The sequence below is a fragment of the Nitrospirota bacterium genome, assembly GCA_016214855.1.
GTDB lineage: Bacteria > Nitrospirota > Thermodesulfovibrionia > Thermodesulfovibrionales > UBA6898 > UBA6898.
This window is the reverse complement of record JACRMT010000018.1, coordinates 1-57,671: the sequence shown is the minus strand read 5'-3', so window position 1 is coordinate 57,671 and position 57,671 is coordinate 1. Positions and strand designations below refer to the sequence as shown.

Below are 57,671 nucleotides of genomic sequence, written 5' to 3'. Positions count from 1 at the left end.
GCTATTCTCGGTGTCGGATTGTTAGGCGCCTCATTCAGCCTTGCCATTAAGAAGAAGGGCATATGTAACGATGTGACCGGATTCGGCAGAAGCAGGGAAAACCTCGGGCGTGCAAGAAACTTGGGGATCCTTGATGCTTTTTCATCAGATCCTGCGTCAGCATGCACCGACGCGGACCTCGTCCTCCTCGCTGCACCGGCAGGCTCCTTTGTTGAACTGGTAAAACAGGCATGCCCTGCTTTCAAAAAAGGAGCAATCGTAATCGATGTGGGCAGCGTAAAAGGTGATCTCGTTCATGAACTTGAAGAGCTGATGCCTGCTGGTGTTCATTTCATCGGCAGCCATCCCATAGCAGGCAGTGACCGTTCAGGCATTGATTCGGCACAGGCTGACCTGTTCCGTGATGCGCTCTGCGTCGTGACGCCAACAGAACGATCTGACCCCTCTGCACTGAAAAGCGTTATGGATCTATGGTCCAGCCTGGGATCAAAGGTAATGGCAATGGGTCCTGCGCAGCATGACCGGGTGTATGCTGCCGTAAGCCACCTTCCCCATCTCGTTGCATTCGCAATGGTCAATACCGTATCAGACATTGACCAGTCGTATCTGTCCTACTGCGGCCAGGGATTCAGGGACATGACCAGGATCGCCGCAAGTTCTCCCGATATCTGGACAGACATTGCTCTGCTCAACAGAAATAATCTTATTGAGATGATAGCGCTGTTCAGGGAGAACCTGAACAGGATGGAGGCGTATTTAAGAACAGTTCAACCTGACGCGCTCAGGCAGGAGTTTATCAGGGCAAGTACTGCGAGGGAGAGCATTGGACAGGATTGAGATAACAAAAGCAGTGCGGTTCTCCGGAGAAGTAACGCCGCCCCCTGACAAGTCCATATCGCACAGGGCCGTCATGTTTTCCTCTCTGGCCAAAGGCAGAGGTGTGGTCAGGAACTTTCTGAGGGCGCAGGACACAGAGAGCACCATGCATGCCTTCAGGGCCCTCGGCATAGAGATCGACGACCAGGGGCATACCCTTATTATTCACGGCAAAGGGCTGCATGGCCTGACGGAGCCGGTTGACATCATTGACTGCGGAAATTCCGGCACCACGATCCGGCTGCTTTCAGGCGTTCTTGCGGCGAACCCGTTCTTTTCTGTGGTGACCGGTGACAGCTCTCTGCGTTCCCGGCCCATGGCAAGGATCATCAAGCCTCTCGGTCTCATGGGAGCGCATATAGCAGGCAGGGACGACAACCGTTATGCACCTTTCGCCATCCGGGGCGGCAGCCTCAAGGCGATCTCCTACGACATGCCGATGTCAAGCGCACAGGTAAAATCAGCTATTCTCCTTGCCGGACTCTATGCAGGTGGGGGAAGCACTGTGATAACAGAGCCGTCAAAGTCGCGCGACCACACTGAGCGCATGCTGCCTGCTTTTGGCGCAGATCTGAGAACAGACGGACTGAACGTATCGATCCATTCGGGCAAGGAGCTTTATGCACAGGAAATCGATGTGCCAGGTGATTTTTCCTCGGCCGCTTTTTTTATGGTCGCTGCGCTTCTGATCCCGGGGGCAGAGGTTATGCTGAGAAATGTCGGCATCAATCCTACGAGGACCGGCCTCATTGATGTGTTACGGAGCATGGGAGCGCATATTGTTATAGACAATGTCCATGCGGTATCAGGAGAGCCGGTGGCAGACATTTTCTGCAAAGGTCAGACAGGCCTGAAAGCCTGCACGGTTACCGCCGATATGGTGCCTTCCCTGATCGATGAGTTCCCCATCCTCTGCATTGCCGCTGCGCGTGCAGAGGGCACGACCATCATCAGGGGGGCTGAAGAACTGCGTCTCAAGGAGTCAGACCGCATCAAGGCAATGGCTTCGGAACTTTCCAGGATGGGCGTCGTGCTTGAGGAATTCCCTGACGGCATCAGCATAACCGGTGCCGAGACCCTCAATGCAGCAGAAGTCGAGAGCCATGGTGACCACAGGATAGCAATGTCCATGGCAGTGGCAGGCCTTCTTGCAGCGGGCAGAACAGGCATAAGCAACGCCTCTGCGGTTGCCATTTCATTCCCTGACTTTTTCGCAACGATCAGAAGGTTGACCGCATGAACAGGGTGATCGCCATTGACGGTCCTTCAGGTGCAGGGAAAAGCACTATTGCCAGACTTCTTGCACAGGACCTCGGTTACGAATACCTGGACACCGGAGCCCTATACCGTGCTGTTGCCCTTGGTCTCCTGCATCGGGGGCTGAATGAAGAAACAGGCGACACCGAGATCGCAGCGGCCCTTGATCATATAGACGTTTCCTTCAGAAAAGGCAGGGTCTTTCTGAACCATAAGGACATTTCCCAGGAGATCCGTTCCCCTGAGGCAAGCCACTTTGCATCTGTCTTCTCTGCCCGCCGTCTTGTCCGGGAATTACTGCTCGATATTCAGCGGGAAGCATTGCACCATGCGGATCTGGTGGCTGAAGGCAGGGACATGACAACCGTGGTCTTTCCCTATGCCGACAAAAAGTTTTATCTTGATGCCTCTGCAGAAGAGCGGGCTGAGCGCCGCACCCTCGAAATGCAGGCAAAGGGATATGAGGTCAGCAAAGAGAAGATCCGGCTGGATATCCTGGAGCGTGATGCCAGAGACTCAGGCAGAGATCTGGCGCCGTTGAGGATTGCAGATGATGCGGTGGTCATCGATTCCACCGGCATGTCCGTGCAGGACGTATTCCAAAAGATACTCTCGATCATACGGCAGGATCAAGAACATTGAAGAGACCTGCAGCGTGAAGATCATCACGGCAAAACGGGCAGGCTTCTGCTTTGGCGTAAAGCGTGCCATCGATATCACCTTTGACATGGCAAAGGAAAATAAAAAAGATCTGTACACGCTTGGACCGATCATCCATAACCCGCAGGTCATCGCAAAGCTGGCAGAGGAAGGAATATCCCCGCTCGAGGTCGATGACCTTGATGCCAGAAAGATATCCTCACTGATCATCAGGACCCATGGCATACCCTGCCAGACGCACGACACGATCTTGTCCCGCGGCATCAAGATCATTGATGCGACCTGCCCTTTTGTAAAAAATGCCCAGCACTATGCTAAACTTTTGAAGGAAAACGGCTATCAGGTCGTTATTTTAGGCGACAGGAACCATCCTGAGGTTAAGGGCATCGTGAGCTATGCGGGCGACGATGCGATCGTGCTCGATGAACAGTCAGCGCTGCCGAAGCTTAAACCGAAGGTCGGCGTTGTTGTTCAGACCACCCAGCCCATAGAGGCATTGAAAAAGGCCCTTTCACAGATCATAGAACATGCACGTGAAGTAAAGGTATATAATACGATATGCAACTCAACGGCCCTGCGGCTCAAGGAGACCGAGCAGATGGCGCGCAAGGTGGATGTGATGATCGTTGTCGGCGGCAAAAACAGCGCAAACACGACGCAGCTTGCACATCTCTGCAGTTCCATGTCGGTCAGGACATATCACATCGAAACAGAAGACGAGCTTGATGCGTCCTGGTTTGACAATGTGAAAAAGGTCGGCATTACGGCAGGCGCTTCGACGCCTGACTGGATCATACGCAAAGTAGAAAAAAGAATACATGCTATAGGGGGAAGCCAGTAATGGATGAAACGATGAACAACAATGAAATGGAGAAGCTCTACGCCGAGACGTTCCAGACGATCTCTCCGGGAACACTGCTTCGGGCTAAAGTGATCTCTATCAAGGCAGACGGTGTCATGGCAGACATCGGGTACAAGTCAGAAGGCTTTATCAGGAGAGAAGAGTTCTCTGACGAGGAGATGCGGCAGCTCAGGCCCGGAGATGCCCTTGAGGTATATGTCGAACAGATGCGGGATTCCGAGGGCATGATGCGGCTGTCCAAAGAACGGGCATCAAAGATAAAATCGTGGGATTCCCTCGAAAAAGCAGCACAGGAAAACACCCTTATCGAAGGAAAGATCATCGAAAAGACAAAGGGCGGCATGACCGTTGACATCGGCGATGTCAAGGCATTCCTTCCTGCATCTCAGATCGATATCAAATTGATCAAGGACCTTGACAGCCTGATCGGCAAGGTGATGTCTTTCAGGATCATCAAGATGAACAGCAAACGTTCGAACATCATTGTATCAAGGAGGATCATCCTTGAAGAAGAGCGGTCTCAGAAAAAGGGTGAAACCCTCGGCAGGATCGCCGAAGGCGCACTCATCCACGGAACGGTCAAGAACATCACTGACTATGGCGTATTCGTGGACCTCGGCGGACTGGATGGACTGCTTCATATCTCTGATATCTCATGGGGCAGGATCAGTCACCCCAGCGAATTCTTTGCTGTCGGCGACACTATAGAGGTCAAGGTTCTTAAATATGATGCAGAGAAAGAAAAAGTGACGCTCGGGTTCAAGCAGAAGAACCCTGACCCCTGGGAAAACATTGCGGGAAAATATCCGCTGGGAGCGCGGGTTACGGGCAAAGTCGTAAGTATCACCGATTACGGCGCATTCATCGAGATCGAACGCGGTCTCGAAGGGCTTGTCCATGTCTCGGAGATCGACTGGTCGCCAAGACCGAAACATCCGTCGAAGTATCTCTCGGTCGGCGAACAGGTAGAAGCGACCGTAATGAGGGTTGATCAGGCTGATCGCAAGCTCTCGCTGAGCATACGCCAGACAAAGCAGAGTCCCTGGCAGCTGGTCAGGGAACATTACCAGCCCGGGCAGACGGTATCAGGCAAGGTCAGAAGCATTACTGACTTCGGCGCCTTCGTAGGCCTTCCGGAAGGCATTGATGGTCTCATCCATATATCCGATATGTCCTGGACAAAACATGTAAAACATCCTTCAGAGCTGCTGAAGAAAGGTCAGAAGGTAGATGCGGTCATTCTCACTATTGATACCGAAAAGGAAAAAATAGCCCTTGGCCTTAAGCAGCTTGAGCCCGATCCCTGGGTCAGCAGGATACCGGAGCAGTTCAAGCTCGGTGACGAGATCAGCGGCACAGTCCTGAAGACTACGGATTTTGGCATTTTTCTTGAGATGGAAGGGGGCGTTGAAGGGCTTATCTATTCCTCGGAGATCATACAGCCTGAGGGGGAGCCGATCAAGGACGGAGACCAGATCAGAGCCCGCATCATCAGGATAGATACCGATGAACGCAAGATCGGTCTCAGCATGAAACATGTGGGAAAGACTGAGCAGTGAAAAAAGCCTGTATCGTCATAAGCATCGTCCTGCTCTGCCTCCTGGTCATCAGCCTTTCGCTGACGCTTATTCAGAAGAAGATCCCTCTTGGGAGCCGGATAGCACTGGTCAGGATTGAAGGGCCTATCCTCGACTCCAGAAATATCGTTGACGAGATCAAGGAGCATACAAAGGACCGTTCGATCAAGGCCATAGTTCTGAGAATTGACAGCCCGGGCGGGGCAGTTGCCCCCTCACAGGAGATCTACGAAGAGGTTAAAAAAGCTGCTGCCGCCAAGAAAGTGGTTGTATCGATGGGCTCGATCGCCGCATCTGGCGGGTATTATATTGCAGCCCCTGCGGACATGATCATCGCCAACCCCGGCACCTTGACCGGCTCCATAGGCGTTATCATGGAGATACCGAATATTGAGGGCCTTATGACCAAGATCGGCATAACTACCGAAGTGATCAAGAGCGGCAAACACAAGGATATGGCATCGGCTTTTAGAAAAATGGGGGTTGAAGAGCGCGAACTTCTCCAGGGGGTGATGGACAACGTACATGAACAGTTCATTAAGGCCGTGGCAGCGGGAAGAAAACTCAAGATCGAGGATGTGAGGACAATAGCTGACGGCAGGATCTTCAGCGGAGAGCAGGCAAGGGCACAGAAGCTGATCGATGAACTCGGCACACTCGAGGACACGATAATGAAAACAGCACAATTAGTCGGCATTTCCGGAGAGCCTGATCTGGTGGAGAAAAAAGAAAAGACATCCATCATGGAACTCCTCAAGAGCAGATTCCCGAAGGAACTTACGGACATTTTCCCGACACTCAGAATAAAGTTTCTCTATACACCTTAGGAATGGAGGTTATATGACAAAATCAGTCCTTATTGAAAAGGTTTCGGAAAAGGTCGAAGGACTTACCCGGAGCCAGACAGAGATCGTTGTCGATACCGTGTTTGAGAGCATCAAAAAGGCCCTGATGAGCGGCGAAAAGATCGAGATACGCGGGTTTGGGAACTTCCGTCTGAAGAACCGCAACCCCAGAAAGGCCAGGAACCCGAAGACCGGCGAGAGTGTTGATGTGCCGGGCAAGAAGGTCCTGTATTTCAAGGTCGGCAAAGCGCTCAAAGAAGCCCTGAACGCCAAGTAACAGTTTTATCTCCGCTTTTATAGAAGGCCGTCAGATCGATCCGGATACTGACGGCTTTTTTTCTTCTGATTTTTTGCTTTTTTTCAGCAGAATATCTTGACATCACGACGCTTGGATCACCGCGCTATTGGCTGGCCAGGACTATTTGCATTGAAAAGGACACGAAGATGTGATTAAATAAGATATGGGCGTTCAATCATTACTGATCAAGACTGCCTTTCTCATCCCTTATCTCATCATTGCAGTAATGTTCCCCTGCAGCCGCGGCGAGCGGCTTCAGAAATACCATTTTTTCCAGCTTACCGAGAGATACCATGCAGTCCCTCTTTATAATTTCCCCATAGTCGGCAATACATCGGTCCAAAACCATCAGCATCTTTCACTTTTCTTCTATCCTGCTAAGGGAACCCCCACCCGGAGCGAGTATTTCCCTGCAGCGCCTTCGACTATTGTCCCTGACACTGAGCTGCCTGTGATGGCGGCAGGCAGACTGAAGGTCTTTTCAGGGGTAAGTCCGCCGCTTTTTTACTCGAAGACCGTATCCGGTCTTTCTCCTCCGCAGTCTTCATATGTCTGATCAGGACGCTAAGTTCTATTACGTTGTCAATCTGAAACATTTATTAGGAGGTCACACAATGAATCGCAGAATACTAACCGTATTGCTCGTTCTATGTTGCGCACTTGGTTTCGCATTTTATGACACTCAGGCCGAGGGCAAGAAGACGAATGAGAACAGCATGAAAGGTAATGTCCATGACGGATCAGGGCAGGCTGTTATAAAAGCAGAGGTCTATCTGATCCCTGCAGCGGATGTCGCGGCACTGGCAAAGACCCCGATCGAGGTGAGGAGAAACTCTCCCAATGATGAACCTCTGGAGGATAATCTCGCTGCCAATATTGATAAATATAGGAAAGGAACAACAGACAAAAAGGGCAGCTTCAATATCGCAGGCATCCCTGACGGCAAATACTTTATCTATGTCCAGCCTGCTGACAAGACCTATCTGCCGGGCGGCGACAAGTCCAATAAGGCCATGTCAACAGTAGAATTCAAAGGCAAAACCGTGAAGATCCTGCTGTCAGGCAATGTATCTCCTGAGGCAACCTATGTCGGATCATCAAAATGCATCTCCTGCCACCAGACGTATGGGGCCGAAAAGAAAACGCTCCACAAACTGGGCATCCGCGTAGCAGGCAAGGACAGCAAACTGCAGGACTCCTCAAGGTTCCCTGATTTTGACAAAGGTCTGAAAAAGCTGATGGCAGGTACAACCTTCTATTTCCACAGCTTTGACAAGAGCAGGGGTTTTGATAAATATCAGATATCTGAAAAGATGCCGACAGACCCTGCAACCGTAAGCTTGAAGGCCACTTTCTTTAAGGACACAGACGGCAAGCTGAAATTCAAAACAGAGAACATGAAAGACGCCTCTGACCCTGTAAGGACCTATACCGTTGAGATGACTTACGGAGGAGGCATCTTCAAACAGAGATACCTTGTCAGGTCCGGCAATGCCCTCTTCCCCTTTGTCCAGTTCAATACCATGGGAGACGAAAGCTTCAATGACAGAGGACGCAAACCCTGGAGGGATTATCATGCTGACTGGTTCTACAATGAAGAGGCAAAGAAACTGACCGACCCGCCAAAGAAAAAGGCCTTTGATATAGAATGCGCCTCCTGTCACTATACCGGCTACACCCTTACCCAGACCGTGGCCGGTGACTATGTTGCAGGCGCTGTCAATGATCCTAACGGAGAGATGGATATTGACGGTGACGGCATACCGAATGAGTTGAATATCGGCTGCGAGGTCTGTCATGGCCCGGGCTCTGATCATGTGAAGGCGCCGAAGGCAAATAAAGCCTCGACTATCGTAAGCCCGAGAAAGCTCTCGCCTGAAAGAGCTTCTGTGATCTGCGAACAGTGCCACAGCAGGCCGCAGGGCAATCTCAAAAACGACCAGCCTTTAAACAAAGATAATAGAATGATGCTCCCTGGCACAAGCAGAAATGACTATCTGGTGAACTTCACCACAAGGGAAGACGCTGCGCAGAATGATTTCTGGCCTGACGGACTCCATTCCAAGTCCCACCATCAGCAGGGCACTGACTTTGTGAAGTCAAAGAAGTACCGGAACGGGAACCATATCATGGTCTGCACAGACTGTCATGATCCACATGGCATGACTGAGGTGAGGCATCAGCTTCGCGCCCCTGTGATGGACGAGAAGAACACGCTCTGCGTCGGCTGCCACAAGGATATATCTGATGTAAAGGCACATACTTCGGCAAAGGTCGGCATGGCCCACAGCAATATCCACTGCGCTGACTGCCATAATCCCAAGACTATGCAGACAGGTTCAGGTTTCGGTAAGGGTCTTGCGAATAAAGACGGCAAGAACTACTGGATGAATGACATCACCTCCCATGTATTTGATGTCCCGAGGAAGGACAACAAGGGAGTGAAGGGAGTTGATCCTGGCAAGGCAATGCCGATCCCGTATACCAACTCGTGTGGAACCTGCCACAATGTAGAAGGGTTGTAATTTTCTCTAGAGGGGCGGAGCATCCCGCCCCTCTTCATCTATTTCTTTCACACACCCATAAGACCTTTTCATGGGTTCTAAGCTGATTCAGCCCGCAGCTGACATTCGAAACATGCGCCTGTAGATAAGGCTAACTCGCACTGCCGCCAAGATAGGTATTCACCAGCTTGATCAGTTCCTGTGTCTGGATGGGCTTGGGGAGATAGGCATTGGCGCCTATCGCGATAGCCCTCTTCCGGTCCTCTTCTGCCCCCTCGGTCGTAACCATGATGATCGGAATATCCTTAAAGGTCGCATTGCCGCGCACAAGGCTCACCAGTTTGAGGCCATCCATCACCGGCATATTGATATCGCAGAGGATGAGATCGATCTTGTCAGACGAGAGCTTCTTCAATGCGTCAACGCCGTCCGTTGCTTCTATGACATGCGAATTGGCAATACGTTTCATGGCAAAGCTGATCAGCTGCCGCATGGTCGGTGAATCTTCTACCACAAGAATGTTCGGCATCCAGCTCTCCTCCTATCTCTTCGGTTTGTCTTTCAGAAGGTCCAGAAACCCCTGAATGGTTGTCAGCTTCCTCTCCGACTGGGTATACAGCCGGGACGAGAAGATCGCTGTTGCAGCATGGCCTGCGAGGAGATTGAAAAGCTCATAATCGACATTATTGAACCCTGACTTCTGCGTAAGCAGTTTATAGATGGCAATAACGCCGATAACATGCTCCTTTATTTTGAGCGGAATACAGACGATCGGTTCAAACGAATTGAACTCATGCATCGCGCTCAGGTCTGCGGCAAAATAACTTTCGCCTTCCTTGGTCACTCTGCCGATGATACCCTCTCCGATCTTTGCCCGCAGCGACTCGGATGCCTGAATGCCCTCTGTGGCAACAGCAACAAGATCGTTCGTCTTATCATCAATAAGCATGACCGCAAACTGCTCTGCGCCGATAAGGTTGATTACGATCTCGACAACGATCCTCAGCACCTCGGAAAAATCAAGCGTAGAATGGAGCTGGTAACTGGCGACATAGAGGTTGGCAAGATTATTGTTCTCCTCTTCGACGCCGAGATATTTTGAGGCAAAATCCTTATTCTCTTCTTCAACTTCGACGAACTTGTCCTTCAGGGAGTTCAGTTCAAGCTCAAGCAGCCTTATCCGCTCATCATAGAGCTTGGTCCTGGCCTCATCACCGGAGCGCTCGACCGACTCCTCGAGCTGCGCAACCCGGAACCTCAGTTTCTCATTTTCCCTCAGAATATCCTTGGTGAATTCTTCACCCTTCTTGAACATCTGGATGAACTCTTCTGCCTTATTCAGATAACTGGATTCTTTTTCCACCACTCAATTTCTCCCTCTGACAGATGGGGTATTTACTATCCTGATGATCTCCGCAGAGATCTCGGTAAGGGGAAGGATCTTCTCCACCCCGCCGTTCTTGATCGCCTCTCCCGGCATGCCAAATACCACAGCAGTCTCTTCAGATTCTGCTATAGTATAACCACCCTGCTTTTTTATATCCAGCATCCCGTGCTTGCCGTCATTGCCCATGCCGGTAAGAATCACTCCCAGGCAAGCAGCGCCGTACTGCTCGGCAACCGATGACATCATATGGTCAACAGACGGGATATACTTATCTTCAAACCTGCCCTCTTTGAGCGCAACCTGCTTTTTGTTCCCGCGGTTCTTCAGGCTGAGATGCTCACCGCCCGGGCAGATATAAACCGTTCCCGCAGTTATAATATCTCCTTCTGCTGCTTCCTTGATCTTGACCTGGGACATCCGGTCAAGTCTCTCTGCCAGCGGCCCGGTAAAGCCCTTCGGCATATGCTGGCTGATCACCATGGCCGCCCTGAAATCAGCAGGGAGCCGCGTCAGAATGATCTGCAGCGCTGCTGGTCCTCCGGTAGAGGATCCTACCGCAACAATCTCGACGGCATTTCTGCTCGTCCTGCCCCGGTCCGCTCCTGCAACCTCCTGTTCCTCTTCCTCTTCCTGATCAAGCAGTTCGAGATTCTTGCTCAGAATATCGAGCCTGATATTTTTGAGGCCTTTGATCTTCTTGAGCAGGTCACGTTCAATGGTCTCGAGTTCGACCGATGCACGGCGTGTCGGCTTCGCAATAAAATCGACCGCGCCAAGCTCAAGGGCCTTGAATACCGTTTTTGAATCAGCATGGGATGTGACCATGATCACCGGCGTCGGCCGCTCCCGCATCAGCCACCGGAGAAAACTGAATCCGTCCATGCCCGGCATCTCAAAATCAAGGGTAATAATGTCAGGCTGGAGCCGCAGGGTCTTTGCCATGGCATCGATACCGTCAGTGGCAATGCCTACGACCTCAAGGGCCGGTTCTTCCTCGAGGATCTTCTTCATCGTCTGCCGCGTGTAAGCAGAATCGTCTACAATAAGCACCTTGGTCTTCATTTCATCCCCGTACTGCCGTCAGGTTTCTGGTACACCATATCATTTTTCAGATGCTTCAGGGTAAAGGAGGTCGAGATATTGATCAGGGACTCTGCATGACCTAACAGCAGATACCCGCCATCAACAAGCCTGTCGTGGAAGTTCTCGATAACGCGCCTGCGGGAGGCATTATCAAAATAGATCAGCACGTTTCTGCAGAAGATGACATCCATCTTGCCGAGAAACTTTGATTTGAACGGATCAAGCAGATTGAGATAACTGAAGTTTACATGTTTTCTGGCTGCATCACTGATCTTGAAAGAGCCGTCTTCTTCCATAAAGTATTTGCTCATGAAATAGGGCTCCGTCGCCCGGAACGAATTCCTGCGGTACACACCGCGGCGGGCTGTCTGGAGAACGCGCTGGTTGATATCACTGCCGTGGATCTCGATGTCCCATCCGTTAAAATGTCCCCGTTCGTTGATGAGCATGGCGATCGTATAGGGCTCCTCTCCGGTTGAACAGCCGGCTGACCAGACCCTGAGCGTTTTTTTGTCCTTGTTGCCGGTCTTCAGTTCCTCAAGGATCTCCTCACTGAAGGCCTTAAGCTGGTTCTGTTCCCTGAAAAAATAGGTCTCATTAACCGTAAGCACATCCATGATAGCGGTAAGCTCTTCTTCTGCCCTCTTGTCATATCGGATAAAACGGTAATAATCCCTGAAGTCGGTCAGATGATGATTTCTCACGCGGCGCGAAAGCCTCTTTTCAAGGAGATAGCGGGACTTATCGTCAAAAAACAGACCGCAATAGTCCTTAATGATGTCCCGGATCAGTCTGAAGACATCTTCCGGAAGGGGAATGATCTCTTCCTGCTCAAACACCCAGTATCTCCTCCACGGTCTTGACTACTGTCGGATCTTCCTCGGTATCAAGAAGTTTCTCAAGTTCCATCCGAACCTCAGTCTGGCTGTGTCTGCCCAGGGCTTTTACTGCAGCGATCCTTGCTGCCCAGTCAGGATCGCGCAGAAAGGGGACAAGCAGGTCTATTACTCCTTCGAAATCTCCAAGAGCAGCTATGGCAGTACGCTTCACTTCATCATCGCCCGAGGCAAGCATGCCGGCTATGGCCTTGCATGCCTCTTCGCCGCCCACGGCCTTCAGCGCCTCGATCGCGGTGGTGACCACAAAGCCGCTTTCGTCATGCAGAAGAGGCACCAGGATAATTATTGAATTCCTGTCTTTGAGCATGCCGAGCGCCCTGGCAGCAGAGACCCTCACAAAATTATCAGGATCAACGGTCAGGATGGTCAGCGAGTCAAGGATATCATCGCCGCCGATCGCGCCGAGACTCAAGGTTGCAGCGATCCTGATGTCAGGGTCCTCATCGGTGAGCGCATATTTGAGATACCGCACTGCCTCATCGGTACCGATCTGGGAAAGAGCGCCCACAACTGCCTTCCTGACAGCCACCTTCTCGTCCTTTAATGCAAAGCCGAGCTCTTTCACTGCCCGGTCAGCCTTCATTTTTCCAAGAAGCCGCGCGACGTTCCTCCTGAGAACAGCAGAGTCTGACCTCAGCATTGCAAGAAGTTCCTGGAGATGAAGATACTGCTGAAGCATGCCGAGCGCGTCAACGGCTGCTTCCTGCACATCCTCATAGGGATCGGCAAGCCGCGTCAAAAGCATGGAGACCGCATCGGACTTGTTCAGCCGTGCGATGCTCCGCGCTGCTATGGAACGCACATGCCCGTCATCATCGTCCAGAAGTCTTGCGAACATGTCATAGTACACCGGGGAGGCAACCTCACCCGCCACTTCTGCAATGAATCTCAGCTGATGAGGATTGCCGCTGTCAAAGAGCTTCAGAAGCGACTCCGGACGGTCCCTGCCGATAAAAACAAAGGCCCCTTTTACATCTTCTGCATACTCTTCTTCATGCGATATATCAAGGAGCGGACCGTACGCAGCCTCATCCTTCATCAGTCCGAGCATCACGATGGCCGAAACCCGGACTTCATTCTTGTTTGACCAGGCATGGGCAATAAGCAGGTCTGTCGCCTTGTCGCCAAGGATCCGCCTGAATTCTTCGGTAATGACCTCTGCGCTGATCCCATGGTGATACATCTTCTCAATGGTTCGCAGGGCCTGTTCCTGAATATTCTTTGAAGCATCCTGAAGCAGCGCGATCACCGGTTCAAGTGTTGCCGGATCAGCAAGCATACCCAGCGCCTTCAGCACGGGCTCACGAAGAGGCTTCCGTTTCATGGCCTCAAGAAGATGGGGAACTGCCTTCCTGTTGCCTATTCTGCCGAGCGCATCAGCGGCCGGATACGCGGTCCAGAGGTCTCCGCTGTCAAGGATCTCGATCAGCGCATCAACGACCGAAACCTCTCCAGCCTTTCCCAGATGCTCGACTGCCGTTGCCCTGACATTTTCGTCCTCGTCCTTGAGCGCATCAAGGATAAGAGGCAGGGACCTGCTGTCCATCTCCTCTCCGAGTACGTCGATGATGAACTTCCTCACATCCCGGTTCGAGGTCTTGAATCCCTCGATAAGGTAAGGTGTAGCCTTTCTGCCGAGTTTGATAAGGGCTTCGATAGCAGAATTCCTGGCGCCGGCGTTTTCTTCGATATACAGGAGATCGATGATACCCCCGATGTACTGATCCAGGCTATACTCGCCAAAGAGAATATCAACCGCAGACTTCCTTACACGCCAGCTCACATCGGTCATGGCCTTGATAAGGAGCGGTATGCATTGGGCATCTCTCATGCCGCGCATCTGCTCGACAGCCCGGCGCCTGACCTCAATATTATTGTCGCTATTGAGCTGTTTTTCCAGTTCCTGCACCTTTATCCTCCAGCAGTTCCTTTGATTCTTTCAGCCAGATCTTCTCTTCCGATGTCAGCAGATTGTCGATATTGAGCAGTAGGATGATCTGCTCTCCCTTCTTGCCAAGGCCGGTAAGATACTCTGTCTTGAATCCCCTGAAAATGGATGGGGAAGGCCTGATATCTTCCGGGTCCAGCCGCAGGATCTCCCGGATCTCATCAACCAGGAATCCGATCTTTTCATCGCCGTACCTGACCAGGATGATCCTTTCCTTCCTGCCTGCGGGCTTCACTCCGAACCTCAGCCTGAGATCCATGACCGGTATAACCGCACCGCGCACGCTCATGACCCCTGTCAGAAATCCCGGGAGCCCGGGGATGGAAAAGATCTTCTGCACCCGCAGAATCTCGAACACACGGGAGATATCCAGACCGAATACATCCTCGCCTATGTTGAATATGGTGAACTTGGACATCAGCTGACCTTGAAGGTCTCCATCTCATTCTTCAGGGCTTCGATCTCCCTGAAGAGCGTTTTAAGAGAATTCGATACATCCTCCATGTTCTGCATGGTGACCACCCCGATGCTGCTGATATTCTCCATGGAAGTAATGACCTCTGCATTCACCTTCTTCTGATTCAGCTCATTATTATTGATCTGATTTATCCTCTCATTGGCAAGTTCGATGTTCCTCGATATGATCCTTGTCCCTTCTGCCTGCTCGCTCGCACCGCGCTTCGAAAGCTCAGCAACCTCTTTCACGTCCCCAACGCCCTCAAGGAGATAACTCAGAGCATTTTCCTGCTCCTTGGTGGACTTGGTAACACTGACGATCACCTTTCTGATGTCGTCTACCGCATTGGTGATCTGTGACAGGCCGAGTGACTGTTCCCCTGTTGCCCGCTCGATCGCCTTGGTCATATCCGAGGACTGTATTGACGCATTCAGGATCTCCCGCAGTGCCTCGCCGACCTTTACCACAAGGGTATTGCCGTCATCCACCTTCAGTTTTGCATCATCCACTGCATACACGGCATCCTTGATGTCCTTCTGGATAGTTTTTACAATGCCGCCGATCTCACGTGTCGAACTTGCCGTTCGCTCCGAAAGAGCGCGGATCTCATCTGCCACAACCGAGAAGCTCTTTCCATACTCCCCTGCCTGGGCAGCAAGAATGGCAGCGTTCAGGCTGAGCAGATTGGTCTGTTCAGTAACATCCCGGATGACCGAGAGCACCTTCTCAATATCAACAGACCTGGCTCCCAGCCGCTGGATGATCTCTGCAGATTTCTGCACCTGGACCGAAATACTTTCCATGCCCTCAATGGCATTCACCACAGACATCATACCGTCTCCGGAAGTGATCTCCTTCACCTTATCAGCGATCTTGGAAGAATCGATCGCGTGCTCTTCCACCTCCCGCACTGAGGCGCCTACCTCTTCTACCGAGGCAGAAGTGTCCTCTACGGCAGAAAGTGCCTGGCCTGAATTGGCCGATATGGACTTCGACGTCTGGGACATCTCGAGCACCACGGAATAGGAATCCTCTGTGGAACGGAAAAGACGCTGCGTCTGGGACGACATCTCCTCGGCCGTGGCCTTCATCTCAAGAAGTGACGTTGCATTTTCCGTCGAAAAATTCAGGAGCTTTTCGATGCTCTCGCTCACCTCACGCTGGGACTTGTTCGCCAGATGGATCGAGCGGATACCGTTCTTCACTGCAGCAGCCTGACTGCTGATCCCTTCGCTTGCGATCCGGTATGTATGATCGACCTGTTTGATAGCCATACCGACATTGGCCGCAGTTTCGTTGATCTTTGCGATCATCTGCGTAAGCCGTCGCGCGAGAACTCCGACTCCCTTCGCAATACTGCCGATCTCATTTTCACCAAGGTCAGGTATTGTCGCGGTAAGGTCGCCGTTCGTGATCTTTTCAACGACACTATTTATCGTCTGAACAGGCCTCTTGATATTCCTGTTAAAGAAATAGATCATAACGAATCCAAGCAGCACCAGTGCAATACCCTGATAGGCCATGATAATGATCATGCTTTTATTGATATTGTCGTTAATGCTCTTGCCTGTGAAGTGGATCGCGACCTCCCCGAGTTTGGTGGCGCCGGAATTAACCGGCACGCTGATCATCATGGCCTTTTTGAAATGGAAGGGGTTCAGCGAACTGATGTGGGTATCGTTGGTCTTGATCTTCTCTCTGGCCACTTTGCCCTGGCTGTCAATAATATGGATGGAGGTGATCTCTTCATCTTTTGCCACTTCATCCAGATAGGTATCGATCATGGCAAAATCATAGCTCAGGAGCGGCGCCATGCTCACGCCTGCCATGATCGAAGCTGCCCGGTTCATGCGCAGGTTGATCTCTTCCAGAAAGGATGAACGGATATAGAGAACGAACGCTATGGTTCCGGCAGACTGGACGGCCAGCAGGACGAGAAACACCGCAGTGATAAACTTCGCTGTTATGGATTTTCTAAAAATCATTTGACCGCGACAGCCTTATTCGCCTCGATGATCTTGGTACCCTTGGGTCCCTTGACAAAGTCTATGAATGCCTTTGCCTCACCTCGCGGCTCTCCCTTCACCACAAGGTTCATATTCTTGATCATCTTGTATTTGCCGTTTCTGACATTCTCGGAAGTTGGTGCAACACCGTCGAGCTTCAGGGATACGATAGCACCGGCTGAATCTTCAACAGCCATGGTATCAGTAAAGCCGATCGTAAACGGCCTGGTGGAGAGGATCTTGTTCATCTCGGCATGGGTCGATACCATGACCACAGAGGCCGGCTCCTTCAGATCCCTGAAACAGGCAATGTGCTTTCTGACAACCTCTTTGGTAGCATCGGCATCCTGTCTCGTCAGCGCCATGATCGGTTCTGCCGGCCCGCCAACTTCACTCCACTTCACTGCCCTGCCGGAATATATTTTACAGACGTTCTCTGACGTAATATCCGCCAGGGATATGCTTTTATTGACGCCGAGCACATTGGCCACGCGCGCGATCTCGACTGCCGAGATGCCGAGCTTCTTCTCTTCGTCCTTGAGCGGACGCGAAGCCATGCCTATGGCCACCTTGCCATCTGCTGCTGACATGATGCCGCCCTTCGACTCAAGTGATTTCTGGTTCACCTCGATCACGGTGTCCCTGTGCTCGGCCATATAGGCTTTGGCCAGTTCCGTGACCAGGGAGATCATGCCTCCGGCCCCGGCGACCGTGATCTTCTCTCCTGCAGAAGCAGAACCCGCAACCATCAACAGAGCCGTAGCCATGAATACCGCAATTTTGTTCATCATTCCCTTTTGCGCAGTTCCCGACACATTCGTTTTCATATTCCTGTCTCCTTATTGGCCTGCGTTACAGACCTATCTTTGACATCATAACGCGTATGCTGCTGTAATCCTCATCCTCTGCATCAACAAACCCGGTGTAGTTCTCATAGATCGCCTTGAGCACCGGTTTGGTCTCCGGGTCATCTTCTCTCAGTGCCAGCAGTGCAGCCTTGAGATCCCCGAGGACCTGTGCGTCAAGGTCAGCTGCGACCGTAAAATTGAACTCAGGGATATCCTCCGACATCCTGAGCACCTTGATGCCCATATCCCGATGTTTTATCGCAGCACTCTCCTTGACACCGCCGGCGTCAAAATCGCCGTTCAGCACTGCTTTCAAAACATCATCGTGATGGCCCAGATAGTTGTAATAGAGCAGATCCTTAAGATCGATACCTTCGGAAAACAGCATTGCCCTGGGCACCACATGGCTGGATGTCGAATTGATATCCCCAAAGGCAAAGGAACGGCCTTTGAGGTCCTGCAGGGTGTTAATGCCGGTTTCAGTTCTCGTGATGATGGCTGCCTTATGGAACGGCTTGCCGTTATTGAGGGCCTTAACAAGCACCTTCGCACCGAATTTCGCATGGGCAAGGCTGTACGTCGAAGGTCCCATAAAACAGAACTGGGTAACGCCCTGCTCGAGGTCCCTGACAGCCCCCTGAAAATCAACCGCAACCTTCAGGTCTATCTTCCGCTTCATTTTTCTGCTCAGATAATCGGCAAGCGGACTGAAGTGCTTGAACATGAGCGCCGGCGTTTCGATCGGCACTACGCCCAGCCTCAGGACGCCGCCGGATACAGCCTGTTCCCCGGTGAACTTCAGCCGTCCCATCTCCGTAGAGGCAAGTTCAGCATCCTTGTGCAGCTCTTTTACCAGCTGGTTCAGCTTGAATGCCCGGTCCTTGTTCTCCCGGGGAATGTCCTTGATCTTCTCGACTGACGACCAGATCTGGTTCGAACCGAGCTTCTGCTCATTGATCGCACGCGATATCTGCTGACTCTTGTCAGAGACAACTTCGATCGCCTGCGAGATCTGTTTGCTGTTCAATGACTGTTCATTCGTTGCTGTCCTGACATGACCCGATATATCGCGCATCTTCTCCGTCGACGTCTTGATGAGCTGTATGCCGCTTGACTGCTCGGCCATGGCATTGGCGATCTGGCCGACCATGTTGAGCACCCGCTCCATTGCCTCGGACACAAGAAAGGTTGCCTTTGCCTGCTCTGCAGTAGAACGCTCTATTGCGGCAGCCATCTCGGATGACTTCGTGGAACTTTCCACGATCTTTCTGAGTGCATCGGCAGCCTCCTGCGTCACCCTGAACCCGATCTCCACCGACTTGAGGCCATCCTTCATTGCATCAACGGCTTCGCTCACTTCCTGCTGCACAGACTGTATCAGGTTCCCTATCTCCTGCGTTGAGATGGACGTGCGGTCAGCAAGCTGCTTGATCTCGTCGGCAACAACAGAAAAGCCCTTGCCATGCTCCCCAGCCTGCGCCGCAAGGATAGCCGCATTCAGGGCCAGGAGCGTTGTCTGGTCCGTAATATCATCGATCACGGTCAGGATCTGGCCAATCTCCTCTGATCTGCCTCCCAGCTTTTCGATATAGTCAGCGGTCTTCTCTACCGATACCTTTATGTCCTGCATGCCCTGAATGGTCTTGCCGATCGATGTCATGCCAAAGGTCGAGGCGTCACGTTTCACCTGCTCAGAAAGCACTGCAGACTCCTTGGCCCGGTGATCGACCTCCTTTACCGTAGCAGCGATCTCGATGATCGCTGCCTGGGTCTCCTGGGCAGCACCGGCAAGCGTTGCGGAATTGTTCGACACTTCCTTGCTCGTAGCATAGAGCTGCTCTATGGATGAAGATGTTGCCTCGACGGCAACCGAAAGGTCCTGGGTGCTGTTCGTGATCTCGGCAATGCTCGTGACCATCTCTTCCATGGATGCTGCCGTTTCTTCAGCAGATGCGGCCAGGCCCTCGGTGCCGTCGGCAATATCTGATATGGCAGCATTCATCTCTTCGATCGAAGACGAGATGTTCGTGATCGCCTCGGTCTCGAGCACCGAGCCTTCGACAACTTTTCTGGACTCGCTCTCCACTTCCTTCACCACATGGTTCACCCGCTTGGTAATGTCCTTGATCCTTCTCAGGATGTCGGACAGGGAAAACAGGGACTGTTTGATCGCCTTGCTGGCCCTGCCGATCTCATCAATGCTCCTGATCTCGACCTCAAAGGACATGTCTCCATCGGACAGTTTCTGGGCAGCATCTTCCACTGCCTTGACCGGCTTGATCACCATCCGTCTGATCATAAGCCAAAGCACTGCACTGAAAAAGATGGCAGCAAAGATCGTTACCGAGATAACCAGGATAATATTCCCGACAGCATCATGATATTCTTTTTCGATCGAGAGCGATATTTTCACCGCACCGAGTACGGCAGGGTCTGTTGCATGACAGGTCTTGCAGCGGTCCTCATTCATAAGCGGTTTGTAATAGGTCAGCGTCTTGACACCGCGAACGGAAAAGGCTTTTTTCGTCTCTGCCAGCTGTTTCATCACCGCACTCTCGCTGGTCTTGGTATCAGTACTGAAGGCATTATGACCGTCAAAATGAATGACGGCAAGCTCCTCAATGCTTTTCAGACCCTTCAATTCCTGCATCATCGCTTTTGTAACGTCAGACTTTCCGTCAAGCATGGTGCGGGCAACGTCCTGCGCAATAATGGTAGCCGTAGACTCGAGACTCGCTTCGGTGATACTGTAGAGGCTCTTTTTCTCTATGGTCAGCACCATGAAACCGGCTGACAGGATCCCCATGATCAGCAGACTAATCACCACGGTGAGGATCTTCAGTTCAAGCCTTTCTCGCATACGTCCTCCTTTATCCGATCTCGATGGTCATCGTGTCTTCAGCGCGAAGGACCGAAATGAACCGCTTTTCGAGAATGACAATGCCTTCAATATATTTTATTTCAGCCTCGCTGAGATGCGCAGGCGGCTCGATCACCCTGTCCTTCTCAACGCTGACAACTCCCATAACCCTGTCGATGGTGGCGCCGATAAACCCCTGAGGCCCTTCTATGATCAGTATTTTTGCCTCTCTGCCGCCTCCGGGATTTTCTTCGGTCCCGTATTCCGGAGCCTCTCCTGTCTGTTTCAGATTCAGACGCGCCTTCAGGTCAAGGACCGGAATGATCTTCCCTCTCAGCGACGTAATGCCGATGACGTAGTCATGCATGGTCGGCACCTTTGTCATCTTCTGCAGCCTGAGGATCTCTTCAACTTCTCTGACCTTGAACGCAAACTCCTCTGCGCCAATACTGAAGGTAAGAAGTTCCACCAGGCTGTCATCATCCGACTGGCCGTTGCTGTCGGCTTGTGTACCGCTGCCGGACGCTTCCTGCGCGGGCGGTTCACTATTTTTTGTCTCAGGGCCAGGATGCTGATCTTCCTCAGGGACACCCTGTTCCCGGATCTCTGCCTTCACCTCTTCCTGAACCGAAGAATCAATAACAACATTCGGCGGAGCAGGCCGGTCTTCCGACCGCTTCCCGGCTTCCTGCTCCTTTGCCTTTTTTCTAATTCTCGCTATATCCATGCAGACTCATTTCCCGGGCAGCCGCATCAATGAACGCAGCGTCTATAATGACCGCTTCATGTGCAAAACCGTCCAGCAGCGCAGAAGTGGCAATACTGTTGATCAGCCGCGGCACCCCTTCAGAATAGGTGTGAAGAAGCTTCAGAGCTTCATCAGTAAACAGCAGATTCTCTCTTCCTGAGGTCCTCAGCCTGTGCTGAACATACTCCCGTATCTCATCCTGTCCGATAGGTCCGAGATGGTAATAGAGTCCTATACGCTGCTTCAGCGGAATATAGGACTTATGGTTCAGCCTTTTCCTGAGATCGGTCTGCCCCACAAGGATAAGACTGAGAAGATTCGTGTTGTCAAGCTGGAAATTCGTCAGCAGTCTGATCTCCTCAAACGTGTCCTTGCTGGGGATAAGCTGGGCCTCGTCGATGATGATGACAATAGAGGTGCCCGCCTCATACTCCTGGTATACTTTTTCATAGATCGCATCGAGCAGATCGGATTTGTACACAGAAGGGATATCAATATCGAGCCGCTTTGCGAGGGCACGCAGGAACTGGGCAGGCGTAAGCACCGGATTGATGATCGTCACGATCTTGTAACTTTCGCCAAGGATGTCCATAAGAGCCCTGGTGAGCGTTGTCTTGCCGCAGCCCACGTCGCCGGTCAGCAGGATGAGTTCCTTCTCTTCAACTGCATACTGGAGCCTCGCCAGAGCCTCCTCGTGGCTTCTGCTCAGAAAGAGGAACTTCGGGTCAGGCGTCTTGGTGAACGGCCGCGCAGTCAGTCCGTAAAATTTCTCATACATAGGCAGCCCCCTTCTGCTTCAAAAGGGATTCGTCGATCAGCGACTCAACATCAAGGACAAGGATCACCTCGTGCTTGCCGATCTCTGCAGCGCCGGCAAAACCCTTCAGTTTTTTCAGATATTCACCAAGGCTCTTGATGACAATCTCGTGCTGACCGAAAAGCTCGTCGATCAGAAGTCCGACCTTCCGTTCTCCGAAGCCCACGACCACGGCAAAAGAGCGATCATTCTGATCGCCCGGGAGCCCGAAAAACGTGCTGACCCGTATCATCGGCAGCATCTCGCCCCTCAGATAAATGACCTCTTTCCATTCGATCGTCTGGATATCCTTATGGTTCACGATCAGTGTCTCGGACATGGACGTAAGCGGTACGGCAAACTTCTCTGCTCCTACCCTCACGATCAGCGCCTTGATGATGGCAAGGGTTATCGGCAGCGTCACCATAAAGGTCGTGCCGACATTGGACTTTGTTTCAATATCGGCAAAACCGCCCAGTGCCGAGAGCTTTTCCTTCACCACATCCATACCCACACCCCTGCCGGACATCTCGCTTGCAACGTCCTTTGTGCTGAACCCCGGTGCAAAGATGAAATTGATGATCTCCTTATCCTCGAGTTCAACATCGTCATCGATGAGCCCTTTTTCGATCGCCTTTTTCCGCACCTTCTCGATGCTCACGCCGCTGCCGTCGTCCTTGACCTCGACAACAACATGGTTGCCCTTCTGATATGCCTTCAGGGTAATGGTCCCATGCTCCGTCTTTCCCTTTGCCTTCCGTTCTGCAGGCATCTCGATCCCGTGATCAATGGCATTTCTGATCAGGTGCATGAGCGGATCAACGATCTCTTCAGCCAGGAATTTGTCCAATTCCGTATCTTCTCCATACATCTGAAGGTCTATCTGTTTGCCGATCTCGCGCGAGTACCGCCTGACGATCTGCGAGAGCCTCGCAAAGATCTGGCCGATGGGGACCATGCGTATTTCAAGGACCTGGTCCTGAAGTTCAGCCAATCTCCGCTCCAGGGTCTGGGATATCTTGTGGACATCATAGACAAGGGATGTGTGGCCATAATTATCGATGAGTTCCGTACCGATCCTTTTCACTGCACCTTTGGCAAGTGTCAGCTCGCCGATGGTATTGAGGATACGGTCAAGCTTCTCGATGTCAACGCGGACCGTTGTTGATGTGCTTTTGAGGTGTGTATCCTGTATCTTCTGGCTGTCTGCGGCAGGCGCTGCAACAGGCACCGGCTGCGAGACCTTCGGAGCGGACAGCACCTCTATCTCGACATGGATCTCCTTCTGCAGTTCATCAAGGGGCCGGCGGCTGCCGAACATCAGATTAAACCCTATGGAACCGTCAGGCACATTCGACGATGTCGGGAGCGTTGAGATAAGCTCACCCAGGGTCTTGATGACTTTCGTCATCGACTCAAGCGCCGTGTCGAAGACGTCAAGACTGAAGACCGCCTTTGCGAGATAGATGTTCTTGCCATCCTTGATATTGGCCTTAAGCCGGTGCTCTTCATATTCCGAGAGCACCCTCATGATGGCAGGATCAATAACACTCTCAGCCGGCGCGGCCGCAGCCTCTCCCTGCTGCCCCTTTCTGAAGTTCTCAATGTCATTAAGATACGCAGAAACGTCATCATTCCCCTGCTCATCGCTGACACCCTCAACAAGATTGCGGAGGATATCGAGGTTTTTAAAGAGGAACGAAACAATAGCGTCGGTCACATCGACCTTGCCGAGCCTCACGTCGTCCATAAGCGCCTCGAGGGCATGGCTGAGCTTGGAGATGCCCTGAAGCCCGAAGAGGCCGGATACACCCTTCAGGGTATGCATTGCCCTGAAGAGGGCATTAATGGTGTCAGGATTGATGCCGGTGGAAACAGAGTCCTGGATCTCCAGGATCAGTCTCTGTGATTCCTGCAGGAGATCTTCAGCTTCTGCGATGAATTCTTTCTTGGAGGTGCTCATCGAACCAGCGTTTTCTTGATGATTTCCTGCAGCTCAGATGACTTGAACGGTTTTGTTACATAGGCAGTGGCGCCGAGGGCCATGCCGCGTTTCTTGTCCTCCTCACTCCTCTCCGTGCTGACAATGACTATGGGGAGATGGTTGTAGCGGGGGTTGTTTCTCACAAAATTGATAAGCTCAAGACCGTTGATGTCCGGCATATTGATATCCGTGACGATCAGGTCATACTCCTGCTGAGGCAGCATTTTCAATGCCTCAAAGCCTGAACCTGCCTCGACCGTCTCATACTCGCCGAGTTCGTCAATAACAGCCCGTATCAGGGCCCTCGTTGTAGCTGAATCTTCAACAATTAGAATGGTTTTCACAGAATCTCCACGGTTGCTGAAATTGTATCAGAACATCTTCAAAAAAATCTCTATTGACCTGCCTGTTACCCCCTGCCTTTTTCCATTTCAAGGATCCTTCTCTGGAGCAGCGATTTTTCGAGAGCAAGGCCTGCATGGCTGATGAATATCTCGAGCCCTTCGGTCTCGCCGATAGGATCCCGGGAAATGGCATTATCGCAATAGAGCACGGCAGCGACCTTGCCCTCTGCAACGATCGGGAAAAAAGCAGCTTCAGCAGGCCAGGGGCCGCCTATCTCATCCATAAAGTACTGGGTTACGTCATCGCTATCAAGAGGCCCCTTGTGCGGCATCTGTTCCTGGATGATCTTCTTCAGGAAGGGACTCATCTCAAGGGACAGCACAATACCGCGGATCTTTTCGTCAGCCCTTTCGACTTCTATGCCGAACTGACCAAGTCCGATGATCTGGTTCTTCCCTGCCATGAAAAGCACGCCCCGCTGAAAAATATCGCTCGCAAGCCTGAGCACCAGAAGCGTTATCTCAGAGGTCGAGTTCGGAAACCGAAGCTCCTGGGTCAGCGACTTGAGCGCGGTAATGTCCTTTCTCTCTGCAGCGGGTGTCTCGCCCCAGTTATCGTCCCAGCCGGAGCCTGCATCAGCTTCTTCTTTCTGTGCATGGTCATCTACCGTAAACGCCTGGGTAGGATCAAAAGACGACTCGGCTGATTCATCCTGCACCCGGGCGCCTTCCATGAGGAGATATTCAGGGCTCAGGCCTTTTGAAAGTTCCCAACCAAGATCCTGAAGCTCGGTCTTGTCTCCAATGGCAAGGTCATCAAGTTCAAACTGGAAATCGCCGTCTTCCCAGAGGAGCAGGCGGTAAATGACATGCTCGATCCTCTTTCGCGTTGCCTGCTCAAGGGCTTCCCTGCTGACAGCGCCAAGGTCCAGAAGGAGGTCAGCAAGAGATTGATCCGGCAGTTTCTTCTTCACCTCCACCGCCATCTGAAATACCGTTTCCCTGATCATGCCAGCCTTAAGCATGAAATCAGCCAGGGTGCCCTCAAGGTCATCGGTCTCGGCCCTCATAATAAGGCCGTTCTTAAAGACAATAAGCGCTGTGCCTTTTGTTCCTCTTACAAGGAATGTCCCTGTCTTCTTCCCGATGCTCAGGATCTGGAAAATATCGGCCAGGGCAAGATCCTCAAGCCTTCCGGCAAGGCTCATCGCACCTCCGCACCTTTGGGGATTACAACGACGCCGCCCGGGCTGACGCTGAACCGCTTCCGGTCCTCTTCAGGATCGTAGCCGATGGTCGTGCCTGCAGGGATATAGACATCTTTGTCTATGATCGCCTTTCGTATTCTGCAGTGCCTTCCGATCTCAACGTTCTCGAGGAGGATCGAGTCCCTGATCTCGACATAGCTGTTCACTCTCACATTAGGCGAGAGCACAGAACCCTGGACCCTGCCGCCGCTGATGATGCAGCCTCCGCAGACGACCGAGTCGAGAGCAACGCCCAGCCTTCCGCCCTTGTATTCCTGGGAAAAGACGAACTTCGCAGGAGGATACTGCCCCTGATAAGTCCGCATCGGCCAGCTGTCGTCATAGAGGTTGAACTGGGGATCAACAGACACAAGGTCGATATTTGCCTCCCAGTATGCATCGATGGTCCCGACATCCCGCCAGTATTTTGCGTCCTTCCTGTTCTCGTCCTTGAATTCATGGGCAAAAAGCCGGTTGGTCTTCAGCATCTCAGGCAGGATATTCTTGCCGAAGTCGTGGGCAGAGGACTTGCCTGAATCCGATTTCAGTTCGTTGATAATATCCCCGGTATTGAAGATATAGAGCCCCATGGAGGCATAGCAGTGGTCCGAATCTCCGGGAATGGTCTTCGGATCAGAGGGTTTTTCCTCAAACCCGATGATGCGCGAGTCAATGTCCACCTGCACAATACCGAATTCAGAGGCCATGGATTTCTTGACCCGTATGGTTGCGACCGTGCCCATGGCGTTCTTCTGCAGATGAAAATCGAACATCTCGGCATAATCCATTTTGTAGATATGATCACCGGACAGGATCAGAATATAGGGAGAATTCTCTTTCTCGATGACGTAAATATTCTGAAATACTGCATCAGCAGTGCCTTCATACCAGCGGTCGTCGATGCGCTGCTGGGGCGGTATGGTAAAGATGTATTCGCCAAGCTGGGGATTGAGCAGGTTCTCCCAGCCAAGCGCCAGATGCCGGTCAAGTGAGAGCGATTTATACTGCGTGATCACCGCGATCTTCCTGATGTCTGAATTAATACAGTTGCTGAGCGTAAAATCGATGATGCGGTATTTCCCGCCAAATGGCACTGCAGGCTTTGCCCTGTGGATCGTAAGAGGATGCAGCCGTTCCCCTTTGCCCCCGGCAAGGACCACTGCCAGCACATCCTTCATCATCTTTTCTCTGCTTCTTTCCCTGTTTCCCATCTCTGACCCCCGGAAATGCACGAAGACCTCCTGCAGTCCTTGCGAAAAAAGAACTTTTCGACTCAAGGCGAACAACCACGGCAGCAGGAATTGCCTGCTTACCTGATCTTTTGCTGCATATGAGGAGTATATCAGGGAAAATTCAAGAGTGTCAATGAGTTAGGGTCCTTATAGAGGACTGTTCAGGGACTCGGAACAGACGGATAATTTCATCAGAAAACGGATATCAGAAAAGGTTGCCATCTCGTGTTCTCAAAGGCATTCACCGCATGTACGCGACCATCTTTGAGCGGCGGAGACCGATTGTATGATATAGTTAAACAAGTGAGAAAAAGCCCTCCTGTCTTCTTTAAATGAATTATTCCCTATGCTTCTCTTATCAGACAGCCCCGCTTTTCATCGCAGAGATCTCACTATACGCCATTAACACTCGGCACTGGCCGCACTAACCTTTCTCAATGCGCAAAGCCTTTTGAGCATGCCGGGGTCATCGGGGTTTTCATAAGACGGCATTGCGCATGACAGGGATAAGCAATACAATGGTAATGAGAAGACCCCAAGTTATCTGAGACAGCGGGTTTTCATAACATTAAGGAGACCACACCGTTGAAGGTGAGCCCAAAAACCATGCTCGGAAGTCTGCCGCATCTGCGAGCGAGCTTTCGCGGAAAAGATCTGGCACAAAAGTGCGCTGTTTGCGAGCCTCCACTGCGCTCGGAATTGTTCAGCAGAGACCAGATGAAGCAGCATGGCAAGACCCTGGCAGGCATGCACAAATTGAGCCCGGAACACGGCCCGGACCAACTCCTGTTGCGATTGGCCGAAAATGAAGGCATCCTGACCGGAACCCGCACCCTGCTGATGGAGGCGGTCACGACCGATCGCCGGATCACGCCGGCAGGTGAATGGCTGCTCGATAACTTCTATCTGATCGAAGAACAGATCCGCACAGCCAGACGACATCTGCCGAAGGGATACAGCCGTGAACTTCCCCGCTTGATGAACGGTCTTTCGGCCGGGCTTCCGCGTGTATATGACCTTGCTTTGGAGACGATCTCCCACGGCGATGGCAGGGTGGACCCGGAAAATCTGAGCAGTTTCATTGCAGCATACCAAACGGTGAGTGTCCTGAAGCTGGGCGAATTGTGGGCAATCCCCATCATGCTGCGTCTGGCGCTGATAGAGAATCTCCGCCGCGTTGCAGCCAGGATTGCCGCTGACAGGACCACCCGGAACCTCGCTGATTATTGGGCAGATCAGATGACCGAGATGGCGGAGAGGGACCCGAACAGCCTGATCCTGGTGATTGCTGACATGGTGCGATCAGACCCGCCCATGGTGAGTTCGTTTGTCGCGGAATTTACCCGCAGGCTGCAGGGACAGAGCCCGGCCCTGGCATTGCCGCTCACCTGGATCGAGCAGCGTCTCTCCGAGTCCGGCCTGACCATAGAGCAGTCAGTGCATTCGGAGAACCAGCAGCAGGCCGCTGACCAGGTTTCCATAAGCAACAGTATCAACAGCCTCCGCTTTCTGGGGGCAATGGATTGGGTCGAGTTCGTCGAGAAGATGAGCCTGGTGGAACAGGTGCTGCGTCAGGATCCTGCAGGAGTCTACGGCATGATGGATTTTGCCACCCGGGATCAATACCGTCACGTTGTGGAGAAGATAGCGAAGAGCAGCCTGCTGTCCGAAAGCGAGGTGGCGCTCAAGGCCATTGGGCTTGCGGCAGCGCCTCAAGACAACGGACAAACCGCGAACAACAGGTCTGCGCATGTCGGGTTCTACCTGATTGACAGAGGCCTGCTCCAGCTTGAGCAGGCAGCAGGTCTGCGCCGTACTGCATCCGGGTATCTTAAGAGAATCAGCCACGCGTTTCCCTCGCCTTTCTATGTCGGTCTGATCGCTCTTATTACTATGTTCATTACCGGGGGCATCGCAGGAAAGGCATATGCCGGCGGGGCTCATGACTGGCTGCTTGCAGTGATCGGTCTGCTTTCCCTGCTCGGCACAAGCCAACTGGCTGTGGAACTGGTCAACTGGCTGGCTACGCTGCTGGTGACCCCTCGGCAACTGCCGAGAATGGACTTTTCCAGGGGGATCCCGCCGGAATCACGGACCCTCGTCGTGATCCCGACCATGCTCACAAGTTCTCAAAATATCGATGATCTGACAGAAGCCCTGGAAGTGCGGTTTCTGGCAAACCGGGATGCAAACCTGCACTTCAGCCTGCTGACCGATTTTCAGGACGCACCAGAAGAAACTCTGCCGGAGGACGAACCGCTGTTGCTGCTGGCCCGGCAGAGGATCGAAGAACTGAATAATAAATACAGGAGTACAAAAGGCGATACCTTTTTCCTTTTTCATCGCCCGCGGCGATGGAATCCCCAGGAACAGGTCTGGATGGGTTACGAGCGCAAGAGAGGGAAACTGGCTGACCTGAATTCCCTGCTGCGCAACAGGAGATCGGCTCATAATGACTTTTCGCTCATTGTCGGCAATACGGCAACCCTGTCCGGGGTAAAATACGTGATCACCCTAGATACGGATACGCAACTGCCGCGCGATGCAGCGCGGCAGTTTGCAGGAACTATGGCCCACCCTCTGAACCGGGCGCACTACGACAAGGTCAAACAGCGCGTTATTGCCGGGTATGGCATCCTTCAGCCCCGGGTCGGGGTCAGTCTGCCGGGCACAAACCGCTCGCGTTATGCACGCATGAACGGGAGCGATCCCGGCATAGATCCATACACGCGCGCGGTCTCGGACGTGTATCAGGACCTCTTCGGAGAGGGCTCCTTCATCGGCAAGGGGATCTATGACGTCGATGCCTTCGAACAGGCGCTTAACGGACGTTTCCCCGAAAACCGCATCCTCAGCCACGATCTTATCGAAGGGTGTTACGCGCGCGCAGGTCTGTTGAGTGACGTGATGGTGTATGAAGATTACCCGGCCCGCTACAGCGCGGACGTGAGCCGGCGACACCGCTGGATCCGCGGGGACTGGCAGCTTGTACGCTGGCTGCTGCCGGGAGTTCCCGGGTTTGACGGGCAGCGGCAGAAGAATCCTCTCTCTCTGCTGTCCCGATGGAAGCTTTTCGATAACTTGCGGCGCAGTCTTGTACCATCTGCCTTGACCGTTCTCCTGCTGCTGGGTTGGACAATGTTCCCCTCCGACTTGTCAGCGCCATTATTCTGGACCTTGACGGTTCTCGGCATCATGTTCATTCCTTCTTTGATAGGCTCTGCCGTGGACCTGCTGAAGAAACCGCATGATCTGCTCATTAGTCAGCATCTCGCCGCCGTGGGCCGTTCCGCGGTCAGGCGTGTTATCCAGGTTATCTTTACGCTTGCCTGTCTTCCGTATGAAGCGTTTTTCAGTCTGGATGCGATCCTGCATACGATTTGGAGAATGCTGATCACCCGCAGGCAGCTCCTCGAATGGAGTCCGTCAGGCGATCCGGATCGAAGCAGCCATCATTTCCGCATTGGCGGTCTTGCTGATGTGTATCGGACAATGTGGATCGCACCTTTTCTCGCTGTTGCAGCCATACTCTATCTGGCGCTTGCGAGTCCGGCAGCGTTAGAGGCAGCCGGGCCTGTGCTGGGCCTCTGGTTCGTCTCCCCTGGTATCGCGTGGTGGATCAGCCGGCCTCTCACCCGCCGCAGGGCGCGGCTGCAGCCTGAGCAGATCATCTTTCTCCGGAAGCTTTCACGAAAGACCTGGGCCTTCTTTGAGACCTTCGTCGGTCCTGATGATCACTGGCTGCCGCCTGACAACTACCAGGAGTATCGCGTTGCCACGGTTGCGCATCGCACTTCGCCGACCAACATGGGGCTTTCGCTGCTCGCGAATCTGTCGGCATACGACTTCGGGTATCTATCAGCCGGGCAATTCATCGAACGCACGGAGAATGCCCTGCGCACCATGGAATCCATGGAACACCACCGCGGCCACTTCTACAACTGGTATGACACGCAGTCGCTGAGGCCCTTGCTGCCCACATACATCTCGACGGTCGACAGCGGGAATCTCGCTGCTCACCTGCTGACCTTGCGGGCTGGCCTGCTCGCACTTCCCGACCATAAGATCCAGGGAGCGCAGGTATTCGAAGGGCTCAATGATACCTTCAGGATCCTTATGGATTCCATGGATTCTGCGGAAGTCATTTCTCCGAAAAAAAGTTTTCAGGCCGGCATGACCCAACTCCGGAAGCGCCTTGAGTCTGCATGCAGCACACTTCCGGAGACGCTTGAGGCAGCGCGCCTTTACCTGGAACAGCTGACAGTATCAGCCGCTGAGGTGCTTGACAGTCTCGATGCCCAGAATTCGAATCAAACTAATAATGTGGATCAGGCTGAGCCGGACAAGGAGGTCAGGTGGTGGGCAGACGCCTTTGCCAATCAATGCAGAACAGCCCTGGATGATCTGATGTTTCTTTCTGAGCCAGCCATGGACAGCAGCGGTCCTGTCCCGACACTGCGCGAACTGGCGGGCTTGGGCAGCCGGCGCGCCAACGAAAGAATTGAGGCCATCGAGAAGCTTGCACTTCAGTCAGCTGAACTCAGCCGCATGGACTATGATTTTCTGTTCGATCCGACGCGGCATCTGCTGGCCATCGGATACAATGTTGCTGAGCGTCGGACAGACGCGAGTTTTTACGATCTGCTGGCATCGGAAGCACGGTTGTCCTGCTTCGTAGCGATTGCGCAGGGACAGCTGCCGCAGGAGAGCTGGTTTGCGCTGGGGCGGCTGCTCACCAGCGCCGGCGGAGAGCCGATCCTCCTTTCGTGGAGCGGCTCGATGTTCGAATATCTGATGCCGCTCCTGGTAATGCCCACGTATGAGCATACCCTGCTCGATCAGACCTATAAGGCGGCAGTGGACAGACAGATCGAGTATGGAAAGAAACGCGGGGTGCCGTGGGGCATATCTGAATCAGGCTATAACACGGTCGACGTTCATCTTAATTACCAGTACCGCGCCTTTGGCGTGCCCGGTCTGGGACTCAAGCGCGGTCTTGCCGATGACCTGGTCATTGCGCCGTATGCCTCGGCGCTTGCATTGATGGTGGCGCCTGAGGAGGCCTGCCTGAACCTGCAGCGGCTCAGTGTTGAAGGCTTTGAGGCCCGCTATGGCATGTATGAAGCTGTCGACTATACGCCCTCGCGTCAGCGCCGCAGGGAACCGAACACCGTGATACGGTCCTTCATGGCACATCACCAGGGCATGAGCCTTCTCTCCCTGTCCCATCTCCTCCTGAGCCGTCCGATGCAGAAAAGGTTTGAGTCTGACCCACAGTTTCAGGCCACCATGCTCCTTCTTCAGGAGCGGGTCCCAAGGGTAACGGCTTTCTATCTGGAGACACCCGATATCTCCGACGTCCGGGAGACGTTTAGTGGAACGGAAATGCCGATGCGTATTTTCAGCAGCCCCAACACGCCGATGCCGGAGGTACAGCTGCTGTCCAACGGCAGATATCAGGCGGTGGTCACGAACGCCGGCGGCGGGTACAGCCGCTGGAAAGACCTCTCCGTAACACGCTGGCGCGAAGACACCACGTGTGACAGCTGGGGCACGTTCTGTTACCTGCGCGACGTGGCGAGCGGAAAGTTCTGGTCAACGGCATATCAGCCGACACTCAAACGGGCAGACACGTATGAAGCGATCTTCACGGACGCGCGGGCAGAGTTTCGGCGCCGCGACTTTGACTATGACATGCATACCGAGATCGTTGTCTCACCTGAGGATGACATCGAACTGCGCCGGACCCGCATTACCAACTCCGCAAAAACACGCAGGACGATCGACATCACCAGTTATGCTGAAGTTGTTGTCGCTCCGTCCGCCTCGGACGCCCTGCATCCGGCTTTCAGCAATCTCTTTGTGCAGACCGAGATCATTCGAGGACAGCGCGCGATCCTCTGCACCCGCCGGCCCCGTTCGCTTGAAGAGCAGACGCCCTGGATGTTTCACCTGATGACCGCACACGGGGCGGAGATCGCAGAGGTTTCCTATGAGACTGACCGCCTGAAGTTCATCGGACGGGGAAGGACTGTCGCCAACCCTGCAGCCATGAGCGGCCGTTCGACTCTCTCCGGAGCTCTCTCGGGTACCGAGGGTTCGGTGCTTGATCCGATCGTCGCGATCAGATACCGGATCACACTCGAGCCTGAGGCGTCGGCAACGATTGATATCGTCACCGGCATCGGGGAGACGCGGGATGCTAGCATGGGCCTTGTCGAGAAATACCAGGACCGGCGTTTTGCTGACCGCGTCTTCGATCTGGCCTGGACACACAGCCAGGTGCTCCTGCGGCAGCTCAATGTCACAGAGTCCGATGCGCAGCTTTACGGACGCCTTGCCGGCTCGATAATCTACGCCAATTCCTCGCTGCGCGCCGACGCGGACCTTCTCAAAAAAAACCACCGCGGACAATCCGGTCTCTGGGGCTACGCCATTTCCGGGGACCTGCCGATCGTGCTGCTGCGGATTGAGGACCCGGCCAATATCGACCTGGTGCGGCAGCTTGTCCAGGCCCACGCATACTGGCGTCTCAAGGGACTGACCGTGGACCTGGTGATCTGGAATGAAGATCACGCAGGATACCGGCAGCTTCTTCAGGACCAGATCATGGGACTCATTGCCGCAGGGCTTGAAGCCAGTGTCACTGATCGGCCTGGCGGCATTTTCGTAAGACTCGCTGAGCAGATATCGAACGAGGACCGCATTCTGCTTCAGACCGTAGCCCGCATCATCATCAGCGACAAGTGGGGAACGCTGGCAGACCAGATCAGCCGCCCGGGCCTCGTGAAAACAACATTACCGCGCCTCAGGACAACACGGACTCCCCGCCTTGAAATTTCCCCTGCCGTGGCTATGCCCCGCCGCGACCTGATCTTTTTCAACGAACTGGGGGGCTTCAGCCCTGATGGACGCGAGTACATCATTACGACGACGCGGGGACAGGTCACTCCCGCGCCCTGGGTAAATGTGCTGGCAAACCCGAACTTCGGGACGGTTATTTCGGAGAGCGGAAGTGCTTACACCTGGAGCGAGAATGCCCACGAATTCCGCCTCACTCCCTGGAGTAATGACCCGGTATGCGATTCCGGCGGAGAGGCGTATTATATCCGTGATGAAGAGAGCGGCCTTTTCTGGTCCCCTTCTCCGCTGCCCAGCCGTGGTCTCGCGCCGTACATCAGCCGTCACGGGTTCGGATACAGCGTCTTTGAACACACGGAGGACGGTATCCGTTCCGAGATGTGGGTTTACGTGGCCATAGACGCATCGATCAAGTTCACGGTTTTGAAAGTGAGGAACGAGTCAGGCCGGGCACGCCGTCTCTCGGCCACCGGGTACGTAGAATGGGTGCTGGGGGATCTGCAGCCGAAAACAAGGATGCACATAATCACCAAAGTCGACTCCAATACCGGTGCGCTCTTTGCTCTCAACCCGTACAACACCGAGTTCGCTGACCGCACCGCTTTCTTCGACGTGGCTGATGCAGCCCGGACCGTAAGCGGCGACAGGACCGAATTCCTTGGCCGCAACGGTACGCTTCGAAACCCGGAGGCCATGTCCCGAGCGCGGCTTTCCGGCAAGGTGGGAGCTGCTTTGGACCCGTGTGGCGCTATCCATCTGCCCTTTGACCTGACCGACGGACAGGAGCGCGAGTTCATCTTCATGCTCGGCGCAGGACGAAACGCGGATGAAGCCGGCAAGCTGGTGCGCCGCTTCCGCGGACCTGCTGCAGGCCGCAGAGCTCTCGAAGCGGTCTGGCAATACTGGAATCACACCCTCGGCGCAGTACAGGTGGAAACACCTGATCAATCCGTCAATGTGCTTGCCAATGGCTGGCTCTTGTACCAGACCATGGCCAGTCGTCTCTGGGCACGATCCGGATACTACCAGTCCGGCGGCGCCTTCGGGTTCCGCGATCAGCTGCAGGACGTAATGGCGCTCATCCATACAGAACCACGACTGGTCCGCGAACAGATCCTTCTCTGCGCAGCCCATCAGTTCAGAGAGGGAGATGTGCAGCATTGGTGGCATCCCCCCTCGGGGCGCGGCGTACGTACACACTGTTCCGACGACTTTCTCTGGCTGCCGATGGCTGCTTCCCGCTACGTTCTGAGCACCGGGGACACCGGCGTATTGGATGAACCCGTCCGCTTCATCGAAGGACGGCCCGTCGGCTCGGAGATGGACTCATACTACGATCTTCCGCATGCTTCTGACGAAACAGCTCCTTTGTACGAACACTGTGTGCGAGCCATACTGCATGGTCTCAGACTCGGCGGGCACGGCCTGCCCCTGATCGGCTCGGGCGATTGGAACGACGGAATGAACCTCGTAGGAGAGCACGGTAAAGGCGAAAGCGTCTGGCTCGGTTTCTTTCTATATGACATACTCACGAGGTTCACTGCGATTGCACACCTCCGTGACGACGTGGCCTTTGTCGGACGCTGTCAGGAGGAAGCCGCGAAACTGCGCAGAAATATCGAGGAAAATGGCTGGGACGGCGAATGGTACCGCCGCGCGTACTTTGACAACGGCGCGCTGCTGGGTTCTGCTGGTAATGCCGAATGCAGGATCGATTCGATAGCCCAGAGCTGGTCTGTCCTCTCGGGCGCCGGGAATGCAACCCGCTCGCGAACTGCCATGGAATCGCTGGACAAGCGCCTCGTGCGGCGTGACCACAATCTGATCCAGCTTCTGGACCCTCCTTTTGACAGATCGGATCTGAACCCGGGCTATATCAAGGGATACGTCCCGGGTGTCCGGGAAAATGGCGGTCAATACACGCATGCAGCGATCTGGGCGGCAATGGCGTTTGCTCAACTGGGCGACAGCAAACGCGCATGGGAACTGGTTGCGATGATCAATCCGATAAACCATGGGAACTCTCTTGATAAGATCACAACGTACAAAGCAGAACCCTATGTTGTCGCGGCAGATGTATATGCGGTCTCTCCGCACATCGGCCGCGGCGGCTGGTCATGGTACACAGGATCATCAGCCTGGATGTACAGGCTGATCCTTGAATCACTCCTCGGACTCAGACTTGAAACAGACAAACTGCGTTTTGCGCCATGCCTGCCCGCGGATTGGGAGTCGTTCAAAATACATTACCGGTACAGGGAAACGGTATATCACATTACGGTAATGCAGACGCACAGCAGAAGCGCAGCAACGGTAATTGTGGACGGCGTTGAACAATCCAATCTGGCCGATAATGCCATTACACTTCTTGACGACCGCCAGGAACATGCGGTCGAGGTGAGGATACCGGCGAATGAAGATAAGGGAGAGCTGCCGGTGTGATCTGAGAACGCTATTTTCTTTTTCTATCCCCCGGGTCTTTCCGGGCGGTGTGGGTCATGGTGAAATTCTCAGGCCTGAGATCCGGTTTCGTCATCTTCCCTTGCCTCTGAACTTTTTCAGTTCCGTATGCTCAATCATTTGCCCAAGCGGCAGGCCATGTTTACATCGATTAGGAGAAGGAATAAGCAGAAACTGAAAACTTACCGAATGGCCGGGGCAGGAACCTCGCTCTCTAAGATTTCTTCTCGTGCAGCTCACACTTTCCACTCCGGTTTAAGCTTAAAACCCTCCTGCCTGACCATCCAGGAACTTGCGCTTATGCCTGTTTGCTCGTAAAATGCCATAAAGGGCGTATAACAGAATAGAGGATGGGATAAATTGGGAGAACTTCAACACTATGCTTGAATGGACAGCTTACATCAAAATATTCACCACGCTCCTGGCGATCGTGAACCCCCTTGGAGCGATCCCGATCTTTATCAGCCTGACCGGCAGCATGGCTTCAGGAGAGCGCAGACGCATCATAAACACCGCAAGCATAACTGTTGTCGTGGTCCTGATCGTGGCTGCGCTGCTCGGCAAACCGCTGCTTGATTTCTTCGGTATAAGCATCGCCTCGTTCAAGGTAGGTGGCGGCATTCTGCTTCTGCTCATGGCAATATCGATGATGCAGGCAAAATACGCGCAGACAAAGCAGACCCCTGAAGAAGAGGCTGAAGCTGAAGAGAAAGAAAGCATTGCCGTGGTGCCGATCGCCATGCCGCTTTTGGCAGGCCCAGGCGCCATATCGACCATTATTATCTACGCTGACGCCTCGCCCCATGTCCTTCATATCACGCTGCTCATTATCAGCAGTATTCTGATTGCGTTACTGACGTGGGTCGCGCTGAATATCGCAAGCCCTCTCAGGGGCGTGATGAGCAAGACAGCGATCAATATCGCAACCCGCCTCATGGGCCTGCTTCTGGCAGCTATTAGCGTTGAGTTTATTTCCGGCGGCCTGACCGTGCTTCTGCCGGGACTGAGATAGCAGGCTGTTTTTGGGGAAATGCCCCCCTTTGATCAAAAAGCGTTAAACGCTATTTCCTTTTTTTATTCCCCTGGCCCCTGCGTGCAGTGTGCGTGATGATGAAATCCTCCGGTCCGAGGTCCGGATCCTTCTCAAGTTCTTCGACAAAGATCGTGATCGCTTTTTTCATGTAGTCCGCAAAGTGTACGCGTCCCGGTAATGCATGGATCCTCTGTCGTGTCTCTTCGTCGATTGAAGCAGTATATTTTGCCATAGATGTCCCTCCGTTTCTCTGCCGCTATTATACCGGAATCGTTCACTGCACATGGGACTTGCGCTTATGGCATATTACTCGTAAAATGCCATAAAGGCACGGTTGACCGTTTAGCAGAAATATTGGGAAAACCGTATGAGGATTAAAACAGGCATAACTTATGACTAAAGATAAAAAAAACAGCATAGGCGGCATACCTGACATGTATTGGAGGTATATCGCAGCGCTTGCGATAACCACCGTGGTCATCTTCACCTGGAGCACCTTTTTCAATGTCAGCCCTCCTCCGCGCTATACCATAAACTACACGCAGTTCATGGAGCAGCTGGACGCCGGGACCATCAAATCCGTTTCGATAAAGAAACTGGATGTGAACGGAGAACTGGTCAGGGAAATCAGTCTGCAGTTCCCGGGCGAACAGAAACCGGTTCAGGTCAAATATTTTCAGACCGTGCTGCCGTCTTTTCAGGGCGAACAGCTTCTATCCTTACTGAAGGAAAAGAACGTGGTCATAACCATAGAGTCCGGAGAGCAGGGATTCTTCCTGCAGACCCTGATCGGGCTTCTGCCGTGGGTGCTTATCATCGGCATCTGGATCCTGATCATGCGGAAGAGCCAGCAGATCCAGGGCGGTCCCGGAGGGCTCTTTACGTTCGGCGCAAGCAAGGCCAAACTATTTGATGCAAAAAAACCGGGTGTGACCTTCAAAGACGTTGCCGGCATGGACAATGTAAAGATGGAATTGAGGGAAACCATAGAGTTCCTGAAAGACCCGTCCCGGTTCGAAAAGATAGGCGCCAAAGTGCCTAAGGGTGTGCTTCTGATCGGGCCTCCGGGAACAGGCAAGACCCTCCTTGCACGTGCAACAGCAGGTGAGGCAGAGGTCCCTTTTTACAGCATCAGCGCTTCCGAGTTCATTGAGATGTTCGTGGGGGTCGGCGCCTCACGCGTCAGGGACATGTTCAAGAAGGCGAAGGAGGCCCATCCGAGCATTATTTTCATAGACGAGATCGACTCTGTGGGACGAACGCGCGGCACCGGTCTTGGCGGCGGACATGATGAACGGGAACAGACCCTGAACCAGCTTCTGAGCGAGATGGACGGGTTCGATCCTCACACCGAAGTGATCGTCATGGCTGCAACGAACAGGCCTGACGTGCTGGACCCTGCGCTGCTGCGTCCCGGAAGGTTCGACCGGCATATCGTGATAGACCGGCCGGGATGGAAAGAGCGGAAAGCGATACTCGAAATTCATGCGCGGGGCAAGCTGCTTTCGGATAACGTAGATTTCGAGATCCTTGCGCGGGGAACACCCGGCATGACCGGCGCTGACCTTGAGAATCTTGCGAATGAAGCTGCGCTCGTTGCCCTGAGAAAGGGCAAGGAAAAGATAGACATGCATGATTTTGAAGAGGCAGAGGACATCATCCTTATGGGCGCAGTCAGAGAAGAGACCATAAGCGATAAGGAAAAGCGGATCACTGCATATCATGAGGCAGGACATACTCTGGCTTCATGGGAACTACCTGGCGCTGATCCGATCTACAAGGTCAGCATTATCCCGCGCGGCATGGCCATGGGCGTCACACAGCTCCTGCCCGAGGAAGACAGACATTATTATCCGCGCACCTATCTCATGGACAAATTGGGCATAGCCCTTGCCGGAAGGGTGGCAGAAAAGCTCGTCTTCAACGACATCAGCAGCGGCGCACAGAACGACCTGAAGGAAGCAACATCCCTGGCTGAGAAGATGGTGGCCCAGTGGGGAATGAGCGACAGGGTCGGCCCGATCAATCTCGGCCGGGGAGAAGAACATCCGTTCCTCGGCAGGGAGCTCTCTTCACCAAAGCGGTACAGTGAAGAGATGGCCTGGATCATGGACCAGGAGATCCAGAAGCTGATCATGGATGCAGAATCAAAAGCGACTGAGATGTTGTCCGGAAAACGGCAGATTCTTGACGCGCTTGCAGAGGCCTTGATCAAAGATGAGATCCTTGAAAGAGCGGATGTGGAACGGATCATACAGGGAAGTAATTCATAATAAACCATTTCGACGAAAGGAGTAACTATTATGAACGAAGACAGCAAGTGCCCGGTTACGGGCAAATCAGGTAGAACAACTGCCGACAGAGGCAGATCGAACCGCGATTGGTGGCCCAGTCAATTGAAGCTCGATATCCTGCATCAGCATTCCTCCAAGTCAAACCCGATGAGCCCAGATTTCAACTACGCCAGGGAATTCAGGAAGCTTGATCTGGCCGCCTTGAAGAAGGACCTGTCCGTGCTGATGACCCACTCGCAGGATTGGTGGCCAGCCGACTGGGGCCACTACGGCGGCCTGTTCATCCGCATGGCTTGGCATAGCGCCGGCACGTACCGCACCGGTGACGGACGGGGTGGCGGCGGCACCGGCAACCAGCGTTTTGCGCCAATCAACAGCTGGCCAGACAATGGCAACCTGGACAAGGCGCGACGCCTGCTCTGGCCGATCAAAAGGAAATACGGCAACAAGATCTCCTGGGCCGACCTGATGATTCTAACCGGCAACGTGGCGCTGGAGTCCATGGGCTTCAAGACCTTCGGTTTCGGCGGTGGTCGCGTGGACATCTGGCAGCCCGAGGAAGACATCTACTGGGGTTCCGAGGACAAGTGGCTTGGGGACAAGCGCTACAGCGGCGATCGCAAGCTGGAGGACCCGCTGGCTGCCGTGCAGATGGGCCTGATCTATGTGAATCCCGAAGGCCCCAACGGCAACCCGGACCCCGTGGCCTCGGGCCGCGATGTGCGCGAGACCTTCGCCCGCATGGGCATGAACGACGAAGAGACCGTGGCCCTCACTGCCGGAGGCCACACCTTCGGCAAGGCCCACGGCGCAGGCGACCCGAAGCTGGTCGGCCCCGAGCCCGAGGCCGCCCCTCTGGAAGAGATGGGCTTTGGCTGGAAGAACAGCTTCGGCACCGGCAAAGGTGTGCACACCACCACCAGCGGCATCGAAGGCGCATGGAAACCCAATCCCACGAAATGGGACAGCGGGTACTTCGACATGCTCTTCGGCTATGAGTGGGAGCTGTCCAAGAGTCCGGCCGGCGCTCATCAATGGCATGCCAAGGACGTGAAACCGGAGCACATGATCCCCGACGCCCACGACCCGTCCAGGAAGCACCGGCCCATGATGACCACGGCCGACCTGTCGCTGCGCTTCGACCCCATCTACGAGCCCATTGCGCGCCGTTTCCATAAGGACCCGAAGGCCTTTGCCGACGCCTTTGCCCGCGCCTGGTTCAAGCTGACCCACCGCGACATGGGTCCTAAAGTGCGCTACCTCGGCCCTGAAGTCCCGGCCGAAGACCTGCTCTGGCAGGACCCGCTCCCGGCCGTCGATCACCCCCTGATCGACGCCAGGGACATCGCCGACCTCAAAGCCAGAGTTCTGGCATCCGGCCTGTCGATTGCGGAGCTGGTCTCTACTGCCTGGGCCTCGGCCTCCACCTTCCGCGGCTCGGACAAGCGCGGCGGAGCCAATGGCAGCCGCATCCGTCTGGCACCGCAGAAGGACTGGGAAGTGAACCAGCCCGAACAGCTGGCTCGGGTGCTGGGTGTGTTCGAAACCATTCAGCAGGTCTTCAACAGCACTCAGACAGGCGGTAAGAAGGTCTCGATGGCGGACCTGATTGTGCTGGCCGGCTGCGCAGCGATCGAAGCAGCGGCCAAGGCTGCCGGCTATGGCGTGGAGGTGCCCTTCTTCCCGGGCCGCACAGACGCCTCGCAAGACCAGACCGATCTGAAAGCGTTCGCTGTGCTGAAGCCCGAGGCCGACGGTTTCCGCAATTACCAAAAGACGACTTTCGCCGTGTCGGCCGAGGAGATGCTGGTGGACAAGGCACACCTCCTGACCCTGGGCGCGCCCGAGATGACGGTGCTTGTTGGCGGCCTGCGCATGCTGGGCACCAATGCAGACCGGTCGCAGCATGGCGTCTTCACGAAACGACCCGGGACCCTGACCAACGACTTCTTCGTGAACCTGATCGATATGGACACCGTGTGGAAGCCCATGTCCGATGCCAGGGACACGTTCGAAGGCCGCGACCGCACGACAGGCGCGCTCAAGTGGACTGCCACCCGGGTTGATCTTGTATTCGGCTCAAACTCGCAGCTGCGCGCACTGGCTGAGGTCTATGCGCAGGACGATGCAAAGGAAAAGTTCGTGCATGACTTTGTCGCAGCCTGGAACAAGGTCATGAACCTGGACCGCTTCGACCTGATCTGATCAAGGTTTATTATTCGTGCTGCACGTTGTCTGCAAAGACAATAATATTCGAATCAACAAAGGAGGAAGGCAGATGAAACAGTCACTATTCATTGCAGTTCTTGTCATGGGGCTTCTAACAGCTCTCCCGGTGTTTGCCGCTGACGTATCAGTAACGATGAACCTGGTGAATGAACAGGGCATCGGTAAAAGTATCGGCACTGTCACGATTTCCGAAGGACCGAAGGGCCTGGTCCTCACCCCGAAGCTCATTGATCTAACGCCCGGGCTCCATGGGTTCCATGTTCACCAGAACCCTGACTGCGGAGCTGGCACAAAGGACGGCAAGCAGGTCCCAGGCCTTGCAGCAGGCGGACACTATGATCCAGCCTCAACCGGCAAGCATGAGGGCCACGAGGGCAAGGGACACCTCGGCGATCTCCCGGCACTCACTGTCGGGGCCGATGGGACGGCGTCAACTGCCGTTACTGCTCCTCGGCTCAAGATGGCTGACGTCAAAGGCCGCTCGCTCATGATCCATGCAGGCGGGGACAATTACTCTGACCAGCCGGCTGCTTTGGGTGGCGGCGGAGCGCGTGTTGCATGTGGCGTAGTTAAGTAAGAACGATTAATGCAGAGAGCTCCCTCCCTGATCCAGGGAGAGAGCTCTCTGCATATAGGCATTCAGAAACTCTGCGTTCCCTCCCCGCCATTCAATAAGTTGACGACCCAGGAACCGTAAACGTAAAATACCGAATGATAGCAATTGTTGATTACGGTATGGGCAATCTGAGAAGTGTTGAAAAGGGCTTTCAGAAGGTCGGCGTAAACGCAAAGGTAACTTCGAGCCCGCAGGTGATCGATGATGCGCGGGCAGTGGTATTGCCCGGTGTTGGCGCCTTCAGAGACTGCATAAAGAACCTTACTGACCTGACGCTTACCGAGACCGTGATCCGGTCCATCCAGAAGGGTAAACCTTTCCTTGGCATATGTCTCGGGCTTCAGGTGCTCTTCAGTGAATCAGAAGAGTTCGGGACCTGCAAGGGGCTCGACCTATTCAGGGGAAAGGTTCTGCGGTTCGGCACAGGCATGAAGGTCCCGCATATGGGATGGAACACGGTCTCTCTGACAAAAAGACCGCCCCTGTTCGACGGCATTGATGACAATTCCTATTTCTATTTCGTGCATTCCTTCTACGTTGTTCCTGAGGATAAGGAGATCATCAGCGGGACCACGGACTATAACGGCAGCTTCACCTCCATGATCTGGAAGGACAATGTCTTTGCGACCCAGTTCCACCCGGAAAAGAGCCAGGAGCTTGGCCTCCGGATATTGAAGGGTTTTGGCACGTTTGCCGCAAAGGCATAGACCAGAATTCCGGGGCGGTCTATCGGGGCAGCAGATTATGTCTCTGCATCTTTGTTCTGAGCTGCTTTCTCGTAATGCCTAACACCTCAGCTGCCTTGCTCTGGTTCCAGTCTGATCCGTTGAGGGCCTTGACGATCAGCTTCTTCTCGGTATCGAGCAGGTTCATCTGATCAAGTGATTCTCTCTGTCCCTCTGCAAGATGAACGATCGTCTCAGGAAGGTATTTCAGGCTTATCGTAATGTTCGGGCATAAGACATATGCCCGTTCCACGACATTTTCCAATTCTCTCACATTACCGGGCCAGGAATGGCTGAGGAATGCGCTGATCACATTATCGTCAAAACCGGTGATCAGCTTTCCCTCTATCTGATTCAGCCGTTCAAGAAAGTGATTGGCGAGCAGAGGGATGTCGTCCTTTCTCTCTCTTAGTGCCGGCATGATCACGGTTACGACGTTCAGCCGGTAGAAAAGATCTTCACGAAACCTCTTATCCCTGACCTCCTGTTCAAGGTTCTTGTTAGTTGCAGCGACGATGCGCACGTTCAGCTTTATTTTCTGCGAACCGCCGACTCGCTGAATTTCCCGTTCCTGAAGAAACCGGAGCAGTTTCTTTTGCAGATTAATGTCCAGTTCGCCTATTTCATCCAGAAAAACCGTTCCCTCATGGGCATGCTCCAGCAGTCCGGTCTTCCTCTCATGTGCGCCGGTGAACGCGCCCTTTTCATGGCCGAACAGTTCACTTTCCATGATCTCCGGAGGGATGGAAGCGCAATCGATAGTCACAATCGGCTTCTCAGCCCTGTTGGAGCTATAGTGAATTGCCCGTGCAACGAGTTCCTTGCCTGTGCCGCTTTCTCCAATAATCAGAATATTCGACTGGGTCTTTGAAACCATACGAACGGTATCAAAGATCTCCTGCATGGGAGCGCTTTTTCCGATAATGCTGCTGAATACATATTTCTGCTTCAGTTCTGTTTTAAGGGTAATGTTCTCTTTTTTCAGCTCGTATTTTTCGATCGCTTCCCTGATCACTGTCATCAGCTCATCAGGATTGACCGGCTTGGTGAGGTAGTTAAAAGCTCCTTTTTTCATCGCATTTATCGCATTCTCTATGGTGCCGAATGCTGTTATCATAATGACCGGCATATTGGAATCCCGCGATTTTATGTATTCGAGCAGGTCGATACCTGACTTGCCGGGGAGCTTCAGATCTGTAATTACGAGTTCATACTTCTGCTTATTGAATTTCTCGATAGCCTCTTCAGCAGTCCTGGCCGTATCGACCTCATACAAGCTCTTAAGGGTCATGGAAACGACCTTGAGAATATTCTTTTCGTCGTCCACAACAAGGATATTATTTTTTTGCATATTCACGCGCCTTCATGGTTATGGTGAATTTTGTGCCTTTGCCGGGCACGCTGTCAACCTCGATCTCGCCGCCGTGCTCTTTAATAATGCGGTCGACTATAGCAAGCCCAAGGCCGGCCCCCCGTGTCTTTGTGGTGAAAAAAGGCTTGAAGACCTTCTCTGTCTCTTCTGCACTCATCCCTTTGCCTGTATCTTGTACGATAAGGGAAGCAACTCCTTTTGCTGCTTCAGTGGAAACGCTTATCGTGTCACCCGCCGTAGACGCATCCATCGCATTAATCAGCAGGTTCAGGAGCGCCTGCTTTATTCCTGAAAAATCACATGGCATCAGGGGAAGGTTCTCATCTTTCAGCACAATGATCTCTATATTCCTGTCGGTGGCCTCCTGCCGTATGAGGTCGACCGTTGCATCGACAATTGCATTTATGCTGCATCGTTTCAGGTTGAGAGGCGCCGGTTTGGAAAAACCGAGAAAGTTCGAAGATATCTCATTGAGCCGCGAAGCCTCTTCCTCAATTATGCCCAAAAACTCTGTCAGCAGCTCCCCCTGAAAATTATTCTTGAGATACGAAGCTGCCAGTTTTATGGCATTCAGCGGATTCTTGGTCTCGTGTGCAACAGTCGACGCCATTTCACCAAGCGCCGACAGCCGTTCCATCCGTGCCTTTTCCGAATTCACCTTCTCCAGCTCCTGAAGATTGTATCGCAGGTCTTTCAGCATCTGATTAAAAACCTCCACAAGCTCATGTATCTCGTCGCCGCAGGACTCCTGGTACACTACGCACTTTCTGCAGTCTCCGATCTTCTGCGCAAAGGAGCCCTGCACCTCGCCATGACAAAACGTCCCGGCCACAGCCCAGCACCGAACCCCGCCGTATGAAGGACAGTCTTTCTTCGCACAGTCAAGCCGTTCCCAGCATTTTATCAGCCTGGGATTTTCGACTTCCACATCCAGATTGCCTGACTGGACATCGAGCATCCTGTCCTTGAGTCTCTTGAGAGGCTTTGTGAGATAATGAGAGACTATAAATGCACCGGCAATTCCTGCAAGAAGCATGATGCCGGTGATCATATAAATATACTTTTTCAATCTCGACATTCTTTCTTCAATGACAGCTTCCATGTCTTTTCGTGAGTATGCAACTGTTGCCATGCCGAGTCCCTCGCTCCCGATCATGATCGGATGAGAGAATTCCTTTACCGGCTCGGTGTCAGTGATCTGCTCCTTCACAAGGGCCTTCATATCTGTCGAACGTCTGAGCATATCCGGTCTGTCTTTTTCCGGTATTGTCGATCCGAGTCTGTCTCTCTGTGTATGAGCTACGATCGTCCCCTTTTCGTCCACGATCAGCGCATACCGGCAGGAGGTTGCTTCCTGAACCGTCTTCACCAGTTCTTCAAGCCTCAGCGGGTCGAACATCAGAAGCGGTTCAGCAGCATCGTGCGCAAGGTTCTTGCTCATGGCCAGGTTGCTCTCAAAGGCGCTCTGACCCAAGGCCTCTTTCTGATACGTAATGATAAGGGTAGCAACAGCTGACATCGACAGGATTATCAATACAGTGACAGCAATAGAAAATTTGAGCGCAAGGCTCATACTACGGGGTCTCATATCGGTGTATCCATGTCCTTAAGGTGTCAAAATCCTTGTCGCTGGCAGCCTTGAAACGCGTTATCTGCGCTGCTGCGAGGACATCTTCATCTTTCAGTTCAAGAAGACTCTTCTGCACAGTCGCCAGTATTTTCTTGTCTGTTTTTTGTGTAAATGCAAACGGCCAATTGGCGATATACGGAGTCCTGGCAAGCACCTGTATCCTGCCGAGGTCTATCTCTTCCTTCAGCACTTCAAGCGCAGATTCCCGCACAAAACCGGCATCCACGTTCTTCCGGTACACATTAAGGATAACCTCTTCCTGCCTCTTGCCATCCACGAGTTTCAGTTCTTTAAACACATCTATGCCGCTCTCATGGAGAAACAGTTTCTGGGCAATGAAACCTCCTGCTGACTTGAACGATACGACCATCACCCTCTTCCCTTTGAGGTCGTTAAGCGTGCGGATGCTGCTGTCCTGGTGCGTGATGATAATGCCCCTGAAGATATCGCCGCTTTCCTTATGTACGGTATTGGCAAATGCCGTAAGGAGCCCTTTATCCGCAAGATCAGTGTAGATGTAAGGGTTTGAATAGGAAAAATCGACCGTTCCTTTTCCCACGATATCTGCAAAGTCCTCAAAGTCTTTGGGGATCACGAGCTTGAACTCATAACCGGTCTTTTGTGAGAGATATCTCATGAGGGGATCGAACCGGTCAAAAAGGGTTATGGCAGAGTATAGAGGAAGTATCGCCACCCTTAAGGTATTTTTCGCGTATTCAAGATAGTTCTTTCCGGTGAGGTTCTTTATCATGACCCTCACAACATCAAAATCCCTGTCCAAAGCAGGTGAAAAACCGGATATGTCCTTGATTCCGTGAATAAGTTCCGGGGTTGCCCCGGCAGTCACAGACAGAAGTGCCTGCTGTATCTTCTTGCGCAGAGCTTCGGGCAGCCCGGAGGACGCACAGACAGTGTACTGGGGGATAGCCTCTGACGTCTTTATGATCCGAAGCCCGTCTTTGACATATTTTGCAGCTACGCGTTCGCTCAGACCTCCGACGTCATGCTTTCTGGTAAGAACAGACAGCGCTATTCTGTCTTCGTGTTCAAGATAGTCGACCGTACTGAAATCCTTCAGGCTGATACCGACTTCCTTGAACATGACCGCAGGGATAAGGTAAGACGAGGAAGACGAAATATTCCCCATGGCGAGCCTTTTACCCTTCACCTCTACAATCTTATTGATCGCTGAATCTTTTCTCGTTACTATGACACTCCTGTATACAGATGAGCCGGCCAATACTGCCTTGGCAAGAGGAGCTACCCGGTATTTCTGTTTTGCTTCACAGTAGGCAGACGGATCAAGATATGCCAGATCTGCCTGACCCGTACCAATGCTCTCTATCGCCTCCTGATAGTTCCGGGCAACCTTTAATATGATCTTTCTTGCCACGGTCTTTTCAAGGTAGTCCTTGAGCGGAAGGAACTTTTCGTACATCACAGCCGCATTTTCGACAGGGAGGACTATGAAGACCAGAGGAGCAAGGTTTTCGTCGGGACTTTGCTTGCTGCCTTGCGCAGACATGACTGTAGTCGGAAGCACAGAAGAAAACAAGATCACAAAAATAGACAGTAAGAAAATGCGCCTCATTGTTAATGCTAACATAAAATATTCGAAAAACACTTTGCCCTGATACATCATTTGAGCCTTGGAGAAGCGGTCGAAATAATTAGTCCGTTCCTGAACGTTCTATCTTTCTGATTTTTGTTGAAGAGGAAAGCAGTCCAGGTCATTTGCAAAGATGGATGGTCCTTTATAATGCCGTTGAACAGACTCAAGAGTCTCATCCTCCCTGCCGAGAGTACGAATCATGCGGTGCGAGAGAACCAGTTTTTTGACCTGCCCTTCAGAGGCAATCCTTCCTATGACCGAGGGCGGCATGTGCAGTCTGCGCTCAACGCCTTCCGCGCTTTCAGATACTGCATTGTGAGCCACGAACAGATCTGCGTCCTTTGCCAGCACCGCCATATTTTTATTGTTGCCGTTGGTATCTCCGGTAAAGACCATTACCGTCCCGTCAAATTCAATACGATAAGCGACTGATGGGACCGGCCCATGCTCTACCGAAAGCCCGAAGACCTTTAGACCTCCCGATGAAAATACCTCTGTCGCATCACCAGCGCCTATTTCCAGATCCTTGGGCTGAAGGGCATAGCTGTCAGCGCCTCCTGTAAGATATTCGCTGAGGTATCGGTATATGCCGCGTTTTTTTTCAAAGAGCCCGCGGATAAACTCTGTCATGGACGGAAACAATGCATTGCCGGTCGGCCCAAGCACCGGGAGGGGTCTTGTCCTGTCCTCAAAGAATGAAGATTTGACCAGTGCGGGGAAGTCCGCCGAGTGATCTGCATGGAGATGAGTAAACAGGACAAGGTGGAGGTCCTTCATCTGCGCCTCGGACTCGCCGAACCTGAGGGCGCTGCCCCCACCGCTGTCAATCAGGACGCGGGCCTTGCCGTCCCGCCAGATGATGTAGCTGCTCGATGCCCTTTTATCCTGTGTCTCCGGCCCGCCCGATCCGAGCACCTGAAGCTCTATGGCCTTGCCTGTGCATTTTTCCGCATTGCTGTCGGCTGTCAGGAATAGAATGAGGCAGGTCATAAGCATTATTCGTAACATAATAACCTCTTTTCTTTATCCTTAAAAAAACAATACGGGTCTTTTTGATTAAAAACATCCAGCCCCTTGCTGTACGCGCTCGCAAGGCATCCTCCGCAGACAGGGCGTATGGAGCAGGAACGACATTCAGAGCAGCCTGAACGGTAGCGGCCTGCCGCATCAGAATCATAAATCTCTGCAAGGCTTTGATGAAAGATATTGCCGATAGGAGATGGGAACTTCCTGCAAGCATGAACCTCTCCATCAGCAAGCACAGATACAAAGTTAAACGCCGCGCTGCAGCCGAATCCTGCACAGCCGCCGAATAGCGGCATCTCCTTTTTATAGAGGAGAATATTAAACAGATTGTCTTTCAAGCCCATGACGGGATTGCTTTTCATTGCCTCCATGTATGCCGCAAGGAACTCCTCAAAGCTGTCAGTATCGGGCATCGTCAGCTGCGCTCCCTCACCTACAGCGGAAAGACGATTGAAGAAAAAACTGTCGGTGAGATTGCGGAGCATTTCCGCAAGAGGAATGACTTGAGCCATGTTGTCTTTAGTGAGGGTAAGCATGACCATGGAATAAATGCCCATTTTCCGCAACAGTGCGAGAAACGTTATCGTCCGGTCAAAGTGCCCTCTGCCCCTTATGGAGTCGTTGTGCTCAGGCAGTCCTTCAAGACTCACCTGAAAGTGACTCAACTCCTGTATCTCAAGCAGCGATTCAAGTGTTTCGCGGGAAGCTGGATTGCCCAGCATGGACAGTGAAAATCCATAATCAGCGGCTGCACGATAGAGTTCCTTAACATGCGGGAATAAAAGCGGATTGCCGCCGGTGAAAGAGATACTGCCGCTCACAAAGCGGTTGTTGCAAAAGGCTCTGAAGTCTTTAAGTACGGCAAGAGCCTGCTCGATGCTCATTTGTGAGCGGTCGGACCTGTCGTAACAATGTTTGCAGTGCAGGTCACACGCCTGCGTAAGATGCCACTGCAGGGTAAAGGTCTGTGCTGTCACGAAGGACTCGTCAGTGACCGCTCCATCGCCCAGGATTTCTCTATCCCTTTTTATCTTTGAGCCGGGCGAAATCAAGAGGCTGCTGTTGACTGCCCGCATAAGCGCCTTATCAAGAGCACCTACAGGCATTATTGCTTCCTTTGCGATAGCCTCAGGACTTAGATCGTCCGAAATAATCTTCAGGACGAGAAGGTCTTCTTCAGATGCCGGTCGTATTGCCACTGTTTGCGAACCGTAATTTTTCCATACGAGGACGAATTCCATCGCATGAGGAGTGTTGCAGGATTTATTGTATTCCCTTATCAGAGATGGGGGCAGGTTTTTATGTAGAAACGGCAGCAGATTTAGCGAGGGATTAATAATGATCTTGTCAGGAAGCGACGGCTGTCCGGATTCCCATGCCTTTCTGACAGCGTCTTCCAACCGCAAGAGATCAGATGCCGCCTCACTGCCGGACTGCTTTATTGCCTCATTTATAGTCTCTAATAATTCCTGGATCATGGTCATACTTAAAAGGGGAGGACAACCCCTCCCCTTTATGGTTTCTGCTGTTGGTAGCGCAACCGCGCTACTTTTTAGTGCCGCTTCAACTGCTCTGCGCCGGCATCTCCTGTTTTGGGGCGCTATCTGCGCCGCCCTTTTTACCCGTTCAACTGCTCTCCGCTGTGGTAGCGCAACCGCTTATGGTAAGTGTTGCGCCGACAAGGAGTGCGGTAATACTGAGACCTGCCAGCATTTTTTTGAGATCCTGAGAATCCATGTGACACCTCCTTTGCTCTTATTTGAACTGATAGGCTTTCTGTCAAGGACAGAAGCATACAACAATACAGGGCTCTAAGTCGTTTTGTCGCACAACTACTTCGGCGGAAAATTATCCGGATTGATCACAAACCATACATTATTCACACCATGACCTTTGTTTCACCTGCTTCTTTGTCGTTAACCCAGTAATACAGTGGATAACCCTTAAACGTTGTTTGTTTTTTTCCGTCTTCTCTTATAATTGTTCCGAAATCCTCAGTCTTAATATCTTTGGCTACTGCAACTGATTCCCGGTAATATATGGGCCACTTTTCCAAACACCTCCAGGAAATTATTCTTTAGCATCCATTAACACAGCCCTTGCGAAATCAGGCGCTCCATTCACCAATACAGAATATTTATAAATTGCTTTCATCAATCAAGCATGTGCCATATTGCTTTACGTTCTGTCATCTATCAATCTCTTTGGGTTTTTCATCTGTCCTTAGCTTACTCCTTGTACCGCCAATTGCAGGAAAACCTCGATTAGATTATATGTGCGAGACTTAGTTCGCCTTTTTCATTTCTTTGCCACAAGTGCATTTCCCGGGATTCTGGCTGATCATGTCGCACTTGCATTGCGGACCACATGCGCATACATACTGCCCGGTTGTCTTGAATGCCCGTTCTTTTTCCCATCCTGCAGCTTTAAAATAAGCCTTGCCATCTTCAATCTTAGTTACCTTTGCCTTTACCATGTCTTTGCCGCAGGTGCATTGGCCGGCATTTCTTGACATCGAATCACATGGGCACTTATCTCCGCAATTGCATACATATAATTCGTCACCTACCTTAATATCTACCTTGCCATTCTTTACTTCTGCAAAGGCAATAGCAGCAATCAACAGCGATACGATTGCGGCAAATATGAAGAGTTTCTTTCTCATTGGAATTCCTCCTTTAATTGGTTAATGTTCAAATGCATCGAATCTTTGTCTTGTCTTCCCTTCTCTTCCCACCTTTCTTTTCAGTTCTCTATTCACTCATCAACTGACACGAATATCTTGCCGGAAAGTGTAAACATCGGAACAGTGATAAAGATGACTAAGCTTACTTTCGTTCTCGCATCTTACCTTCTTGTTTGAAAGTTAATACAAAAAGCATTTATGGATATACGTTATGCATATGCGTTTCTATGCCGGCGTATACTCCACAAGTTTGCTTGTTTTTTACTTTACCCCACAAGTATCACAAAAGTATCACAACGTCAATTAAAAAAGTTGCCCCTCTTAATTGGCAACCTGACGCTTTCGTGGATTTGTTCTATTCGTACCACTTCGGATAAATAATCGGCCCGCGGCTTTTTGCCGAGTTCTATCGTTTTGGGATCGTCCGCGTAGGCGTTGGAAGGGTCCTTTGGCAGAGGCGGAAGGGAGGAGAGGGAAATGGAGCGAAGGACCTTAATCTCTCCTCCGCTCCATTTATGCATCTCATTGACGTTTATCGTTTCTGCCATTGCCTTTCCTGCCATGAACAAAACCGGCAGAGTGACGGCAATCAGGAGAACAGAAAACTTTACTGCCCTCAAAGATAAAACTCTCAAAACTCTTTTCACGGGCCTCTATTTGAGCTGGAGGTTGAACGTTACGATGTCGGTCTTTCCTGCGGCCTTGATCGCGAAGGTCATAGTCCACCACCCCGGCATGCTGAACTTAATCCCTTCAACAAGATAGGTGCCATCACCAAAGTTCTTCGTCACTTTCGGCTGCGTCGGAAGGCCGTGGCTATGCTCAGGCATGGCGCCGTCAAGTGAGATCTCAGCGTCCTTTACTGGCTGACCGTCAGTTGTCTCTACCATCAGCTTCCAGCTTATAATCTTGTTCACCGGAATAGTATCAGGATCACTGGTATAGGAAGCCTTAAAAGACCCGTTCTTTGACTTCATGGTCTTTGCATAATCAGCATCCGACGTTGGCTTTGCCTTCATATCTGCAGCGCCTGCATGGCATTTGCATTCACCCTTGCCGGTCTTACAGTGTTCACAGCCGCATCCTTTGCCGCAGGTACAGCCCATCTCTCCGGCCTTGCAGTGACATCCGCCTTTGCCGGTTGCGCAATGTTCGCATTTGCAGTCTTTACCGCACTGGCAGCCTTTCCCTTCTTTTAGTGCGGCACAATGCTCACACTTGCAGTCTTTTCCACATTTACAGTCCTTGCCATCACCCTTGCACTGGCATTTTGGTGCCGCATCAGCAAAGGCAAACAACGGCGTCAATGACATTGACCCGAGAAATACAACCGCCAGCAGCATTATCAAGATTTTTCTAAACATGTACATCCTCCTTATAGAGTTTTATTCGAAATTTACCGGGTCAACGGTATTTTCCGTACTATAGAACCTGTTGCACTAAATCTGCTCCTTCTGTACTTATATGTATAGATTACTACCCGAAGGTCACGGGCGTATCACGAAAAAATGTCTTTTCTGTAACAAATGAGTGTAAAGCTGTTGATGAGGCAAACCTCAGAATGGTTTGTCCTTACGCGTTAGTTCTGTAGACAGGAAGTGAGAAGGTAAACGTCGTTCCGACATTGAGGGTGCTGGCTACCCTGATGGTGGTTCCATGGAGTTCAAGAATTCGCTTCGAAATCGCAAGCCCAAGTCCTGAATGTCCTGCTCTTCCCTCCCGGCTGCTGTCTATCTGATAGAACCGGTCGAAAATATGGGGAAGCGCGCTCTCCGGAATTCCGTGACCAGTGTCGCTTACGAGGGCGGTGAGAAGGTCCCGGTCGACATGTAAGACAATGCTTACGGTACCGCCCTCAGATGTATGACGCAGGGCATTTTCTATGAGGTTTTCGAATACACGCTCGATAAGAGCGATGTCTGCGGACACAACAGGAAGTTCCTTGCCGATATTCGTAAGAATTGCTACTTTTCTTTCCTTTGCCGACAATCTGAATTTTTGTACAATGTCCTGGACGAGTTCGCCGATGCTGAAGGGCTCACAATGCACCTTGGTATCCTGCGCATCGAGTTTGGCCAGTTCAAAAAGATCGCTGACCAATTTACTGAGTCGTTTGCAATGTCTGATCCCGATATCGAGATAGTTCAGGCGCTCCTCCGCAGAGAGGCTGCTGTCCTTCATAAGAAGGGTCTCTATGTAGCCCTGAAGGGTTGCGAGCGGTGTACGGAGATCATGGGAAATATTGGCCACCAGTTCACGACGCAGAGTATCGGATCTCCTCAGAGACTCCATCTGCTCCTCAATGCGTGCGGACATCTCTTTAAATGTTCTAACAAGCAGATCGATCTCATCGGCAGGATTTTCCCAAGTAGTCACGGGAAGGTCAAGCTGCCCGGGCAGCATGCCGTTCGTATAGGAATTCATTGCAGCCGCGAGACGTCTCAGTCTTCTTGTCAAACATGCGAATATGACCAAGCCTGTGAGCAGGGCGACGAGAAGGCTTGAGAGAATCGCCCAGGTGCTCAACTTGGCGATATAGCTCGTCTGTAATTTCTGGGCCATTGAATCGTAGATTTCCCCTCCGAGGATCACATAAAGATAACCTTCCAAACGCCCTTCCTCCGGGATGCGGGCAGCGGTAAAGACCTTTGTTTTATCCACGCCTCTGGGGTCGTCACCAAGGAGAGGGAAGGCTACTTTACCCTCAAGAAAAGCCTGTACAGGTTCCAAAGCTACGCTTTTGCGCTTGACCTTGCCGGGCTCAGCGGAAAAAGCGAGAATGTTCCCTGCAGGATCAAGAAGATAAATCTCGATGCTTGGGTTGATCACCATGAGCATATGAAAGATTTCCTTAAGCGCCTTCTCATTAATGCGTTCGCTCTCCATGATGATCTTCTCTGATACGATGCGTTTCGCGATTTCACGGTTCAGCTTCTGGTTCACCTCCTGCTGGTACATCTCTGTGGCATAAAAGCTCACCAGTACAAAGGTTATCCCGACGAGGACAAACAGCCCAAGCAACACTGCCGACAGCTTCGCATAAAGAGATCTAAATATCATGAGTCACGCTCCGTCCCTTTGGGCTCCGCAAATTTATAGCCTACTCCCCATACGGTAAGGATGAAATCCGGCTGGGCTGGATTTTCTTCTATCTTTGCCCGCAGACGGTTGATGTGTGAATTAACAGTATGCTCATATCCCTCGTGCCCGTAACCCCACACAAGGTCCAGCAGCTGCGAACGCGTGTATACGCGCCCTGGATGCCGGGCAAAATGCAGGAGAAGGTCGAATTCCCTTGCTGTAAGCTCCACGGTTTTTCCATGCAGTTTTACCTTGCGCCTCCCAGGATCTATAACAAGACCTTCAGCGCAAGTTATTTCAGATACGGTTCCCTTCCGTGACTCCTCAAGATTCTCAACGCGCCGTAAGATGGCCTTTATCCGTGCAAGGAGTTCAGGGATGCTGAACGGCTTGGTTACATAGTCATCTGCCCCGATCTCAAGGCCGAGAACTCTGTCCAGTTCCGAGGACTTTGAGGTAAGCATAAGGATGGGAACATAAGAGGGCCTGCTGCGCAGACGTTTACAGATCTCCAGCCCGTCCAGGCCGGGAAGCATGAGGTCGAGCACTATAAGGTCATAGTCTATCGCCTCTGCCTTTGCAAGGCCTGCTGCGCCGTTGGCGGCAATATCAATCTCGAAGGAAAGATCCCGGAGATGCATCGCCAGAAGTTCAGCGATATCTTTATTGTCTTCAATGACAAGTATGCGTTTTGACACGGTGAACGCTCCAAATGCCTGTTTGTGATTTACTTTACCTTACACTTGTCACAAGAGTATCACAAAAGACAATTTCCCGCAAAAAGACATCCAATGCGTCGTGGATTGCCCGATATGCCTTCCCGTTATAGAATTATGATTTTTTCGTGACTATCCTGTGATTTATCCGGTGTAAGCTTTTTATTAACGCTAAAAGGAAGGTGGCTTTGAAATGAGGAGAGATGTCGTGACTTTTTTTCTGATATGCATACTAGCCGGGGCGGGGCTTTATATTTTTTCTTCAACATCTGTGGTTTTATCCTCTTCGGCGCACGATGATGCAACGGTTGTTTTCCGCGTTTCCTGATATGACGTGGGTAAGGAGGCCCTGGAAGGGCTGAAAGGCGTAAAGAGAGTTGAAAAAGGCTTTCGCCACTTTAAAGAGATAAACACTGTTTATTATGATCCGGCAGTCATTACAATTGAAGAAATGGAAGCGGCCTTAAAGAAGGCCGGTACATATCTGGAGACAGTGGAATAGTTAATAACGTCCGCCTTTCACTACAGGGTTATTTATTTCAGTTATCAATGTTTTCCATGGACTTGCTATCTGTTAGGTATTTGATATACTTGTCTTAAAAGAGTTTATTTTAATCAGTAGCAGGAGGGAAAATGATGTCGGAGCGAACTTTTAGAAGAAACAAGAAGAAAACTGTTGTGAGAATTCTTATCACGATAGTGTTCTGCTTATTAATGGTAAGTTCTGCCTTCTCAATCGAACCTGTCAACAAGAGTTCTGACGGGTCGGCAATTAAAGGTTATGATTCTGTGGCCTATTTTACTCAGGGCAAACCCGTGAAAGGCAGCAAGGAATTCGAATATGAGTGGATGGGTGCAAAATGGCATTTTTCAGGCGCTGCGCACAGGGACCTTTTCATCAAGGACCCTGAGAAGTATGCCCCAAAGTATGGCGGTTATTGAGCATATGCAGTGAGCCGTGGGTCCACGGCTGATATCGACCCTGAGGCGTGGAGTATTGTTAATGGAAGGCTTTACCTCAATCTCAGCAAGAAAATAAGGGACAAGTGGAGCAAAGACATTCCGAGAAATATCATAAAGGCAGATGAGAACTGGCCCAACTTACACAAAAGATAGCTGATGAGCTAATCTGCGGCAGAGTCAAAAGTTTTAAAAAAAAGAGGACGAAATATGAAACCACGGAACGAAGAGAAGATGAAGGAGAGACAAAATGAAAAATAAGACCATACTATGGGGAATCCTGCTGACCGGACTCATTGCCGGTAGTATTGTTTTTTATGGCGGAACGGGAAATCCGGCTGGGGCGTCCGACAAATCAATGACAACGCAGATCAAGGTCTATTCCACCGAAAAAGGGGGCTATGTTATGAGCGACACTGTTACGAAAACCAAAGAACAGTGGAAAAAAATCTTGACCCCGGAGCAGTATACCATCCTTCGGAATAAAGGAACTGAACGGGCCTTCTCCGGAAAATACGACAAGCATTCCGAGCACGGCATTTACCGTTGTGCGGCCTGCGAACTCGATCTGTACAGGTCTGAGGACAAATATGATTCCGGGACCGGCTGGCCGAGCTTTACTGCGCCAATCGCTCCCGAGAACATCATCACCAGGCCGGACAACAGTATATTCTCGCGCCGCACAGAGGTTCTCTGCCGACGCTGCGACAGCCATATCGGCCATGTTTTTAACGACGGCCCCAAACCGACCGGGCTGCGCTACTGCATGAATTCTGCTGCCATGCAGTTTGTTGCGATAAAAAGATAATTCATTATCAGAAAGGAGACATAATGAAAGTGCTTACTACCGCAGTGATGGGACTGTCAGTCATACTCATCACAGCCGCCACCGTCATGGCAGCAACCAAAAATGAGAAAGCGACCTTTGCAGGCGGCTGCTTCTGGTGTATGGAGCAGCCGTTTGACAGGATTCCGGGTGTAGTTTCAGTCACCCCCGGCTACACCGGCGGACGCAAGAAGAATCCTACGTATGAAGAGGTTTCGGCCGGAGGAACCGGGCATGCCGAGGCAGTTCAGGTGGTCTATGACCCGGCAAAAGTGACCTACGAGAAGCTCCTGAACGTCTTTTGGCATAACATCGATCCGACCGCCAGGGACCGGCAGTTTTGTGATTCGGGGAATCAGTACCGAAGCGCCATCTTCTATCATAATGAGCACCAGCAGAGGCTGTCATTGCAGGCAAAGACACAATTGGAAAATAACAAGCCCTTTAAAGAACCTGTTGTAACCGAGATTGTGCAGGCCACCGAGTTCTACCCTGCGGAGGAGTATCACCAGCACTATTACAAGAAGAACCCGATCCGCTACAAGTACTATCGTACCAGCTGCGGTCGTGACCGACGACTCAAGGAGCTGTGGGGCGATGCTGCGGGACATTGATACGTCACGCAGGGTCGAGGGCGCATCATGCTCAGGTGCTTCTTGAAAAAGTCATAAAGTTTGAGGGCATTTCACTAGTGTCCGGTTAAGAACTGAATAAATTCAACTGGTTTTGGCTGTCTAACATATTTGATCTTTCTTCTATAGTCTGAAGTGCTTGTTGTAAAGACATTTTCTCGAAAAGGGTAATCGAGAGAATCTGTAACAATGTA

General features: G+C 52.3%; 45 protein-coding genes and 2 pseudogenes (1 of these 47 running past the window's edge). 19 read left to right on the top strand and 28 right to left on the bottom strand.

From position 1 onward, the window contains the following. The 9 genes from HZB62_14630 to HZB62_14590 all read left to right on the top strand — a co-directional run. A protein-coding gene (locus HZB62_14630; GenBank protein MBI5076384.1) for a prephenate dehydrogenase/arogenate dehydrogenase family protein crosses the window boundary here: on the top strand, window positions 1–837 show its 3' portion. 18 nt of this gene lie to the left of the window's left edge; the window shows 837 of its 855 coding nt (coding positions 19–855); its start codon lies off the left edge, out of view; its stop codon occupies window positions 835–837. Further along, window positions 824–2,116 carry a 3-phosphoshikimate 1-carboxyvinyltransferase gene (gene aroA, locus HZB62_14625; GenBank protein ID MBI5076383.1) on the top strand — a complete coding sequence of 431 codons (1,293 nt, stop codon included), beginning with the start codon at window positions 824–826 and terminating at the stop codon, window positions 2,114–2,116. Before HZB62_14630 ends, aroA begins: the two co-directional genes overlap by 14 nt. Further along, a complete protein-coding gene (locus HZB62_14620; protein ID MBI5076382.1) occupies window positions 2,113–2,775 on the top strand; it encodes a (d)CMP kinase in 663 nt (220 codons plus the stop codon). The genes aroA and HZB62_14620 overlap by 4 nt, the downstream gene beginning before the upstream one ends. Before the next feature lie 13 nt (window positions 2,776–2,788). After that, window positions 2,789–3,634, top strand: coding sequence for a 4-hydroxy-3-methylbut-2-enyl diphosphate reductase (locus tag HZB62_14615; protein MBI5076381.1), 846 nt, complete (start codon window positions 2,789–2,791; stop codon window positions 3,632–3,634). Beyond that, on the top strand, window positions 3,634–5,214 hold the full coding sequence (locus tag HZB62_14610; protein ID MBI5076380.1) for a 30S ribosomal protein S1: 1,581 nt from the start codon (window positions 3,634–3,636) through the stop codon (window positions 5,212–5,214). Before HZB62_14615 ends, HZB62_14610 begins: the two co-directional genes overlap by 1 nt. Then, window positions 5,211–6,059 (top strand): signal peptide peptidase SppA, encoded by an 849-nt coding sequence (gene sppA, locus HZB62_14605; GenBank protein MBI5076379.1) that lies wholly within the window; start codon window positions 5,211–5,213, stop codon window positions 6,057–6,059. Before HZB62_14610 ends, sppA begins: the two co-directional genes overlap by 4 nt. Before the next feature lie 13 nt (window positions 6,060–6,072). Beyond that, window positions 6,073–6,354 carry an integration host factor subunit beta gene (locus HZB62_14600; protein MBI5076378.1) on the top strand — a complete coding sequence of 94 codons (282 nt, stop codon included), beginning with the start codon at window positions 6,073–6,075 and terminating at the stop codon, window positions 6,352–6,354. A gap of 184 nt (window positions 6,355–6,538) precedes the next feature. Continuing rightward, window positions 6,539–6,931, top strand: coding sequence for a hypothetical protein (locus HZB62_14595; protein MBI5076377.1), 393 nt, complete (start codon window positions 6,539–6,541; stop codon window positions 6,929–6,931). Window positions 6,932–6,989: 58 nt separating this feature from the next. After that, entirely contained in the window at window positions 6,990–8,900 is a 1,911-nt protein-coding gene (locus HZB62_14590) for a hypothetical protein (protein ID MBI5076376.1), read from the top strand. A 130-nt stretch (window positions 8,901–9,030) separates the two neighbouring features. Here HZB62_14590 and HZB62_14585 read toward each other — a convergent pair whose 3' ends face one another. The 15 genes from HZB62_14585 to glgC all read right to left on the bottom strand — a co-directional run bounded on the left by HZB62_14585 (window position 9,031) and on the right by glgC (window position 26,697). After that, complete coding sequence (locus HZB62_14585) at window positions 9,031–9,408, bottom strand: response regulator (protein ID MBI5076375.1); 378 nt, start codon at window positions 9,406–9,408, stop codon at window positions 9,031–9,033. A gap of 12 nt (window positions 9,409–9,420) precedes the next feature. Next, window positions 9,421–10,194: a GAF domain-containing protein gene (locus HZB62_14580; GenBank protein MBI5076374.1), complete on the bottom strand. Its 774-nt coding sequence runs from the start codon at window positions 10,192–10,194 to the stop codon at window positions 9,421–9,423. A gap of 51 nt (window positions 10,195–10,245) precedes the next feature. After that, window positions 10,246–11,328: a chemotaxis response regulator protein-glutamate methylesterase gene (locus HZB62_14575; protein MBI5076373.1), complete on the bottom strand. Its 1,083-nt coding sequence runs from the start codon at window positions 11,326–11,328 to the stop codon at window positions 10,246–10,248. Further along, entirely contained in the window at window positions 11,325–12,188 is an 864-nt protein-coding gene (locus HZB62_14570; protein MBI5076372.1) for a protein-glutamate O-methyltransferase CheR, read from the bottom strand. Before HZB62_14570 ends, HZB62_14575 begins: the two co-directional genes overlap by 4 nt. Beyond that, window positions 12,181–14,157 (bottom strand): HEAT repeat domain-containing protein, encoded by a 1,977-nt coding sequence (locus tag HZB62_14565; protein MBI5076371.1) that lies wholly within the window; start codon window positions 14,155–14,157, stop codon window positions 12,181–12,183. The genes HZB62_14570 and HZB62_14565 overlap by 8 nt, the downstream gene beginning before the upstream one ends. Beyond that, complete coding sequence (locus tag HZB62_14560) at window positions 14,129–14,614, bottom strand: purine-binding chemotaxis protein CheW (protein ID MBI5076370.1); 486 nt, start codon at window positions 14,612–14,614, stop codon at window positions 14,129–14,131. The genes HZB62_14565 and HZB62_14560 overlap by 29 nt, the downstream gene beginning before the upstream one ends. Beyond that, a complete protein-coding gene (locus HZB62_14555; protein ID MBI5076369.1) occupies window positions 14,614–16,638 on the bottom strand; it encodes a HAMP domain-containing protein in 2,025 nt (674 codons plus the stop codon). Before HZB62_14555 ends, HZB62_14560 begins: the two co-directional genes overlap by 1 nt. Beyond that, window positions 16,635–17,486, bottom strand: coding sequence for a substrate-binding domain-containing protein (locus HZB62_14550; protein ID MBI5076368.1), 852 nt, complete (start codon window positions 17,484–17,486; stop codon window positions 16,635–16,637). The genes HZB62_14555 and HZB62_14550 overlap by 4 nt, the downstream gene beginning before the upstream one ends. 25 nt (window positions 17,487–17,511) lie before the next feature. Next, window positions 17,512–20,367 (bottom strand): phosphate/phosphite/phosphonate ABC transporter substrate-binding protein, encoded by a 2,856-nt coding sequence (gene phnD, locus HZB62_14545; GenBank protein ID MBI5076367.1) that lies wholly within the window; start codon window positions 20,365–20,367, stop codon window positions 17,512–17,514. A gap of 10 nt (window positions 20,368–20,377) precedes the next feature. After that, window positions 20,378–21,094, bottom strand: a complete 717-nt coding sequence (locus tag HZB62_14540) for a purine-binding chemotaxis protein CheW (GenBank protein ID MBI5076366.1) — start codon at window positions 21,092–21,094, stop codon at window positions 20,378–20,380. After that, window positions 21,075–21,893, bottom strand: coding sequence for a Flp pilus assembly complex ATPase component TadA (gene tadA / locus HZB62_14535; protein MBI5076365.1), 819 nt, complete (start codon window positions 21,891–21,893; stop codon window positions 21,075–21,077). The genes HZB62_14540 and tadA overlap by 20 nt, the downstream gene beginning before the upstream one ends. Beyond that, a complete protein-coding gene (locus HZB62_14530; GenBank protein MBI5076364.1) occupies window positions 21,886–23,874 on the bottom strand; it encodes a chemotaxis protein CheA in 1,989 nt (662 codons plus the stop codon). Before HZB62_14530 ends, tadA begins: the two co-directional genes overlap by 8 nt. Then, the gene (locus HZB62_14525) at window positions 23,871–24,239 is read right to left on the bottom strand and encodes a response regulator (GenBank protein MBI5076363.1); all 369 of its coding nucleotides are present in this window, start codon (window positions 24,237–24,239) and stop codon (window positions 23,871–23,873) included. Before HZB62_14525 ends, HZB62_14530 begins: the two co-directional genes overlap by 4 nt. A 65-nt stretch (window positions 24,240–24,304) precedes the next feature. Continuing rightward, a complete protein-coding gene (locus HZB62_14520; protein ID MBI5076362.1) occupies window positions 24,305–25,447 on the bottom strand; it encodes a DUF4388 domain-containing protein in 1,143 nt (380 codons plus the stop codon). After that, entirely contained in the window at window positions 25,444–26,697 is a 1,254-nt protein-coding gene (gene glgC, locus HZB62_14515) for a glucose-1-phosphate adenylyltransferase (GenBank protein ID MBI5076361.1), read from the bottom strand. Before glgC ends, HZB62_14520 begins: the two co-directional genes overlap by 4 nt. Before the next feature lie 627 nt (window positions 26,698–27,324). Here glgC and HZB62_14510 point away from each other — a divergent pair. Beyond that, the gene (locus HZB62_14510) at window positions 27,325–36,021 is read left to right on the top strand and encodes a cyclic beta 1-2 glucan synthetase (protein ID MBI5076360.1); all 8,697 of its coding nucleotides are present in this window, start codon (window positions 27,325–27,327) and stop codon (window positions 36,019–36,021) included. A gap of 397 nt (window positions 36,022–36,418) precedes the next feature. Continuing rightward, on the top strand, window positions 36,419–37,051 hold the full coding sequence (locus HZB62_14505; GenBank protein ID MBI5076359.1) for an NAAT family transporter: 633 nt from the start codon (window positions 36,419–36,421) through the stop codon (window positions 37,049–37,051). A gap of 49 nt (window positions 37,052–37,100) precedes the next feature. Here HZB62_14505 and HZB62_14500 read toward each other — a convergent pair whose 3' ends face one another. Continuing rightward, window positions 37,101–37,304 (bottom strand): hypothetical protein, encoded by a 204-nt coding sequence (locus HZB62_14500; GenBank protein MBI5076358.1) that lies wholly within the window; start codon window positions 37,302–37,304, stop codon window positions 37,101–37,103. Between the two features lie 202 nt (window positions 37,305–37,506). Here HZB62_14500 and HZB62_14495 point away from each other — a divergent pair, with 202 nt between their 5' ends. From HZB62_14495 to hisH, 4 genes are all read left to right on the top strand, one after another. After that, complete coding sequence (locus tag HZB62_14495; GenBank protein ID MBI5076357.1) at window positions 37,507–39,345, top strand: ATP-dependent metallopeptidase FtsH/Yme1/Tma family protein; 1,839 nt, start codon at window positions 37,507–37,509, stop codon at window positions 39,343–39,345. A 30-nt stretch (window positions 39,346–39,375) separates the two neighbouring features. Beyond that, entirely contained in the window at window positions 39,376–41,571 is a 2,196-nt protein-coding gene (gene katG / locus HZB62_14490; protein ID MBI5076356.1) for a catalase/peroxidase HPI, read from the top strand. Between the two features lie 73 nt (window positions 41,572–41,644). Continuing rightward, entirely contained in the window at window positions 41,645–42,172 is a 528-nt protein-coding gene (locus tag HZB62_14485; GenBank protein MBI5076355.1) for a superoxide dismutase family protein, read from the top strand. Window positions 42,173–42,306: 134 nt separating this feature from the next. Beyond that, entirely contained in the window at window positions 42,307–42,918 is a 612-nt protein-coding gene (gene hisH / locus HZB62_14480) for an imidazole glycerol phosphate synthase subunit HisH (GenBank protein MBI5076354.1), read from the top strand. A 19-nt stretch (window positions 42,919–42,937) separates the two neighbouring features. On the opposite strand, the gene HZB62_14475 is transcribed toward hisH, so the two are convergent. From HZB62_14475 to HZB62_14420, 12 genes and pseudogenes are all read right to left on the bottom strand, one after another. Further along, window positions 42,938–44,287 carry a sigma-54-dependent Fis family transcriptional regulator gene (locus HZB62_14475; protein MBI5076353.1) on the bottom strand — a complete coding sequence of 450 codons (1,350 nt, stop codon included), beginning with the start codon at window positions 44,285–44,287 and terminating at the stop codon, window positions 42,938–42,940. Then, entirely contained in the window at window positions 44,274–45,881 is a 1,608-nt protein-coding gene (locus tag HZB62_14470; GenBank protein MBI5076352.1) for a HAMP domain-containing protein, read from the bottom strand. Before HZB62_14470 ends, HZB62_14475 begins: the two co-directional genes overlap by 14 nt. 1 nt (window position 45,882) lies before the next feature. Further along, window positions 45,883–47,463, bottom strand: coding sequence for a phosphate/phosphite/phosphonate ABC transporter substrate-binding protein (gene phnD / locus HZB62_14465; GenBank protein MBI5076351.1), 1,581 nt, complete (start codon window positions 47,461–47,463; stop codon window positions 45,883–45,885). Window positions 47,464–47,628: 165 nt separating this feature from the next. After that, window positions 47,629–48,558: an MBL fold metallo-hydrolase gene (locus HZB62_14460; protein ID MBI5076350.1), complete on the bottom strand. Its 930-nt coding sequence runs from the start codon at window positions 48,556–48,558 to the stop codon at window positions 47,629–47,631. Further along, complete coding sequence (gene sbtM / locus HZB62_14455; protein ID MBI5076349.1) at window positions 48,546–50,054, bottom strand: selenobiotic family peptide radical SAM maturase; 1,509 nt, start codon at window positions 50,052–50,054, stop codon at window positions 48,546–48,548. The genes HZB62_14460 and sbtM overlap by 13 nt, the downstream gene beginning before the upstream one ends. 148 nt (window positions 50,055–50,202) lie before the next feature. After that, on the bottom strand, window positions 50,203–50,313 hold the full coding sequence (locus HZB62_14450; protein MBI5076348.1) for a selenobiotic family radical SAM modification target peptide: 111 nt from the start codon (window positions 50,311–50,313) through the stop codon (window positions 50,203–50,205). Window positions 50,314–50,408: 95 nt separating this feature from the next. Next, a pseudogene (locus HZB62_14445) lies at window positions 50,409–50,650 on the bottom strand (hypothetical protein). A 210-nt stretch (window positions 50,651–50,860) separates the two neighbouring features. Next, complete coding sequence (locus tag HZB62_14440) at window positions 50,861–51,241, bottom strand: hypothetical protein (GenBank protein MBI5076347.1); 381 nt, start codon at window positions 51,239–51,241, stop codon at window positions 50,861–50,863. Window positions 51,242–51,561: 320 nt separating this feature from the next. Next, window positions 51,562–51,909, bottom strand: a complete 348-nt coding sequence (locus HZB62_14435; protein MBI5076346.1) for a hypothetical protein — start codon at window positions 51,907–51,909, stop codon at window positions 51,562–51,564. Between the two features lie 6 nt (window positions 51,910–51,915). Then, window positions 51,916–52,626 (bottom strand): FixH family protein, encoded by a 711-nt coding sequence (locus tag HZB62_14430; GenBank protein MBI5076345.1) that lies wholly within the window; start codon window positions 52,624–52,626, stop codon window positions 51,916–51,918. Window positions 52,627–52,834: 208 nt separating this feature from the next. Beyond that, complete coding sequence (locus HZB62_14425; GenBank protein MBI5076344.1) at window positions 52,835–54,322, bottom strand: HAMP domain-containing histidine kinase; 1,488 nt, start codon at window positions 54,320–54,322, stop codon at window positions 52,835–52,837. Continuing rightward, a complete protein-coding gene (locus HZB62_14420; GenBank protein ID MBI5076343.1) occupies window positions 54,319–55,041 on the bottom strand; it encodes a response regulator transcription factor in 723 nt (240 codons plus the stop codon). The genes HZB62_14425 and HZB62_14420 overlap by 4 nt, the downstream gene beginning before the upstream one ends. A 352-nt stretch (window positions 55,042–55,393) precedes the next feature. Between HZB62_14420 and HZB62_14415 the strand changes: the two genes are divergently transcribed. The 4 genes and pseudogenes from HZB62_14415 to msrA all read left to right on the top strand — a co-directional run bounded on the left by HZB62_14415 (window position 55,394) and on the right by msrA (window position 57,459). Further along, entirely contained in the window at window positions 55,394–55,561 is a 168-nt protein-coding gene (locus tag HZB62_14415) for a hypothetical protein (GenBank protein MBI5076342.1), read from the top strand. Window positions 55,562–55,773: 212 nt separating this feature from the next. Continuing rightward, window positions 55,774–56,175: pseudogene (locus HZB62_14410) on the top strand (YHS domain-containing protein). Between the two features lie 250 nt (window positions 56,176–56,425). Next, the gene (gene msrB / locus HZB62_14405; GenBank protein MBI5076341.1) at window positions 56,426–56,827 is read left to right on the top strand and encodes a peptide-methionine (R)-S-oxide reductase MsrB; all 402 of its coding nucleotides are present in this window, start codon (window positions 56,426–56,428) and stop codon (window positions 56,825–56,827) included. Window positions 56,828–56,850: 23 nt separating this feature from the next. Then, window positions 56,851–57,459, top strand: a complete 609-nt coding sequence (gene msrA / locus HZB62_14400) for a peptide-methionine (S)-S-oxide reductase MsrA (protein MBI5076340.1) — start codon at window positions 56,851–56,853, stop codon at window positions 57,457–57,459. Window positions 57,460–57,671: the final 212 nt, after the last annotated feature.

Coding starts and splice junctions, on each gene's coding strand:
- HZB62_14460 (MBI5076350.1), bottom strand. CDS start 48,558: ATGTTACGAATAATGCTTATGACCTGCCTCATTCTATTCCTGACAGCC.
- phnD (MBI5076367.1), bottom strand. CDS start 20,367: ATGCGAGAAAGGCTTGAACTGAAGATCCTCACCGTGGTGATTAGTCTG.
- HZB62_14425 (MBI5076344.1), bottom strand. CDS start 54,322: ATGATATTTAGATCTCTTTATGCGAAGCTGTCGGCAGTGTTGCTTGGG.
- HZB62_14600 (MBI5076378.1), top strand. CDS start 6,073: ATGACAAAATCAGTCCTTATTGAAAAGGTTTCGGAAAAGGTCGAAGGA.
- HZB62_14505 (MBI5076359.1), top strand. CDS start 36,419: ATGCTTGAATGGACAGCTTACATCAAAATATTCACCACGCTCCTGGCG.
- HZB62_14575 (MBI5076373.1), bottom strand. CDS start 11,328: ATGAAGACCAAGGTGCTTATTGTAGACGATTCTGCTTACACGCGGCAG.
- phnD (MBI5076351.1), bottom strand. CDS start 47,463: ATGTCTGCGCAAGGCAGCAAGCAAAGTCCCGACGAAAACCTTGCTCCT.
- glgC (MBI5076361.1), bottom strand. CDS start 26,697: ATGGGAAACAGGGAAAGAAGCAGAGAAAAGATGATGAAGGATGTGCTG.
- HZB62_14485 (MBI5076355.1), top strand. CDS start 41,645: ATGAAACAGTCACTATTCATTGCAGTTCTTGTCATGGGGCTTCTAACA.
- HZB62_14555 (MBI5076369.1), bottom strand. CDS start 16,638: ATGATTTTTAGAAAATCCATAACAGCGAAGTTTATCACTGCGGTGTTT.
- HZB62_14585 (MBI5076375.1), bottom strand. CDS start 9,408: ATGCCGAACATTCTTGTGGTAGAAGATTCACCGACCATGCGGCAGCTG.
- HZB62_14610 (MBI5076380.1), top strand. CDS start 3,634: ATGGATGAAACGATGAACAACAATGAAATGGAGAAGCTCTACGCCGAG.
- HZB62_14520 (MBI5076362.1), bottom strand. CDS start 25,447: ATGAGCCTTGCCGGAAGGCTTGAGGATCTTGCCCTGGCCGATATTTTC.
- HZB62_14590 (MBI5076376.1), top strand. CDS start 6,990: ATGAATCGCAGAATACTAACCGTATTGCTCGTTCTATGTTGCGCACTT.
- HZB62_14620 (MBI5076382.1), top strand. CDS start 2,113: ATGAACAGGGTGATCGCCATTGACGGTCCTTCAGGTGCAGGGAAAAGC.
- HZB62_14540 (MBI5076366.1), bottom strand. CDS start 21,094: ATGGATATAGCGAGAATTAGAAAAAAGGCAAAGGAGCAGGAAGCCGGG.
- msrB (MBI5076341.1), top strand. CDS start 56,426: ATGAGCGACACTGTTACGAAAACCAAAGAACAGTGGAAAAAAATCTTG.
- HZB62_14475 (MBI5076353.1), bottom strand. CDS start 44,287: ATGCAAAAAAATAATATCCTTGTTGTGGACGACGAAAAGAATATTCTC.
- tadA (MBI5076365.1), bottom strand. CDS start 21,893: ATGTATGAGAAATTTTACGGACTGACTGCGCGGCCGTTCACCAAGACG.
- HZB62_14510 (MBI5076360.1), top strand. CDS start 27,325: ATGCTCGGAAGTCTGCCGCATCTGCGAGCGAGCTTTCGCGGAAAAGAT.
- HZB62_14560 (MBI5076370.1), bottom strand. CDS start 14,614: ATGTCCAAGTTCACCATATTCAACATAGGCGAGGATGTATTCGGTCTG.
- katG (MBI5076356.1), top strand. CDS start 39,376: ATGAACGAAGACAGCAAGTGCCCGGTTACGGGCAAATCAGGTAGAACA.
- HZB62_14430 (MBI5076345.1), bottom strand. CDS start 52,626: ATGTTTAGAAAAATCTTGATAATGCTGCTGGCGGTTGTATTTCTCGGG.
- HZB62_14450 (MBI5076348.1), bottom strand. CDS start 50,313: ATGGATTCTCAGGATCTCAAAAAAATGCTGGCAGGTCTCAGTATTACC.
- HZB62_14495 (MBI5076357.1), top strand. CDS start 37,507: ATGTATTGGAGGTATATCGCAGCGCTTGCGATAACCACCGTGGTCATC.
- HZB62_14550 (MBI5076368.1), bottom strand. CDS start 17,486: ATGAAAACGAATGTGTCGGGAACTGCGCAAAAGGGAATGATGAACAAA.
- HZB62_14470 (MBI5076352.1), bottom strand. CDS start 45,881: ATGAGCCTTGCGCTCAAATTTTCTATTGCTGTCACTGTATTGATAATC.
- HZB62_14530 (MBI5076364.1), bottom strand. CDS start 23,874: ATGAGCACCTCCAAGAAAGAATTCATCGCAGAAGCTGAAGATCTCCTG.
- hisH (MBI5076354.1), top strand. CDS start 42,307: ATGATAGCAATTGTTGATTACGGTATGGGCAATCTGAGAAGTGTTGAA.
- HZB62_14595 (MBI5076377.1), top strand. CDS start 6,539: ATGGGCGTTCAATCATTACTGATCAAGACTGCCTTTCTCATCCCTTAT.
- HZB62_14580 (MBI5076374.1), bottom strand. CDS start 10,194: ATGTTCAAGAAGGGTGAAGAATTCACCAAGGATATTCTGAGGGAAAAT.
- HZB62_14500 (MBI5076358.1), bottom strand. CDS start 37,304: ATGGCAAAATATACTGCTTCAATCGACGAAGAGACACGACAGAGGATC.
- sbtM (MBI5076349.1), bottom strand. CDS start 50,054: ATGATCCAGGAATTATTAGAGACTATAAATGAGGCAATAAAGCAGTCC.
- HZB62_14440 (MBI5076347.1), bottom strand. CDS start 51,241: ATGAGAAAGAAACTCTTCATATTTGCCGCAATCGTATCGCTGTTGATT.
- msrA (MBI5076340.1), top strand. CDS start 56,851: ATGAAAGTGCTTACTACCGCAGTGATGGGACTGTCAGTCATACTCATC.